A 55,778-nucleotide genomic window follows, 5' to 3' on the forward strand; every position below is an offset into this window, starting at 1 on the left:
ATCTGCTGGCGGAGGTCCGGCGCCGCGGCGTCGTCGTCGTGCTCATCACCAATTCTCCTGCCGAAGGCTTCGCCCCCTGGCTGCAGATGCTGGGGCTGCGTAACAGCTTCGACGCCGTCATCAACGATGCCCGCAAACCCTTCGGCATGCCGGACGCGCTCCAGCGGGCTCGCAGCGCGGGGCAGACGAGCATCGACGCCGAACACGTGCTCTCAGTGGGCGACATCTGGGGCAACGACCTGGCCCACGTCAGCATCGACGGCGGCACCACCATCCTGTTGGACCGGTTCGGCACGGATGTGGGCACCCCGGACTACCGGGTCTCGGCCTGGGAGAAGGCGGCGCCGATCATACGTCGCTGGGCTGACTGAGCTGGGCTGGGTGCGCTGGACTGGGCTGGGTGCGCTGGGCTGGGTGAGCTGGCTGTATGCCCAGGTCAGGCGGAACTGGGCCGCAGCACATCCTACTGTGAGGTGAGCCACCACGTGTGGACGGCAGTATGAACAACAGGTGACAGCTTGCCCAACTGGTCGCCCTCAGGTTGTGACCAGGTTGAGTTGATCTTAGAGTTTCAGTAGACCGGCGCGCTCGCCCCGGTCACCGAGCGTGGGCAGAATCGCGCCCGGCACCCGCACTTGCAGCTTGATTGAACCTAAGGACGTTCCACATGCGTATTACCCCCAAGTCGGCCTTCGCGCTGGCCAGTGTGCTGACACTCTCGCTCGTCGCCTGCGCAGGCGACGAGGGCGATGTCGCCGACGACGGCGCCGACGATGCCGCAGCAGAGACCGAAGACGGCGCAGACAACGGTGCTGAGGGCAACGGTGAGGACTCCAACGGCGAGGCGGCCGCTCCGATCAGCTCCGTCGACGAGCTGGTCATCGGGCTGGTCCCCTCCACCGATGAGGACGTCATCGTGGAGAATGCCGACGGCATTGCCGAGCAGCTCTCCGAGGAGCTCGACGGCTTCCCCGTGGCCATCGACGTCTTCGACAACTACCTGGGCGTCGTCCAGGGGATGCAGACCGGTGATGTGCACCTGGTGATGTCCGGACCGGTGGGCATGATCCAGGCCGAGGACGAGGCCGGCGGCACTCCGATCCTGCAGGCCCTGCGCTACGGCGCGGACACCTACGTCACCCAGTGGTTCACCAACGACCCGGGCACCTACTGCGAGGACGAGCCGGTCACCAACGAGGAGGGCTACTCGTTCTGCAACGGCATCTACGATGAAGAGACCGGCGAGATGGCCGACTACGGCCCGATGGGCGTCGAGGCCCTGGAGAACATCGAGGAGGGCACCACCGTCTCCTACGTGGACGAGGGGTCGGCGTCGGGCTACTACTTCCCGCAGACTCAGCTCAACGAGCTGGGCATTGAGGTCGACGGACAGTTCGCCGGCGGACACGACCAGTCGGTCCTCAACGTCTACAACGACCAGATGGCCATCGGCACCTCCTTCGACGACGCACGCCAGAACGTGGTCGAGGAGAACCCCGACGTGGGCGAGGAGCTTGTGGTCTTCGCCTGGGCGGGCCCGATCCCCAATGACGGCATCGTCGCCTCCGGTGACCTGAGCGAGGAGGACCAGCAGGCGATCACCGATGCGTTCCTCGCCTTCTCCAGCGGCGGCGACCTCGACGAGGGCGACCCGCTCTACGACGTCTACGAGATTGAGGGTCTGGTCGAGGCTGACGAGGAAGCCCTCGACGTCGCCCGCGAGGTGTACAACAACTTCGGCGGCGAGTGATCCCTCTCCGTTCCTTTCGAGAGGGCAGTCCTCAAACACTGCTCTGGTCGGGGTGCGGATCCTCAGCGTTAGACTGAGCGCCAGATCCGCACCCCGGTTCGGCATGGAGTCCACATCATGATTACTTTCGAAAACGTCGACGTCGTCTTCCCCAACGGTTTCCAGGGGCTGAAGGGCATCGACCTGACGATCAACCAGGGGGAGTTCGTCGGGATCGTCGGCCTCTCCGGGGCCGGCAAATCGACCCTGATCCGCGCCGTCAACGGCCTGGTGCCCTACACCTCCGGGTCCCTGAGCGTCGGCGAGACCGTGGTGGATCCCAAGTCCAAGACCAAGCTGCGCAGGCTGCGCTCCAAAGTCGGCATGATCTTCCAGTCCTTCAACCTGGTGAACCGGATCAGCGTGCTGAACAACGTGCTCACCGGCCGCTCGGCCTACACCCCCACCTGGCGTTCGATGCTGGGCTGGTACCGGGCTGCGGACAAGGAGCTCGCCTTCCAGTGCCTGGAGCGGGTCGGCATTGTGGAAAAGGCCTACGAGAGAGCCTCCTCGCTCTCCGGCGGACAGCAGCAGCGAGTGGCGATCGCCCGCGTGCTCGCCCAGGATCCTGAGGTGATGCTCGCCGATGAGCCGGTGGCTGCCCTGGATCCGCCGACCGCCCACCGGGTGATGCGAGACCTGCGCCGCATCCAGCGCGAACTGGGCATGACCTGCATCGTCAACATGCACCACTTGGACCTGGCCCGCAGCTACGCGGACCGCATCATCGGTATGCGCGCCGGCGAGGTCGTCTTCGACGGACCGGTGGCCGAAGCCACCGATGCGGTGATCGAGGAGGTCTACCAGCGGTCGATGACCGCCGAGGACGTGGTCGCCGACGACGTGCCGGTCAGTGTGGAAGAGACCGCCGACGCCACCGAGCACGACCCCGACAACGACGACGCCCACCACGACGACGACCCGGCTGTGCTCGGCAGTGATGACCCCGGCAGCAATGACCCCGGCAGCAATAACGCAGAACAGGCCCGGCTGTGACTGCCGTCGCCGAATCGGACTCATCTGCCGGGTCACCAGGCACCGGCGTCGGCACAGGCAGCTCCGGAACCGGCCGCTCCAGCACTGAGCGGCCCAAGCAGCCCAGGCCCAGCGCGCTGGCCTACCTCGGCCTGCTCGGCCTCGCGGCGGCCGCGTTCGCCTTCTTCTGGTGGAGCCGGGAGTCCACCGACGTGCTCTTCCTGCCGCTGGGCGGCGTCACCCTGTGGGCCCCGCAGAATCCGCTGATCGGGCTGCTGATCATGCTCGGGCTGCTGATCGTGTGCTGGCGGGTGCGCATCGGGGAGATGGCCGCCTTCGGCGCACTGACGTTCGTGATCGTCACCTACTGGGCCGGGGAGAACATCGACTTCACCTTGGCCTCCATCTGGGAGCGCTGGGACAACCTGGCCGGGCAGCTGGCGGCCTTCTTCAACCCCAACTGGTCCTATGTGTTCGGTGTCTGGGACGAGTGGCTGGTCACCCTGAACATGGCGATCGTCGCCACCATCATCGGCTGTTCCATCGGTCTGGTGCTGGCGATGTTCGCCTCCCCGGTGTCCAGCCCCAATAAGGCCACCAGCCAGACCATCAAAGCGCTGAACTCAGTCATCCGCTCCATCCCCGACGTCGGCTGGGCGCTGCTGTTCGTGGCGATGATCGGTGGCACCGCCTACGGCTTGGGGCCGCTGGCCGGTGTGCTGGCGCTGCTGATGTTCAACATCGGCATCGTCGCCAAACTGCTGGGCGAAACGATCGACGCCGCCAGCCCCGGCCCCATTGAGGCAGCGGATTCCACCGGGGCAAACCTGACTCAGCGCAACCGGATCGCCGTGCTGCCCCAGGTGCTGCCCGGCTTCACCTCCTACAGCCTGTATGTCTTCGAACTGAACATTCGCGCCTCCACCGCCATCGGCATCGTCGGCGTCGGCGGCATCGGCCACGAGCTGAACCTGCAGATGAACCGCTTCGCCTGGGAGAACGTGGCCAGCATTCTCTACATGCTCATCATCGTGGTGCTGCTGGTGGACCTGTTCTCCCTGTGGATCCGAAGGAGGCTGATGTGAGCCGCAAGCACTCCCACCACGCCGGCGGTCCTCACCGGCGCAGCGTCAACGCCGGTCCCGGAAGCTCCTCCCGCAGCAGCGCAGACAGCAACAACGCACACCGCGACGCCGCCGGCAGCCCCACCTATAAGCCGGACCTGTTCGACCGCCCGGTGCGACCCTCCAAGCTGGGGTACAACTTCGCCCTCATCCTGGTGGGCGTCATCTTCATCGCCGCGTTCTACGGTGCGGGCATGGACTTGGGCGCGCTGCTGCGGATGCCGGCCAACATCTGGCAGTACGGCCAGCTGATGACCCAGGGCGTGTTCCAGACCTTCGACATCACCAACCCGGAGGACCCGGTGCGCGGCTACTGGGTCCAGTCCTTCACCGCGATGATCGAATCAGTGGCCATCGCCTGGATCGGCACGGTGATCGGCGCGCTGTTCTCGCTGCCGATGGGGTTCTTGGCCGCACGCAACATGAGCACGCTGGCGGTTTACATCCCCACCCGGTTCGTGCTGGCGATCGTGCGCGCAGTGCCGGAGATCATCTTCGCCATCGCCATCATGATCCCGCTGTTCGGCGTCGGCGGCCGCGGCGGTGCGCTCGCCGGCGCCTTCGCCCTGGGGATCAGCTCCATCGGCACACTGTCGAAGCTGATCTCCGAGGCGGTCGAAGCGGTGGACGAGGGCCCGCTGGAGTCGGTGCGAGCCTCTGGCGGCAACCAGCTGCAGATGATCCGCTGGGCGGTGCTGCCGCAGGCGATGCCGGAGGTGATCGCCATCTGGCTCTACCGCTTCGAGGTCAACATCCGCGCCTCAGCCATCCTCGGGGTGCTGGGCGCCGGGGGCATCGGCACACTGCTCTCCACGGTGTTCAACGCCCGGGCCTGGGACCGGATCGGCATCGTGCTGGTGGCGATCGTGGTGGTGACCATCATCGTGGATCAGATCTCCGCGTTCATCCGCCACCGGGTCATCCACGGCGCCAATGTGCGCACCAAACGCTCCAAGAACGACGACGACGGCGACGGCGAAGCCCCCGACGCCCCCTCCGACCAGCCGGGCGAACCCCCGCGCGACAAGGTCGCCGCCGTCCCCATCTAGCCTCAGCTGTTATAGAGCACGATCTGCCGGCTTCCCTAGGCTTCCGCGAGGACGCGGAGATAGCGATCGTTGAGGTAGAGAACGTTCCTGCCTACATCAAGCCTGCGCAGGATCCCAGCGGATGCCAGTGCTGTAAGCCATTTTCGGGCGGTCGGGCGAGAGACGCTACACCGATGTTCGACTGTGGTGATGCGTGTGTAAGGCTGCAGCATGAGAGTTTCCACTAGGGCGAGGTTCCCACCGCCGGGCAGGGCTGACGAGGCGGCCTCCTTCAGCTCCCGCTCTATGTCTTGCAGCCGGTCTATCAGTTCCAGGGTCGACTCAGCGGTGGCTCGGACGGCTTCGAGCATGTACTCCACCCAGGAGATGAAGTCTCCGTCACTGGTCACTCGCCGTAGGAGCCGATAGTAGTCATTCTTGTGCGCGATGATGTACCGCGACAGGTACAGAACGGGACTCGACAGCACTCCGTCATTTATGGTCTGGAGTATGTTGAGAATTCTGCCGGTGCGTCCGTTGCCATCGTCGAACGGATGAATGGCCTCGAACTGATAGTGGGCAAGGCTCATCCGCACCAGGGGGTCGTGCAGCTGTGGGGAGTTGACGTAGGTCTCCCATTCGGCCATCTTGCGATCCAGAGTCTCGTAACCGGTGGGAGGCGTGTAGACGGCCTGGCCGGTGCGGGGGTTGGCAATGACGGTTCCAGGGGTTCGCCGCAGCGACACTTCACGTCCGGATAATTGCGTGCAGATCTCTTCGGCCGTGGTTCGGGTGATCAACCCTCGGTTCTGGACGAACCTCAGCCCGGCGAAGAGGCCGGTCCTGTAGCGAAGCGCTTCTTTGACATCAGGGGAGGCGCCCTCCTGTGCCTCCAGATGTCGAAACAGTTCATCTGTTGTTGTGACGACGTTTTCGATCTCGGAGCTGGCCTGGGCTTCTAGGACAGTGAGGGTGCTGAGGAGAATTTCCGGGTTGGGCAGCCGTTGGGCTGCCTGGTCCATAGCGGCCAATGCCGCCCGTGCTGCAATCGTTTTCCGCAGAACAGTGACGGTTTCAACATCCTGCCTTGGAGGCAAGGGCGGAAGCTCTTGAAAAGGTTGCGTGGGGTCCCACTCGCCATGACGTGTCTGCGCGGACATGGCACCTATCGTGCCATATACGAGGATACCTTGAAAAAATTCGACGATTATTTTCAAGGTCGGTAGGTGGGTGGCAAAGATGTTTCAGGGTCGAGATCGCCCGAACCATCCCACGTGGGGCAATTCCCGGCCTTCTTTGCTGTTCCCATGGAAATTCGTCGGGGAACCGCCAATACGGCTGGGAACAGGACGGGGGTGGGCGAAGAAAGAAGAGAGACCGGAGGAGCGCGGCGTCCAAAAGACACGGCCCGCGGGGGCGGCCGGCGGACCGATAGGATGGGACCCATGAGCATGGTTGGTCGAAATCTGATGGAGCCCGAGCCCACACTGCTGCCCAACGAACCGGAGGTAGAAGAGTCGCTGGCCGCCGGCGAGGAGCCGGTGGATCTGGCAGCCAAGCACCCGACGTCGTCGTTGGTGTGGGCACTGTTGGCCGAGGAGGCGTTGGACTCCGGCTACACCGTAGAGGGCTACGCCTACGCCCGGGTGGGCTACCACCGCGGACTCGATGCACTGCGGGCCAACGGGTGGCGCGGAGCCGGGCCGGTGCCCTGGAGCCACGAACCCAACCGTGGCTTCCTACGCGCAGTGGCTGCCCTGGGTCAGGCCGCAGCCTCCATCGGGGAGGAGAACGAGGTCACACGCATCACCAAACTGCTCAACGACTCTGACCCGGACGCTGCAGGTGACATCGCGAAGCTGCGCGGCTGAGCCGTAGTCCGCTGTGGCCAAGCTGTATTTCCGCTACGGGGCGATGAACTCCGGCAAATCCACCAGTATGCTGCAGGCGGCCTTCAACTATGAGGAGCGCGACCAGCGCGTGCTGCTGGCCAAACCTCAGATCGACACCAAGGGCAGCGATGAGATTGTCTCTCGGCTGGGAGTCACCCGCACGGTCGATTTCCTCATCCCGGACCAGGCGCAGCTGCGGGACCTGTTCATCCGTTATGCCCGGGCGGAGACGGCTGAGGCGCTGTTCACCCCGCCCCATGTGAAGCCGGTGGCCTGCCTGCTGGTGGACGAAGCCCAATTCCTCACCCCCGAACACGTTGATGACCTGCTGCGCATCGCCGTGTTCGACGACGTCCCAGTGCTGGCCTACGGGATTCGCACTGACTTTCGCACCCGGGCCTTCCCCGGCTCAGCACGGCTGATGGACTTAGCCCACACCTTGGAGGAGCTGAAGACGATCTGTCGCTGCGGCCGGAAAGCACTGTTCAACACCCGGCGTCAGGGTGAGAGTTTCGTGTTCGACGGCGACCAGGTGGCCATCGACGGTGAGGAGGTCACCTACGAATCGCTGTGCGCCTCCTGCTATCTGGAAGCCAGCGGCGGCCGCCTGGGCTGAGTCGCTCGTTGCCTGAAAGCCCGCCTCTTGGGCCGGGTTTCCTCGGTGACCGCGAGTCTAAAGCGCAAGCGTGAAGCACCTTAAGCTGGCGTCGTGAGTCGTTGGTAGACTCAGTGCGGCCTGCGAAACCCGTATTGCCCGTCGTCGAGAGGACATCCATGCCAGCCGTCGTGATCGTTGGTGCCCAGTGGGGTGACGAGGGCAAAGGCAAAGCCACTGACCTCCTCGGTTCCCGAGTGGACTATGTGGTCAAGCCCAACGGGGGCAACAACGCCGGGCACACAGTCGTCGTCGGTGGTGAGAAGTTTGAACTCAAGCTGCTGCCGGCCGGGATCCTCTCACCCAATGCCACCCCGGTGATTGGCAACGGGGTGGTGGTCAACCTGGAGGCGCTCTTCGAAGAGATCGACGGCCTCGAAGCCCGCGGCGGGGACACCTCCCGGCTGAAGGTCAGCGCCAACGCACACCTGGTGGCCCCTTACCACCAGACCATGGACAAGGTCACCGAACGGTTCCTGGGCAAGCGCGCCATCGGCACCACCGGCCGGGGCATCGGGCCGGCGTACATGGACAAGGTCGGCCGGCTGGGCATCCGAGTCCAGGACATCTTCGATGAGTCCATCCTGCGGCAGAAGATCGAAGGTGCGCTGCGGCAGAAGAACGAGCTGCTGGTCAAGCTCTACAACCGCCGGGACATCAGCGTCGATGAGATCGCCGAGTATTTCTTGAGCTTCTGCGACCGGCTGCGGCCCATGGTGGTGGACTCCACGATCCTGCTCAACGACGCACTGGACCGCGACGACGTGGTGCTCATGGAGGGCGGGCAGGCCACCTATCTCGACGTCGACCACGGCACCTACCCGTTTGTGACCTCGTCGAATCCCACTGCCGGCGGTGCCTCCGTGGGAAGTGGCATCGGCCCCACGCGCATCAACCGTTCCATCGGGGTGATCAAGGCCTACACCACTCGGGTGGGGGCAGGACCCTTCCCCACGGAGCTGTTCGATGAGTGGGGCGAGTACCTGCAGAAGACCGGTGGCGAGTTCGGTGTGAACACCGGCCGTCCCCGCCGCTGCGGGTGGTACGACGCCGTCATGGCCCGCTACGCCTCACGCATCAACGGGTTCACTGACTACTTCATGACCAAATTGGATGTGCTCACCGGTATCGAGCGGATCCCGGTGTGCGTGGGGTACCAGATCAACGGCGACCGCTACGACCAGATGCCGATGACCCAGACCGAGTTCCACCACGCCACACCGATCTATGAGCACTTCGACGGGTGGACCGAAGACATCACCGGCGCTCGCAGATTCGAAGATCTGCCCGCCAACGCACAGAACTACGTCCGCGCCTTGGAGGACCTCTCCGGTACCAGGTTCTCCGCCATCGGCGTCGGCCCCGGCCGCGATCAGGTCGTCCAGATCCACGACCTGATCGACTGAGGTCCCTGTCCGGCCACGACAGCTGCCGTTGGTGCAGCTGAAGAGTCCCCATTTCGGGGCCATGGCGCCGTCTTTCTTCTGTTCAGACTTGCCTCAGGCCGGGCGAAGTGGCGGCCGTGCCGCCTCTACCGTGCAGCAGAGGTGCCTTCTGGTCCATGATGGAGAACATGGATATCCTTTCCAGCCGTGTGCTGCTGCGACCGGTTGACTTGGCTGCGGTCCAGTCGTTCTACCGCGACGTGCTGAAGCTTGGTGTCGCCCGCGAATTCGGTTCCGGCGACCACGCCGGCGTCGTCTTCTTCCTCGGCAGCGGCACGCTGGAGGTCTCCGGCACTCGGGAGCCGGGCCCCTCCACGCTGAAGCTGTGGCTGCAGGTCCGCGACGTGCACGCCGAGGTGCAGCGCCTGGCGCAGCTGGGTGTGACGGTGACGCGTGAGGCCCGTGAGGAGCTCTGGGGGCTGATCGAAGCCTGGATCGAAGATCCCGACGGCACCCAGATCGTGCTGGTCGAAGTGCCGACCGATCACCCAATGCGCCGCGACCAGCGGCAGCTCTGAGACGTCGATGGGCTGGTGCACTGCTCATCTCCGGCTTCGTCTGAGACTCGTCGACAGCCGGGAGCGTGCGTGAGAGAGTTCTCCGCATGGATATGACGCAGTTCTGGGACGGATGGGAACCCATCGTCCACACTCTGATCACCGTGACCGCCGGCTACCTGGCCCTGCTTGTGCTGCTGCGGGTGACCGGCCCGCGCACTACCGCCGCGATGACTCCGCTGGACCTGATTATGGCGGTGACCATCGGTTCGGCCTTCGGACGCACGGTCACCGCCGTCGACGTTCCGCTTGCCCAGGCGCTGCTCACGATGGCGATGCTGGTGACACTGTGCTGGGTGCTGGCCTGGGTGAGGCGCCGGTCGCCGAAGGTGCGGCGTTTCGTCGACTCGCAGCCGGTGCTCGTCTACTACCACGGTGAGTTCCAGTCGCGGACCATGCGCAAGCACCAGTTGGTGGAGGACGACATCCATACCGCCGCCCGGCAGTCCGGCCACGGCTGCATGGATGAGGTTGAGGCGGTCATCCTGCAGCAGGACGGCAGCCTCGGACTCATCACCTCCGGGAACTTCGGCAGCGGGGAGACCGTGCTTCCCTACACCGGGGAGCCGGAACGCCCAGGCAGCTCTGGTGGTTCGCGACCCGCTGGCGATTCCCGCTGAACTGTGAGTTTTTGAAGTGCGATTCAGGATGATGACTCGAGGCTACTGGCTGGTAGGGTGAACCAAGTCACATATCGCGAATGAGGAGCTCGCCATTATCGCCATCCCAAGCCCCCACGCACCGGTCACGATCCCCGACGTCAGCATCTACCAGCTGCTGTTCGGCTCACTGTCGACAGAAGATTCCGAACGTACTGCCCTCGTCCAGGGCGAGACTGGGCGCGAGGTCAGCTATGGGGCGTTGAAGCACCAGGTCGACTTCTTCGCCGGGGCGCTGGCAGCTCGTGGCATCGGAACCGGCGACGTCGTCGCGCTGCAGGCGCCCAACATTCCAGAGTTCGTCACCGCCTTCCACGGGATTCTGCGCTCAGGGGCCACCGCCACAACCGTGAACTCCATGTACACAGCGGAGGAAGTAGCGCGACAGCTCACCGCCGCCGAAGCCACCATGATGGTCACTGTCTCCGCGCTCGCGGACAACGCCGTTGCGGGTGCGGAGCAAGCCGGACTGAGCACCGATCGGATCGTTGTGATCGACGACGACGGCGTGCACCCCGCCTTGACCGGGATGCTCGGTGAGGCTCACCCCGCGCCTGAGGTGGATATCGACCCCGCTGAGCACGTGGCGGTGCTGCCGTTTTCCTCAGGCACCACCGGCACCCCCAAGGCCGCAAGGCTGACCCACCGGAACCTGGTCGCCAATACCTGCCAGATCCAGGACCTTCTGCCTGTCCACCCCGGTGTCCCGATGCAGGCGGTGCTGCCGATGTTCCATATCTACGGCCTCACCGTGCTGATGAACTTCGGCCTCTACCGCCGGGCGCAGGTGGTCACCATGGCTAAGTTTGACCTGGAGGAGTTTCTGCGGATCGTTCAAGACCATAGGATTCAGGCCTCCTTCATCGCGCCACCTATAGCTGTGGCCCTGGCTAAGCACCCGTTGGTGGACAAGTACAACACGGACTCGCTGATCAGCATGCTCAGTGGAGCCGCACCCCTGGACGGAACCACCGCACAGGCGGTCGCCGATCGTCTGGGCTGCGAGGTGGGCCAGGGCTTCGGAATGACAGAACTCTCACCGGTCTCGCACCTGTCCCCGTTCGGTCAGCACATCTACCCGCACGGCTCCATCGGGCCAGCGGTCCCGAATGTGGAGACCAAACTGGTGGACCCAGCCTCTGGTGAGGACATTGATGTCCCCTCCGACGAAGAATCTCCGGCTGGGGAAATGTGGGTGCGTGGCCCCATGGTGATGAAGGGCTATCTCAACAATCCGCAGGCCACCGAGGCCACCATTGTGGATGAGGAGTGGCTTCGCACTGGTGACATTGCCACCTACAACCCGGGAGGGTGGTTCACCGTTGTGGACCGGCTCAAAGAGCTCATCAAGTACAAGGGCTTCCAGGTGGCTCCGGCCGAGCTGGAGGCGCTGCTGCTGGAGCATGAGAAGATCGCCGACGCGGCGGTCATCGGTGTCCCCGCCGACGATGGCAATGAGATTCCCAAGGCATTCATCGTTCCGCAGGTCGATGCTGAGGGGGTGACCGCCCAGCTCAGCGCGGAGGAGGTCATCGAGTACGTCACCTCGCGGGTCGCACACTTCAAGAAGGTTCGTGAGGTGGAGTTCATCGATGAGGTGCCCAAATCGCGTACCGGAAAGATCCTGCGCCGCGAACTGAAGCACAGCGCGTAGCCACCCTGGCGCCTCGGTGGGGTCCAAGACAAACGTGTGGTGATTGACGGACTCGCTCTCCGACTCAAAGTCACTCCGAGTGGTATCCAGACGTTTTATCCTCACTTCGGCCCCGGCGTCATGTGGTGCTGGGACGGCATCGCTTACCGTCAGGAAACCTTTGAGCAGATGATAGAAAACCAGCGACGCGTGGCTGGGCAGGCGGAGTAGGATGAACTATACGGACATCCAGCAAGAGCTCGCTCAGAGGCTCGTGTTCCACTATGAGGACGTGTGGCCAACCGAGGCCTGGGCCGATTTCGCCGGTGACGTCGGCGCGGGCGAACATGAGACGGCTGTGTGGATATTTCTGATCAATTCGGTGGAGCAGGACCTTCCGGTGGAGACCAGCCACCTCAACGAGATCAGCGGAGTCTTTGGTCCTGACGAAGGGCTTGAGCAGTTCCGCAGCTATATCCAGACCTTGCGGAAGCGGCAGCTCACCGCCGCGTGAACTGCTGGCGGGTGAGCGGCGGGCTGCCGCCGTCGGTGTCGGCTCAGCCCGTGAGGCTGCACGACTCTCCCAGGGCTGTTCAGATCACACAGCCTGAGGAGGCGCAGATCCTTCACAGCGCTGGGAAGATTTGTGGTGGAGGGCTGGGTTGGTAAGCGGCGCGGATGAGTGCTGGACTGCCTAGCGGTCGATGAGTTGGCGCTTGGCGCTGATGATTCCGGTGTCGAAGCCGCCCAAGTGCAGGTTGCCGTGGAAGCGGCCGTGCTCAATCTTGATGCACCGGTTCTGCACCGCGTTCAGCCCCAGGTCGGTAGCCCGCTGCATGGCGTCTTCGTTCTTCAGGCCCAGCTGGGCCCACATGGTCTTCGCACCCACCGCAGCGGCATCCTCGGCCACGGCCGGCAGGTCGGCCGGCTTGCGGAAGGCCACCACAATATCGGGCACCTCCGGAAGGTCCTGCAGCGAGGCGTAGCCGGGCCGGCCCAGCACGGTCTTGCCCACCAGGCCCGGGTTGACCCAGTAGAGCCGGTAGCTGGAGTCGGAGTTCAGATAGGTGCCCACAAAGTAGCTGGACCGGGAGGGCTTATCGCTCATCCCGATGATCGCCACCGACTCAGCACTGCGCAGCAGCTGCAGGCGGCGGGCGGCACCCGGCTCCTCCCAGAGGCCGTGCGGATGCTCAGCGCTCGTGGTTGTGCTGGTGGTCGGCGTCGCGCTCATTTTGAGTCTCCTTTGGTCGCAGCCTCCAGGGCCTGGTCCAGGTCCCAGATAATATCGTCAACGTCTTCTAGGCCCACAGAAATCCTGACCAGGTCCTCGCCGATTCCGGCGGCCTGAAGCTGCGCGGCGTTCAGCTGCTGGTGGGTGGTGGACCCCGGGTGCAGGATCAGGGTGCGGGCGTCGCCCACATTGGCTAAGTGGCTGGCCAGCTGCAGCGACTCAATGAAGGTGGCCCCATTTTCACGTCCGCCGGCGATGCCGAAGCTGAACACCGAGCTGACGCCGTCTGGCAGCAGCTCCTTAGCACGCTCGTGGTGCGGGTGGCTGGGCAGCCCGGCAAAGTTGACGTAGCTGACCCGATCATCGGTGTCCAGCCATTCGGCGATGCGCTGCGCGTTGATGGTGTGCTCGGCCATGCGTTGGGGCAGGGTTTCCACCCCCTGGATCAGCTGGAAGGCCGCCTGCGGGGTGAGGCTGGGCCCGAAGTCGCGCAGCTGTTCGGCGCGGATCTTGGTGAGGAAGCCGTACTCGCCGAAGTTGCCCCACCAGGAGAGTCCGCCGTAGGAGTCCACCGGCTCGGTCATCTGCGGGAACTTGCCGTTGGCCCAGTCGAAGGTGCCCGCCTCCACGATCGCCCCGCCCAGAGTGGTGCCGTGGCCGCCGAGGAACTTGGTCACCGAATGGGTGACGATGTCTGCGCCGTGCTCAATGGGCCGCAGCAGATACGGGGTGGTCAGCGTGGAATCGACCACCAGCGGGATGCCGTGCTCATGGGCCACCTCAGCGATGCCGGGAAGATCCACGACGTCGGAGCTGGGGTTGGTGACCACCTCGGTGAAGATCAGCTTGGTGTTCTCCTGGAGCGCGGCTTTGAAATCAGCGGCCTCATCGGAGTCCACGAACGTGGTCTCAATGCCGAACCGGCGCAGAGAAACGTCCAGCTGGGTGACGGTGCCGCCGTAGAGCTTGGAGCTGGCCACAATGTGGTCACCCTGCTCGCACAGCGCTGCGAACACCAAGAACTCCGCGCTCATGCCCGAGGCGGTGGCCACTGCGCCGATGCCGCCCTCCAGCGAGGCTAGGCGCTCCTCCAACGCGGCCACAGTGGGGTTGCCGATGCGCGAGTAGATGTTGCCGTACTTCTGCAGGGCGAACAGGTTGGCGGCGTCGCCGGTGTCCTTGAACACGAACGACGTCGACTGGTGGATCGGCACCGCCCGGGAGCCGTGGATGGCATCGGGCACCGTGCCGGCGTGCAGGGCGCGGGTGCGGAACCCGAACTGGCGGTCACTGGTCATGGGATGGGTACCTCTCTCAGGGTGTGGGGGTCGTCGCGGGGGTCGTCGCGGGGGTCGGTGCGGGGGACATCGTCCCGCGCGCCCGGCAGATTTCGGTGATCTGGGCTACGCAAGGTTCGTTCTGCAGGCTGGTGGTATCGCCCAGGGGCTCGCCGTCGTGAATCTGGGCCAGCAGCCGGCGCATGATTTTGCCTGAACGGGTCTTGGGCACCTCCGGCACCGCAATGACCGCCCGAGGCTTGGCCACCGGGCCGATCACTTGGCCCACGTGGGCGCGCAATTCCTCGTTGAGTCCGGATTCGGCCTCCGCATCCTCGGCAGTGCGTTCAGCGGCTGCGGCGCTGAGCACGGTGAAGGCCACCGCGGCCTGGCCGGTTGTGGGGTCGCTGACACCGGCCACCCCGGCTTCGACCACGTCCGGGTGGGAGATCAGGGCGGATTCGATCTCGATGGTGGAGAGCAGGTGCCCCGAGACGTTGATCGCATCATCGATGCGCCCCAGGATCCAGATGTCGTCCTCGGCGTCGTACTGGGCGCCGTCGCCGGCTAAGAACCAGCCCTGCTGAGCGTAGTCCTGCCAGTAGCTGGTGTAGAAGCGCTCCGGGTTTCCCCACACGGTGCGCGCCATCGACGGGCCCGACTTGGTGATCACAATATTGCCCTGCACCCCGGGCGCGGTGGGGGCCCCGGCATCATTGACGACGGCGACCTCCCAGCCGGGCATCGCACCTGCCACGCTGCCGGGCTTGAACCGTGTGGTTTCGGGTCTGGGGGAGAGCACCGTGGAGCCGGATTCGGACTGCCACCAGGTGTCCACCAGCGGCAGGGTGGGGTTCCCGTCGTCGTCGTGGGTGTCGCGGCCGATCTGGGAGCGCAGCCAGCTGGCAGCCTCCGGGTTGACGGCCTCCCCGACGGTGCCGGCCAGCCGGATGGAGCGCAGGTCGTAGTGTTCCGGAACCCCGTCGGGGAACCAACCCATCAGTGACCTGACCAGGGTGGGGGCGGTGTAGTAGCTGGTCACCCGGTGTCGGTCGATGATCTCGAAGTGCCGCCCCGGGTGCGGCACATTGGGCACGCCCTCGTAGATCACTTGGGTGGCCCCGGCGGCCAGCGGCCCGTAGATCTCGTAGGTGTGGGCGGTGACCCAGGCCAGGTCGGCGGTGCACCAGTGGACGTCGGCGTCGCGCTTGGTCGGATCCGGGTGGGCGAAGAGCCGCAGGTAGCTGAACAGGGTGCCGGTGAGGTAGCCGCCGGTGGTGTGCACCAGGCCCTTGGGCTTGCCGGTGGTGCCGGAGGTGTACATGATGAACAGCGGGTGCTCGGCGTCGAAGAACTCCGGGGTGTGCTCTGCGGAAGCGGTGTCGACCACCTCGTGCCACCACAGGTCGCGGCCCAGGCCGTCACCGTTGAGATCATCGCTGACCCAGCGGATGTCACTTCCGGTGCGGCGGATGACCAGCACGTGTTCGATGCTGTTGTCACCGGAGACCGCTTCGTCAGCGTTCGCTTTCACGGGGACGGCTTTGCCGCGGCGGAACTGGCCGTCGGTGGTGACCAGCAGCTTCGCACCGGTGTCTTCGATCCGGAAGCGCAGCGCCTCGGCGGAGAACCCGCCGAAGACCAGCTGGTGCACCGCGCCGATGCGGGCGCAGGCCAGGGTGATCACAATGGTCTCCACCAGCACCGGCAGGTAGATGACCACCCGGTCGCCGGGACCGATGCCCAGAGACTCCAGTGCGTTGGCCGCGCGGTTGACCCGGTCCTGCAGATCGGCGTAGGTGACCTCGGCGCGGTCGCCGGGCTCGCCCTCGAAGTGCAGGGCGGTGCGCTCGCCGCGGCCGGCGGCCACATGGCGGTCCACGCAGTTGACCGAGGCGTTGAGCGTGCCGCCGCTGAACCAGCTGATCTGCGGTCCGCGCTTGGCCTGCGGGTCTGCCGGACTCCAGGTGTGGGTGGTGTGCCACGGGGCCTCCCAGTCCAGCAGGCCGGCGGCGCGCTCCCAGAACTCAATGCGCTGAGACTCTGTGGCCGGATCTGCCCAGTTGTGGACATCGGCGTCACAGGGGTGTGTGGTCTTCGGTGTGGGTGTGTTCTGGCCCGCCGCAGCGGCGGCACCGGTGGTTGGTGCAGCAGTCATCGGTGAGCAAACCCTCCCATCGGTTCTGGCGTTAGCACCTTGTCCCACGGGGTGAGGGGTGGTTGCTGCGGCGTCGTCGAGCCAGATCTCTCAGCCGCTCCGGATGGATACAGCTACCAGCCTAAGGCGTCGAAGGACGCGGCACCAAGCTGTGTTGCGGATTGTGAGGTTTCTGGGGTCAGTCCAGGATCGGCAGCCGCTTGAAGGTGCTGTTGTGGAAAACCAGGCCGGGTTTGGTCTGGTCAGCCCCCAGGTCCAGAATCTCCAGGACGACGACGTCGTGGTCGCCGGCGGTGAACTGGTTGTAGATCCGGGTCTTCAGCCACATCGGAGTGGCCCCCAGGGTCAGGGCGCCGTCGTCGTCGGTGCTGTAGTCCACGCCGGTGAAACGGTTGGCGCGGTCCTTCGATGCGATCTGACGGCACAGGCCCTCATGGTCGGCGCCGATCACCGAGACCCCCAGGTGGGAGGCCGCCTCGCGCAGCCGCGGCCAGGTGTTGGAGGTGTGCTGCACCGCGACCGTCGCCAGCGGCGGATCCAGTGAAACGCCGGCGGTGAAGGTGGAGGCGACCAAGGCTTCGGGGGCGCCGTTGATCTCGGCACCGATGGCCACCACCCCCTGGGGGAACTGGGCGAAGGCCTGGCGGAGGTCCAGGGCGGTGACTGCTGCGGCCGGTGCGGGGGATAAGCTCATACGAAACGACTCCCATCGATCCTGGCGGTAGCACCCGGCTGCATCCGGGTTGCTGCGGCGTCGCTGAGCCAGTTCTCTCGGCCGCTCGGGATAGGACCTCTCCACTGTAGAAGCCCGGTCAGCCGGTGAGCAAAATCCGTGTCACATGGCGAGATCTTCGCCGCGAGACCTCAAGAGACACTGCGGATCGTCACCGGCGGCAGCACGTGCGAGGAGAGCCCCGGCTGTGTTTCATCCGCCGCGCCTAAGGAGCCGCCGATGAAACAGGGACGGGGACTCTTGTGCGGGACGAGTGGCGCGGGGCGAGTGGCGCGGGTGGGACCGCGCAGCGCAGGTGCGGGCCCATTGCGTCGCAGTCGGTGCCACAGCCAATGTTGCTCCGGGTGACGTGGATGCAGCCGCGATTTGACGCGCAGCGGCGAAACCCGCATAAGCTTGACCCTAGATTGACCATCCAGAGCGACTGAGGGATCTGGCCCGACGACGTCGCAGCAACCGGCCTGAGGCAAGGTGCTAACGCCAGAGTCGATGGGAGTGATTCACCATGTCAGCTGCGCCCACCCTCGAGCGGTCCACCGCCGCAATTGAGGATCCGCAGCCGCAGGCTTCAGCCCCGAGGCTCGAGGCCCGGTCGCTGAGTGTCAGCTTCGACGCGGTCGGCCGAGCATTCGAGGCGGCCCCCGTGCTGCGCGATATCAGCTTCGACGTCACCCCCGGTGAGGTCGTGGCGATCCTCGGCGCATCCGGCTGCGGCAAGTCCACGCTGCTGCGCGCCGTCGGGGGCCTGGACACCGGAAACTCCGGACAGATCAGAATCGGGGGCAACCCGGTGACCGCCTATGACCCGCGCACTGCCGTCGGCTTCCAGGAGCCCCGACTGCTGCCGTGGCGCTCTGTGCGCAAGAACATTGAGCTGGGTCTGCCGCGCGAGCTGTCCAGGGCCGCAGGCGCCGCCCGCGTTGATGAGCTGCTGGAGCTGGTCGGTCTGGCCGACCGGGCAGAGCTGCGCCCCCGCGAGATCTCCGGGGGCATGGCCCAGCGCACATCCCTTGCCCGTGCCCTGGCGCGCCGCCCCGGAGTGCTGCTGCTGGACGAACCCTTCGGCGCCCTGGACGCGCTGACCCGGCTGAAGATGCAGGACCTGCTGCTGGAGGTCCACGCCCAGACCGGCACCACCGTGCTGCTGGTCACCCACGACGTCGACGAAGCCCTTCAGCTGGCCGACCGGATCCTGCTGCTGGGGGCCGAGGACTCCTCGACCCAGGCCGGGGCAACGGTCAAGCAGCTGCTCACGATTCCAGGGCGACGCCCCCGCGATCGCGGCTCGGCTGAGCTGGTGCGACTGCGCAGCCAGCTCTATGCCGGCCTCGGCGTCGACTCCCACTGACCCAGGATCCTGCAGCCGCGTTCCTACCGGCCTGCCCGATCCGCTCGCACCCTCTACGAAAGGTCTCCTATGTCCCTTGCCGCCCATAAGAAGTCCACTGCCGCAATGGCGACTGTGGCTGCTGCCGCCCTGGTGGCCAGCACCGCCTGCAGTGCAGCCTCCGGCAGTGAAGAGCTGGAGACCCTGAACATCGATTTCGCCACCTACAACCCGCTGTCCCTGGTGATACTGGAGAATGGATGGCTCGAAGAGGAGCTCGCAGATCAGGGCGTCGAGGTGGAGTGGACCCAGTCGCATGGCTCCAACCGGGCCAATGAGAACCTACGTGCTGGCAACATCGACGTCGGCTCCACTGCCGGATCGGCCGCGCTGCTCAACCGTGCAGTCGGGGCCGATACCCACACAATCCTGATCGAATCTCAGCCGGAGTGGTCTGCGATGGTGGTGGGCGAGGACTCCAGCATCGAGTCAGCTGAAGACCTCGAAGGCGCCAGCGTGGCCGCCACCTTGGCCACCGACCCCTTCTTCTTCTTTGCCCGCACCCTGGATGAACATGGGATCTCACTGGACGACGTCGAAGTCCAGAACCTGCAGCACGCCGACGGCCGACAGGCCCTGTCCACCGGCGAGGTCGACGCCTGGGCCGGGTTGGACCCGATCATGGCCAGCGCCGAGTTCGACGGCGCCGAACTGATCTACCGCAACGTGGACTTCAACACCTACAGCGTGATCAACGCCACCGGCGACTTTCTGGACAACCACCCGGAGACCGCGCAGGTCGTCGTCGACGTCTACGAACAGGCCCGCAAATGGGCGCAGGAGAACCCCGAGGAGACAGTGGACATTCTGGCCGACTACGCCGGTCTGGAGACTGAGGTCGCCGAACGGGTGCTGGATGAACGGGTGGACTTCGACATCGACCCGGTCCCCGGCGAGCAGCTGCGCTCCTCGATCGAACCCACCGGGCCCATCTTTGTGGACAACGGCGACGTCGACTCCCAGGAGGCGGTTGATGAGGCCATGGAGTCGCTGTTCCGCCCCGAATTCGCTGAAGACCGGCAGGCCACCGACGCCGAAGGCAGCGACGACGCCGCCGACGAGGCCAACATCAACCAGGACGAGGAATAATGAGCGCCCCAGCCCAGGACACAGCGGCACCAACCCAGCCTCCGACGACGGGGAAGAAGCCTGCCGGACTGCCCGGGGGCAAACTGCTGCTGGGCCTGATCGTCCCGGCGGCTGTGCTGCTGGCCTGGTGGCTGGTCACCGACGTGTTCGGGGTCTTCACCGCGACCCAGCTGCCCGCACCGCAGGCGGTCCTGGAGGCCGGCCTCGGGCTGATGAGCTCCGGAGACCTCTGGGGGCATATGGGCATCTCCGTGCAGCGGGTGCTGCTGGGGTTCCTTGCCGGGTCCGCCGCCGGACTGCTGCTGGGCTCGCTGCTGGGCCTGTCTGGCCTCGCCGACCGGCTGCTCAACCCGACTGTAGGAGCCTTTCGGGCCGTACCCTCGCTGGCCTGGGTGCCGTTGATCCTGCTCTGGGTCGGCCTGGGTGAGGACGGCAAAGTCCTGCTGATCGCCATCGGCGCCTTCTTCCCAGTCTTCACCTCCATACACTCGGCCCTGCGTCATGTGGATCCGCACCTGGTCGAGGCCGGCCGAGCCTTCGGATTCCACGGTATCCGGCTGCTGACAACCGTCCAGCTGCCCGCTGTGGTGCCCCCGGTCTTCTCCGGACTGCGCCTCGCCCTGGCCCAAGCCTGGTTATTCCTGGTCGCCTCCGAACTGCTCGGCGCCTCCGAGGGCCTCGGATTCCTTCTGACCGAATCCCAGAACAATGGGCGCACCGACCGGCTGCTGCTGGCGATCGTGATGCTCGCACTGCTGGGCAAACTCACGGACGCGCTGCTCGGCATGCTCGAACGAAAAGCCCTCAAAACCTGGGCGTAACTGACCGACCAACCATCCAGAGCGACTGAGGGACCTGGCCCGACGACGTCGCAGCAACCAACCGAACAGGACAAACCTGCAGCGGGACAAGGTGCTAACGCCAGAGACGATGGAGAAAATACATGGTATACAACTCAGCCGTACCCGCGGCCCTGCTCACCGCTATCACCGCTGCCGGGGAGAACGCGCTCAACCGGGAACTGGAGCGCAGCCTGCCGCATGAGGAGATCCGCTCTCTAGTCGAGGCCGGAATCGGCAGGCTGCGAGTGCCAACAGAGTATGGCGGCCTGGGACTGAACTGGGTGGAGGCCACCGAAGTGCTCGTGGAGCTCGCCGCTCAGGACAGCAATATTGTGCAGGCGCTGCGCGGGCACCTGGCCATTCAGGAGGATGCGATCTTTCGCCCGGATGACCAGGCCGCCGCCCAACACTGGCTGCATCGCCTGGCTGCCGGCCAGCTTGCCGGAAACGCGTGGACTGAACCGGGCACCGGCGGCTACCAGCGCTCCGGAACCGTGGTGACCTCCACCGAGAACGGACTGGTGGTCAACGGCACCAAGTACTACACCACCGGTTCCATTTTTGCCGATTGGCTGGATGTCACCGCCCGCGATGAGCAGGGCAACGAACTGGCCGTGCTCGTCGCCGGTGACCAGGCTGGGGTGCAGATCTCCGATGACTGGAGCGGGTTCGGTCAGCGCACCACGGGTTCAGGCACCACCACGTTGACCGATGCGGCTGTGGCCGATTACGAGTCTCGGCTGCTCACTGACCGGTTCCCCTACCAGACCGCGCTCTACCAGCATGTGCTGTTGGTTGTGCTGACCGGCATCGTCGAGGCCGCCGCCGGTGAGATCGCTGCGGCACTGTCCACGCGCAGCCGCACCTACAGCCACGCCAACACTGTGCAGCCGAGTACGGACCCCCAGCTGCTGCAGGCAGTAGGGGAAGTCGACGCCGTGGCCGCTCTAGCCCGCGCCCAGGTGCTGGAGACCGCCCGAACTTTGGACACCGCCTTCGCCGCACGTCACGCGGACCCCGCCGGACAGCTGCAGGCTGCCGAAGCCGCAGAACTGGCCACCGGACGCGCTCAAGTGGCTCTGCACCGACCGGTGCTGGAAGCAGTATCGAGAACCTTTGACGCACTGGGCGCCTCCGGCGTAGACGCCGGACGTGGGCTGGATCGGCACTGGCGCAACGCGCGCACTGTCACCAGCCACAACCCGTGGGTGTACAAGGCCCGCATTGCCGGCGACCACCGGGTCAACGGCACTGCGCCGGTGCGGCTGTGGAGTGTAGGAGTGCCCGAGCCGGAGCTCTCCGCTGCCACCAGCTGAACCACCCCAGAACTCTGAGAAGGACACACGAGATGACACAGACCACAACTGAAGCGGCACCCCGCTCGCACTGGGAGGATGGAGCCAGCCCCGCGGAACTCGCCCACTGGTCCGGTATCGCCCAACAGGTCGCCGACCAGCTGGGCGCTGACGCTGTGGCTCGCGACCGGGCCAATGAGACTCCCTTCGCAGAGGCGCAGCTGCTCAAAGACTCCGGATTGGTCACCCTGCTAGTACCGAAACTGCACGGAGGAGGTGGCGGTCATTGGGCCTCCGCTTTGGCCGCAGTGCGCATTATCGCCAGTGCCGATGCCTCCATCGCCCAGCTGTTGGCTTACCACTACATCAATGAGGGCAACATCGTCTTCACCATTCCCGAGGAGGCAGACCGGCGCCGATGGTTTGACGCCACCGTTTCCGGACGGTGGATCTGGGGGGATTCGGTCAACCCCACTGACCCAGACCTGACGCTGGTCCCCAATGAGCATGGTTGGGTGCTCAACGGTCGCAAACGGTACTCCACCGGCTCCGCCGTGGGAGACGCACTGCTGGTCAATGCCCGCATCACAGCTGGTGAGGACGAAGGGAAGATCCTCGCCTTCGTGCTTGATGAGAACCGCGACGGTGTGGAGTACCTCGACGATTGGGACTTTCTCGGTCAGCGGCTCTCTTCCTCGAACTCCGTGGTGTATCGCGATGTGCAAGTCGGCTGCGAGGATGTGCTGGGCCACCTGATCGATGAGCCCTACTCCACGCTGGTGACCGCCGGAATTCAGCTGGCCTTCGGCAACCTGTACCTGGGCATCGCCGAGGGGGCACTGGCCAAGGCTCGGGATCTGATCAATGCTCGGCCGAACGCCTGGTTCCTCTCTCCGGCGGAGAAGTATCGCCATGATCCATTCGTGCAGCGCCTGGTGGGGGACTTCAAAGCCCGTACCGCCGCCGTTGCCGCGCTGGCGGAGAAGGTCAACCGCAACTTCGAACACGTACTGACCCTTGGTCACGATGTCACAGCTGAGGTCCGCGGCGAACTGGCTGTCGAGATCGCCGAGCTGAAAGTCATCTCCTCCGATGTGGCCACCCAGCTGACTCATCAGATCTTTGAAGCCACCGGCACCTCCTCGACCGCCTCCAAGCACGGCTTCGACCTGTACTGGCGCAATATTCGAACCCACTCGCTCCACGACCCGGTCGATTACAAGAAGTTGGAGGTCGGAGCCCACTACCTCAACGGCGAGCTGCAGCCGCTCTCCCTCTACACCTGAGAAAGGACCCGAATCATGAGCTTCTCCGTCGACGCCTCCGCTTGGGGCTCCGAGACGCACACCCCCTACGCGGCAGCGGACTCTCGCTACTCGAACTTCACCTATCGACGGGTCGGGTTCAGCGGACTCGTGCTGCCGCCCATTTCCTTGGGACTGTGGTGGAACTTCGGTGACGCGACCCCGTTTGCCGATCAGCGCACCATTATTCGGCATGCGTTCGACACTGGAATCACCCATTTCGACCTTGCGAACAACTACGGCCCGCCTGCAGGTGCGGCCGAGGAGAACTTCGGCCGAGCGCTCGCCAAGGACCTGGCTCCGTACCGCAATGAGCTGATCATCTCTTCAAAAGCAGGGTGGGACCACTGGCGCGGCCCCTATGGAAACTACGGTTCGCGCAAGTACTTGCTGGCCAGCTTGGATGAGTCCCTGAAACGGCTGGGAACCGACTACGTCGACATCTTCTACTCTCACCGAGTGGACCCAGAGACACCGTTGGAAGAGACGATCGGGGCCCTGGACACTGCAGTGCGCTCCGGTAAGGCGCTGTATGCCGGCATCTCTTCCTACTCGGCCGAGCGCACCCGCGACGCCAAGCAGATCGCCGACTCGCTGGGCACGCCGCTGGTGATTCACCAGCCGGCCTACTCGCTGCTGAACCGGTGGGTCGAAGACGGGCTGCTGGAGACTCTGTCTGACACCGGTATGGGATCGATCGCCTTTACACCGTTGGCCCAGGGACTGCTGACCAGTAAGTACCTCGATGACCCCGACGCCAGGCCCTCGGGTAAACGCAGTTCTCTGCTGAACCGCCACCTCAGCGATGAGAATCTGTCCCGGCTGCGGCAGCTCAACGAAGTCGCCGACCGTCGAGACCAGAGCCTGGCACAGCTGGCTATCGCCTGGCTGCTGCGCGATGGCGGGGCCACCTCAGTGCTGATGGGCGCATCGTCGACTGCCCAGCTGGATGAGAACCTCGCCGCGGTCACCAACACCTCATTCACCGCTGAGGAACTGACTGAGATTGACCAGATCACCCGAGGTGAATCCGGTATCAACATCTGGTCCGTCTCATCCGATCTCTAGACCACCCGACACCGAGCTCACCGGAGAATACCTGCACATGCCGCCCAAACCCCTGATACTGTCGGCCTTTCTGATGAACACCACCAGCCACATCATCGGTGGTGCCTGGCGTCGTGACGAGGCCCAGCAGCACCGTTTCAACCAGCTGCCGCACTGGGTATCACTGGTGAAGACGTTGGAGAACGAAGGCTTCGACATCGCTTTCTTCGCTGATGTGGTGGGTCTCTACGGCGATCACGAGGGCGGCTGGGCCTCCCATGTCCGCAAAGGTCTGCAGATCCCCTCCAACGACCCGCTGGTGCTCATCTCCGCCCTGGCCGCCGTCACCGACCGGATCGGGCTGGCTCTGACCTCATCTGTGGTTCAGGCTCATCCCTTCACCTTCGCCCGCCAGCTCTCTACTCTGGACCACCTCTCCGGGGGTCGCGTGGGTTGGAACGTCGTCACCACGGCTCAGGAGAACGCCCACCGCAACTATGGTGCCGATGAACTGGCCCGCCACTCTGAGCGCTACTCCTGGGCAGAGGAATACCTGGAGGTCTGCTACAAACTGTGGGAGGGCTCCTGGAGCGACCAGGCGCTGAGAGTGGACAAAACCCATGAGGACGAGCGCGGCGGCGGGCTGCACGCGGATCCGGCGGGTGTCTCGAAAATCCATCACGACGGCGACCGCTACCGCGTGGAGGGTCCACATCTGTCCTCCCCCTCGCCTCAGCGCACCCCCTATCTCTTCCAGGCCGGCTCCTCTGACCGCGGCCGCGACGTGGCTGCGGCCCACGCGGAGGCCACCTTCTCGATGGCGCCGAACCGAGAGATCGCCGCCGCGCACGCCGCTGACGTCAAGGAACGCACCAAAAAATTCGGGCGCCGCCCGGAGGATTTGGCGTTCATCCAGGGGCTCTCCTTCGTCATCGGCTCCACGGAGACTGAGGCCCGCGCCAAGGCCGAAGATCTGGATACTTCCATCGACGACCATGCACTGATCGCCCACACAGCCGGCTCGCTGGGAGTGGACGTAGGCTACCTGCCTATCGATACACCGCTGGAGGACCTGGAGCACACCGAGGGGGCGCAGGGCCACTTGGCCGAGATCAAGAAGATGGCACCCAACGGCAAGGTCACACTGCGGGATTTAGCGCGCTTCCGGGCCCAGTCCACCCGCGTGGTCGGCACCCCGGAACAGATCGCCGATGAGTTGGAGGCGTGGCAGGCGGCCGGAATCGACGGCGTCAACGTCATCAACTCCACCCTTCCGGGCAGCTACGTCGAGTTCATCGACCACGTGCTGCCAGTGCTGCGCGCCCGCGGTTTGGCCCGTCACCCCCAGGATGCAGCCCCCGGAACTCTGCGCGGGTCGCTCACCGGCGAAGACCGGCTGCCGGCCAGCCACCCGGCCGCCACCCACCGTGACGCCTTCACCCAGTACAGCGCCGCCGCCACAGAGACGCCAAAGGAGCTGCTGCACTCCCACTGAACTCTCACGAACCTCACTAGGCAATCGAGGAACCTCCTCGCAGCTGTCCTGCCCAAGCAGAACCTCGAACGACCAATGACAACCGAATACCGCCAGAAGCACCTATCCATCCCGAGCGGCCGAGAGATCTGGCTCACCGACGCCGCGGCAACCCGAGCGCCGGGTGCTACCGCCAGAATCGATGGGAGAAACCTATGAACACCCCGCCTCCTGCCCACCACAACCGGCGATCGATGGGCATCCAGATCACCTCCGCCGCCGCGGTCGTCACCCTGCTCGCCACATCCTGCGGCTCCGCAGCGGCAGACAGCACCGAAGGTGACGCTTTCGCCGGTGACTATGAGGGCGAAAGCCTCGAGCTGCTGATGAACGTCTCCCATGAGGGAGCCGGCGAATGGCTCTCCGAGCGGTTCGAGGCTGAGACCGGGGTGGAGGTCACCATCACCACCGTCCCCTATGACGAGATTGCCTCCCAGCTGAGCCTAGACCAGCAGTCCGGCGCCAACGTCTACGACGTTGCCGCCCCCTGGTATGTCTCCCTGGGGGACCTTGCCGCCGACGGCAGCATCCAGCCGATCACCGAACTGGTCGAAAGCAGCGAGAACATCGACGTGGACGACTTCATCCCCAGTATCTGGGAGCCCTACTCGCATGTGGACGATGAGATCTACGGGCTCCCCTTCGACGGCGACATACACGCGCTGTTCTACAACACCGAGATTCTGGAGCGCAACGGCTTCGACGAACCTCCGACCACCTGGGACGAGTACGCCGAACAGGTGCAGACCATCACAGAGAACGAATCAGCAGACGGAGTCTATGGAGCCGCGGTCTTCGGGCAGCAGTCCCCGGTGATCCTCGGCGCCAGCTTCGCAAACCGTCTGGCCGGATTCGGCGGCGATTTCCTCAACGAAGACGGTCAGCCGGTCATCAACTCCGAGGAGGCTGTGGCCTCCCTGGAGGCGCTGGAAGAAGTCTGGGACGACGCGCTGCCCACTCCCGCCGAGACCGACTTTGGAGCGGGAAACTCCGCCTGGTTCGCCGGCAACGTGGCATTCATCGAGAACTGGACAGACCTGGGCGTGCGCTCTCAGGCCCCGGCTAGCGGCTCCGAGGTGACCGACAGCTGGGGTGTGACCTACCTGCCGCGAGAGAACTCCGACGACGAGCCGCGCGCCTCCCTCGTGGCGGGCTACTCGTGGACTGTGACCGGCAACACCGACCAGACGCACCTGGCCCGGGAGTTTATCGAATGGGCCGCCAGCTCCGAGGTCAACGCCGAACTGCTCACCGCTCTGCCGCCCACCGGAATCGACCCCAACCGCATCTCATCGCTGGAGGACGAGACCTACGGCACCAGCTTCCCCAAGCTCCAGGAGGTCAACTCCACCACGCTCAACGGGGCATTGGCCTGGCCTACCGGCCAGAACGCCACGGAGGCCGCGCAGATCCTTACTGATGAACTGGCCGCCTATCTCTCCGGACAGCGGTCCTCCGCCCAGGATGCCCTGGACACGGTGCAAGCCGAGTGGGAGCAGCTCCTTGGCGGCTGACACCCTCGAACGCAAACAGCCCGAGTCGGTACCGGGACGTGTCTTGCGTCTGCCTGCGCAGCAGAGGCCGCCCAGGCGGATACGGGGTGGACGACGACGGCGGGACCGCCTCTACCACCGGGCATTCATCGCGCCCGCCGTCGTGGTGCTGCTTGTTCTGGCGGCCTACCCGCTGCTGTTCATCGTCTCCGCGTCTCTGACCCGCTCCAGTCTGGGTCAGCCGTTCCAAGAGTTCCTCGGCACAGAGAATCTCCGGGCCACGATCGGCTCTGCTGCTGTGCAGAACTCTCTTCTCTTGGGCACCGGGTATGCAATCGGCGTTGCCCTGGCCAGCACTGTGCTGGGCACGGCCACTGCAGTGGCGCTCTGGCGATCTCTGAAGTCCGGGGTGATTATCCGCACTGTGCTGCTGCTGCCGATGATTGTGCCGCCTGTTGTTGTCGGGATCCTGTTCAGCTTCATCTTCTCGCCCTCCGGCGGGCTGATCGACACGCTGATCAAGATCGTCAGCCCCGGCTCTGGCACCTACGCGATCCTCTCCGACACCACGTGGGCCATCTTTGGCGTCGCATTGGCCGACGTCTGGGAGTGGACTCCCCTGGTGGTGCTGCTGGTGTTCACGGCGCTGCTGGGACAGGACCAGGAAATCACGGAGGCCGCCCAGCTGGACGGAGCCAACGGGCTGCAGCTCTTCGGCCACATCACTCTTCCGATGGTGGCCGGCACAATCGCGGCAGCCTTCCTGATCCGGCTCATCCTGGCGTTCAAAGTCTTCGACCTGGTGTATGTGATGACCGCCGGGGGGCCCGGATCCTCCACTGAGGTGCCGGCATATCTCATCTGGCGTTCGGCGCTGCAGAACTTCGACGTCGGCACAGCCGCCTCGATCACGCTGCTGCTGGCCGTAGTCGCCACGATTGTGACCTTGCCCGTCTTCTGGATCACTAAGAGGCACCGTCATGACTGACACGCTCACCCATCAGCAGGCGATCCCTGCGGCCACGGCAACGAAGGCCCCCCGCCCCAGCACGCTGACCCGGCAGGGCCGTCGCAGCCGAGCCGGCTCACTGCTGGCCAGTGGCTGGGTGCTCGGCGCTGCCGTCGTCGTGGTGGTTCCCCTGCTGTATCTGGTCTCCATTTCCGTTATGACGCAGGCACAGATCGCCTCCGGAATCTTAGTCCCCACTGACCCGGCTTGGCAGAACTGGGCTGATGCCTGGAACTCACCGTTGCCGCGCGGAGTGCTGAATTCGCTGATCGCTGCCTTCGGCGGGGCGGTGCTGAGCCTGGCGCTAGCGGTCCCAGGTGCCTGGACTATCGCTCGGCACCGCACTGGCGGCAAGACACTGAGCGGACTCATCCTGAGTCCTTGGCTGCTGCCGCCGATCGTGGCGATCGTACCGCTGCTGACCCTGCTGCGTATGGTGGGTCTGAGCAATACGCTCACCGGGCTGACACTGGTCTACGCGCTGATGAACGTGCCGGTGGCCATCTGGCTGCTGGACGGTTTCATCCGGCGTATCCCGGTGGACATCGAAGAGTCGGGTCGGATCGACGGCGCCAATGAGCTGCAGCTGCTGTGCCGGATCGTCGTGCCGCTGCTGGTGCCCGCTCTGATCGCCGTCGGCGTCATTATCGCCATCCTGAACTACAACGAGTTCCTCTTCGCCACTTTTCTCACCCAGAGCGAGGAAAGCCAGACGGTCACTGTGCTGCTGGCCGGCATGCTCAGCGAACGAGTGCAGGATTTTGGACGTATGGCCGCTTCCTCGCTCATCGCTGTGATCCCGATCTTCACCATTGCGGTGCTGCTGCAACGGTGGCTGGTCGAAGGTCTGACCACAGGCGCGGTGAAGTAAGAGTCACCGCCGGTTGCGATGACGCCGTTGTTTCCACTAGGAAAGGAGACCACCATGTCCCCAAATATCCCCACCACTGGACCCGCCCAGCGCGAGATCCTGTTCAACGCCTTCGACATGAACTGCGTGGTGCACCAGTCGCCGGGCCTCTGGCGCCACCCCGAGGACCGCGCCCGGGAGTACAACACCATCAGCTACTGGACCGACCTCGCCCAGACCCTGGAGCGCGGGCTGTTCGACGGGCTGTTCATCGCCGATGTGCTTGGCCCCTACGACGTCTTCGGGGACTCGCCCGAGGCCGCACTGCGCTCCGGGGCACAGATCCCGGTCCAGGACCCTTTCCTGCTGGTCGCCGCTATGGCCGCGGTCACCGAGCACCTCGGCTTCGGCCTGACCGCCGGCACCGCCTACGAACACCCCTACCCGTTCTCCCGCCGGCTGGGAACCCTGGACCACCTCACCGGCGGGCGTGTGGGCTGGAACGTGGTGACCGGCTACCTGCCCTCGGCAGCGCAGAACATGGGCCAGGAGGACCAGCTGGAGCACGACGCGCGCTACGACCACGCCGATGAGTACCTGGATGTGGTCTATAAGCTGCTGGAGGGCTCCTGGGAGGACGACGCCGTCGTCGCCGATAAGGAATCCGGGGTCTTCACCGACCCAGCCAAGGTTCACCGGATCGATCACCACGGCGAGCACTTCAAGACTCCGGGCATCGGCGTCGTCGAACCCTCCCCGCAGCGCACCCCGGTCATCTACCAGGCCGGCGCCTCCACCCGCGGCCGCGCCTTCGCCGGCAAGCACGCCGAGGCGGTGTTCATCAACCCGCCCACCAAAGAGCTGGCGGCCGAATCGGTCAGACGCATCCGCCAGGCCACCGCCGATGCCGGCCGTGACCCCTACAGCGTGCGGATCTTCGCGATGCAGACCGTGGTCACCGGGCCCAGCGACGAGGCCGCCCAAGCCAAGTACGACGACCTCGCCCAGTACGTGGACCCCGAGGGCTCCCTGGTGCTGATGTCCGGGTGGATGGGCATCGACCTCAGCCAGTTCGAGCTGGACGAGCCCATCGGCGACGTGGAGTCCAACGCGATCCAGTCCACAGTGGAGACCTTCAAGAAGGCCTCCGGACGCGAGGACGAAGTCTGGACGGTGCGGCAGCTGGCCGAGTGGGTCGGCGTCGGCGGCTTCGGCCCGGTGATCGTCGGCGACGGGCCCAGCGCTGCCGCCCAGCTGGCCGAATGGCAGGACGAGACCGACGTGGACGGGTTCAACCTGGCCTACCACATCACCCCGGGAACCTTTGAGGACATCGTCGACTACGTGGTCCCCGAGCTGCAGAAGCTGGGCCGCTACAAGACCGAGTACACCTCGGGCACACTGCGGCACAAGCTCTTCGGCGCCGGCGACCACCTGCCCGCCGAGCACCACGGGGCACAGTTCCAGCTGCGCCGTCGCTGAGCGGCACCCCGGGAAAGGGTCGGCGGCGGCTGCTGCGGGCAGCTACCTCATCGCGTGCCAATTGATGGATTATTGGTGGAATGGCGTCGAAATGTCGCTCGGAGCGCCGAAAATCCATCAACCGATGGTGTGCGGGGCTGGTTCCCCGCCCGGCGTTGCGAAGCGGGCTGGGTCTACCGGGAGGCGCGTTCGAGGACTTCCTCGAGCACCGCATCGTTGACCTTCCGCGGCTCGCCGTAGCTGGGGTAGTGGAACTGCATGATGTTCGCGTAGGCGCTGACCTCCAGCACCACCGCGCCCTCGGCGGTGCCCAGCTGGGGAACCACCAGGTCCACCGCAGCCGCACCCAGGCCCGGGATCGCCCAGAGCCCATCAACGGCGAGGTCCTCCAGCTCCTCACCCAGAAGGTCCAGCACGTCCACGGCGATTCCGCCGCCGCGGGCGGTGTCGGCGACCGGGGTGAGGAACTGCAGCCTCCCCTCCGGCAGCACCGAGAGCCGGGTGAGCCCCATCGGCTCCAAGAAGGCGTCGGTGACCTCCGGCTGGCGGGGCTTGAGGTACTCATTGGGGCTGCGGCGGGCGATTTCATCATCGGCGAGCTGCCCCACTGAGGTGATGCCGTCGCCGACCACATAGAACGGCAGCCGGGCGACGGCGCCGACCACCCGGGAACCGACCACGTAGGCTCGCACATCAAGTCCGGGCACGTACTGCTCCATCAGGATCAGATACCGCGACTCCAGGGTGACCGGTCGGGCCGCCATCGCCTCCTGCCATGCGGCGCGCAGCTGGGATTCGCCGGTGACGTTGATGGTGATGCCCTTGGCCGTCCGGCCCGAGGAGGGCTTCACAGTGACCGGCTTGCCCAGCAGCCTCATGTACTTCACCGCCCGCGAGTAGTTCGTCGGCGACAGTGCCCGGCCCTTGGGAGTGGGAACCTCCGCAGCGGCGAGATACCGTTTGGTCGCTGCCTTGGAGCGCGAGACGCGTCGCGCCTGGTGGGACACCAGCGAGGTGATCACCCCGTCCATGCCCCCGACGACGACGCCGGAGAGGAAGAACAGCTGATTGGAGTCGGTGATCTTCTTAATCGTGATCCGCTTGCGCTGGGCGGCGCGCTGCAGCAGCTTCTCGTGGGCCAACGTGGAGCTCCACCGGCGCAGCTGCTGGTGCTGAGGCACCACGTGCTCGGCGATGAACCGTTCGGTGGCCGAGGCGCCCTCCTCCAGACTCACATGCGGCTGCGGCTGCCCGACCGGGGGCGGCGGAGGCGGCCCGGCGTCAGATTCATCGGCCTGGGAACCTGGTCTGGGCTCCTTTCCGGCGGCGGGGAAGTAGGTGGCGGACATGGGGATCAGGATATAGCAGATCAGGAGGTCAGCACGGCAGCAGCGGCGTCAGAGGGCGGCGGTGAACAGGATCTGTTCGGCAATGGCATCGGCGACCGGTTGGCCGCGCCCCACCTGCGGAAAGTGGTGGGGGGTGATGCTGGCGGCCTCGTCGATGCCCACGACCTCAGCGCCCTGTGAGCTGTCCAGCGACGGGGTCTCCAGCGCCACGGAGGCGCAGAGCAGCCCCGGTATGGCGCGCATCGCGTCCACGGCCAGCGTCCGCAGCTCATCGGAGACGAGGCCGGTGGCCTCCACGCTCACCGCCCGGCCGGAATCATCGGGCACGATCGCCAGCACGCTGATTGCCTCGCGGCCGACCACATAGGCGCGCAGCAGTAGGACCGTACCGCTGGGCTTCGGCGCGAGCACCTCGGGACCGAAAAGTGGGGGAGTGGGGTCCTCCGGGCTGGTCTCCGGCAGCGGTGCGGGGTGGGGGACATCCACCAGGTCCAAGTGGGTGCGCACTTTGGCCGCATCGCGCAGCACCCGGCGGGCATGGGCGGAGACCAGTGTGGTCACTCCGGCGCCTGCGGGTTGGCCCGCTCCGTTGGGGCTCAGCGAGTATCCGCCGATGATGGTGGAGGCGAACTCGAACACCCAACGCCCCTCGGTGACCTTCTTCACCGCGATCCGCCGGGCGGCAAGCGCCTCACCCAACAGTCGCGAGGGTGTGGGCAGCGGATCCGGGCGCGCTGCCTCAACAGCGGCCTGCTGGGCACGAAGTGGCTCCACGTGCTCGGTGAGGAACCGGGCGACGACGTCGTGGCCTGTGGTGTCGTGGGAAGGCTCCGCCGCCTCCGGCTCAGAAGTCTGCATCACCGATCCAGGATAAGCGCTGCGGCCTCAGGTTCGGGGGTCTGACCCGCCCTCATTGGACCAGTCGGCGCCGCTGGACTCCGTGGACTGGGCCGGATCGGAGACGACGTCGCCGTCGTAGGTGGTCTCCGTCTCAGGTGAGACGAACTCATCGGTGGCTTCGTTGACCTTCTGCTCGGCCCGCTTCACCGCGTCACTGGCCACAGCGACAGCCCTTTTGGCGCCGTCGGCGAGGTCCTGGCGCAGCTGATACGTGGACTCGGTGGTCTTCTCGACGAACTCTTGGACGTCGGGACGGTTCCACGTCTCCTCAGCGTTCTTGCGCACGTTGTCGAAGCTGGCGTCGAACGTCTTCCGACCGGTCTTGGTGCCGATCACATAGCCGATGGCCACTCCGGTGCCCAGGGAAAGCAGTCCCATGATCACTCCCGTATCAGTAGGTTCAGGCGGATACCTTCAACCTAATCAGCTCCCGGTGGTCCTGTCACCAGGGGGATGCCCGGATCCGTCCCTGATCCGGCCCTGAAGCTCCCCTGTCTTCAGGGGTCGGCGCCAGCAGTCTCTGAGATGCTGGGACCATGGTTGAATCTGCTGCCGCCGAGATCATCGTGACCCTGGTGACCGGCCTGGTGCTGCTGGTGGGGCTGATCAGTCTGGTGCTGCCGATCCTTCCCGGCAGCCTGGTGGTGATCATCGGGCTGCTGGTGTGGGCGGTGCTGCTGGGCGCTCCCGTGGTGTGGGCGGCAGCGGCGGCAGGCATGGTGCTGACGCTGATCGGCTGGAGCGCCTCCACGGTGCTGACCGGCCGGGTGCTGCACCGTGAGCGGATCCCCAGAGGCCCGATTCTCATAGCACTGGGGGCAGCGCTGGTGGGTCTGGTCGTCCTCCCGCCGCTGGGGCTGTTCCTGGGCTTCGCTCTCGGGCTCTTCGGTGCGGAGTACTTCCGGCGCGGCAAAGACTGGCGAGCCGCCGGCTCAGCGAGCCTGCAGGCGCTGCGGGCCGTGGGGATCGGACTGCTGATGGAGTTCTTCTTCGCCGGCACCGCCGTCTCCCTGTTCGTGCTGGGGTCTGTGATTCACCTGATCTTCTGAGCCTGCTCACGCAGCCGGGCGGCGCCGCGGCTCAGGTGGGCTCGAGGCGAGGCGGTGCTGCTATGCCGCTTGCGGTTCGCGAACGGCCCTCAGGTAGAGGCGGTGGCCCAGATCCACCAGGCCGCAGCCTGCCAGTGAGGCTACGAAGGTCGCAGCCAGCAGCTCCGCACCGGGCATTTCGAACAGGTGGTAGTGCTGGGAGACCGGCACCAGCAGAACTGCTGCCAGCAGCAGATACATCCCCGCGATCAGGGTGATGCGGACGGCGTTGAGCGGGCGCAGCACCACGTTTAGCACCCACAGTCCCACCAGGGCGAGGCAGATGAAGCTGGCCGTCTGGATCTCGGGGTCGCCGGCGCCGAAGCGGCGGCCGAAGATGGTCACCGCGACCAGGCTCCCACCGATCGCCAGGGTGGGCGGCAGGGAGAACAGCGTTGAGCGTTTCAGGAAACCGCTGCGGTACTTCTGCACATTGGGCATCAGCGCGAGGAAGAACGCGGGGAAGCCGATCATCAGGAAGTCTGCGGTGGAGAACTGCCGGGGCAGGAACGGGAACGGCCAGAACATCAGGGCGAAGACCAGGCCCACCAGGATGGCGTAGGCCGTCTTGGTCAGGAACAGGTGCGCCACCCGTTCGGTGTTGGCGATGACCTTGCGGCCCTCGCGCAGCACACTGGGCAGTCGGGAGAACTTGCCGTCCAGCAGCACCATCCGTGAGACCGCTTTGGTGGCCGGGGCCCCGGAGCCCATGGCGATACCCAGATCGGCCCTCTTCACCGCCAGCGCGTCGTTGATGCCGTCACCGGTCATGGCCACCACGTGGCCGTTGGCCTTCAGCGCATCGACCATCGCGGCCTTCTGCTGCGGTGAGACCCGGCCGAACACCTGGTGGGTGGCCAGTGCGGAGCGCAGCGCCTCGGGGTCCTCGGGCAGGGTGGAGGCGTCCACACCCTCGCCGTCGAACTCCAGGCCGACTTCCCGGGCCGCTGCGGCCGCGGTCTTCGGGTTGTCCCCAGAGATGACCTTCAGGGTGATGTGCTGTTTGCGGAAGTACTCCAGCGTCTCAGCCGCATCCCGGCGCACATTCTCCTTGAAGGTCAGCAGCGCCACCGGCTGCAGGCCATCGGGCAGCGGCTCCCCGCGCTGCAGCGGACGGGTCGCGGCCCCGCCCTCGGGTGCGGCGGCAGGCGCCCAGGTGAGCAGCATCGTGCGCAGCCCCTGGGCGGCTATCGAGTCGGTGTGGGCCAGCAGCTGGGTGACCGATTCATCCTGCTCGGCGTCGGGGCTGCGCATGATCTCCGGGGCGCCCAGGACCCAGTGGCCCGCCAACGGGCCGGCATCCTGGGCGAAGGTCACCGCAGACCAGCGGCGCACCGAGGAGAACTGGACCTGGTGGGCCGGCCGGTGCCGGGGCAGAGCGGTGAAGGGAACGGTCAGCGCGGCCGCAGTCGGGTTGGCCTGCTCATCGGCGCCGAAGTGCGCCAGCACCTGCTGCCAGGGCGCAGTACCCTCCACAGCGGTGGAACTGGGATCATGATGCCATCCGGTGGGTCTGCCCGAAGCGTCCAGCGCCGAGGCTCCGTTGAACACGATGGTCCCATCCGTCAGGGTGCCGGTCTTATCCAGGCAGACCACATCGACGCGGGCCAGCACCTCCACCGCCGGCTGCTCCTGGATGAGCACCGACTGCTGGGCCAGCTTCACCGCTGCCACAGCGAAGGCGATCGTGGTCATCAGCGCCAGCCCCTGGGGGATCATCGCCGTCACCGAGGAGACCGCTGTGACCAGCGCATCCCGCCAGGCGCCGCTGCTGAAGGCCTGCGTCCACCCGCCGTGGGCCTGCATCTGGCCGTTGAACACCACAGCGGCGATCGGCAGCAGCACCACTGACAGCCAGAACGCGATGCGCTCCAGCGCACGCCGGATCTCTGAGTTGATCTTCAGGTACTTCTTCGCCTCAGCCGCCAGTCTGACCGCGTGGGCCTTCTCGCCGACTGCGGTCACCACGAACCGCCCGTAGCCCGCCAGCACCCCGGTGCCGGAGAGGATCGGGCTTCCGCGGCGTTTGGAGACCGCCTCGGACTCCCCGGTGAGCATGGATTCGTCGAGGTCCAGCCCCTCGGCAGAGAGCACGACGCCGTCGGCGGGCACCTGATCACCGCGGCGCAGCTCTACGACGTCGTCGAGCACCACCTGCTCGCGGTGGACCTCAATGATCATGCCGTCGCGCAGCACCCGAATGTAGTCCTGATGCAGCAGGGCGATGGCATCCAGCTTGCGCTTGGCGCCGTACTCCTGGACCAGGCCGATGATCACATTGGCCACCGCTGCCACGGCGAAGAGCAGATCCAGCCACCGGCCCAGGACGATGATGATCAGCGCACAGACCCCAATGATCAGGTTGAACAGCGTCATCAGGTGGGTGCGCAGAATCTCGGCGATGGAGCGAGAGGTGGTGTTCGGCTGGACATTTGCCAGCTGCAGCCGCATCCGCTCAGAGACCTGCACCGAGTTCAGTCCCTTGTCCTCCAGGACGGTGGGGTCAGGGGCAGCCCTCAGCTCCGCAGGATCGCGGACCTCCGTCTTCTCATCAGGCACGCAGAGAGTCTACCGACCTTGAGGGGCAGCGGTGACTATCCGCCGGCGACCGAGACGAGGAGATCTTCGCCACTGGCCCCCAGCTGGATATCGAGGTCGAAGGGGACCTGCTCAGTCTGGGTGAGCTGCTCACCGCTGAAGTGGTGCACGGCCTCGAAGCTGACCTCGGCCACCAGCTCCTCGTGGCCGACGCTCCAGCCCTCCTGGTCGAAGGAGAGGCTGAACTCTTCGGGTTCGGGGAAGGTCCATTCGATGGAGTCCGAATCTGGCACCCGGTGTGGGGTGGTGGTGCCCACAGGGCAGCCGGTGGGCATCAGCACCGGCTGATCGCAGTCGCTGAAGTATTGGCCGATCTCCTCGTGCAGCACATCTGTGGCGTCCTGGGAGGCTTCCAGATCCAGGGTGACCCGCTCGGCGGTGCTCTGCTCGTCCTGTGGTGCGGTGACCACATGGGAGGCGCTTCCGACCAGCCACTGGGAGTCGACGGTGATCTCCGCGGCTGAGGGCACGAAGGCTGAGAGCTGGGCGGTCTCCTCCTCCAGGTTGACCGGCACACCGTTGAGCTGCACCTGGTGGATGCCGCCCTGCGGGGCACCGGGAACAGCAACTTCGAACCAGGTCAGCGCGTTGGTGGAGACTGCCCACGTGTCGAAGAAGCCCCAGGCGGTGCCGCTGTGGCTGGCCGGCACGGTGGTGGCATAGTCTTCTCCGCCGACGGTGAAGTCCAGCTGGGCGGCAGTCTCATCGCCGCTGATGCTCGCATCCTCGATCAGTTCGGTGGAGCGGGCCAGGCCCTGACCATCAAGCAGCAGGTGGTCCATCCCCTCTTCGGCCAGGAAGTCCGGGGTCTCGGTGAGGTGTCCCATCGCCTCGGCACCGGAGCCGGCAGCCATCGCCTCCCAATACTGCTCCACCGTGGATTCGGGAGTGTAGAGCTGCTCATTGACCTGCCAGATCGCCACCACCACGGCCACCGCCGTCAGCACCAGAACGGCGGCCCAGCCCGCTGCGGCACCGAAGCGCGAGGTCGAGCGCGAGCCCTGCTGGTCATCGGGGGTCTGATCATCGGCGTGCCTGCCGTGCGACTGCGGGTCGGGGTGCTCGTCGTCAGCCTGCGCGAAGATGCTCATGAGGGGATGATGGTCCGGTGGAAGTTCTCGTGGCCCAGCGACGGCGTCGGCCCCCGCTGGCCCTGATACCGCGACTGGTGCACGGCGGTGCCGTAGCCGTGCTGGGCGGGGGAGGAGAGTCGGAAGAAGCACAGCTGACCGACCTTGGACCCCGGCCAGAGTTTGATCGGCAGCGTAGCCATATTCGACAGTTCCAGAGTCACCTGCCCGCTGAACCCGGGATCGATGAACCCAGCGGTGGAGTGCGTCAGCAGCCCCAGGCGCCCCAGCGAGGACTTGCCCTCCAGCCGGGCAGCGATGTCGGCCGGAAGCGTCACCGTCTCGTAGGTGGCCCCGAGCACGAACTCCCCGGGGTGCAGCATGAACGGCTCATCAGGGTCCACCTCCACCAGGCGGGTAAGATCCGGCTGCGGGACTGAGGGGTCGATATGGGCATACTTGTGGTTGTCGAAGAGCCGGAACATCCGTTCCATGCGCACATCGACGCTGGAGGGCTGAATCATCGAATCAGTCAGCGGATCCAGCTGGATGCGACCGGCGTCCAGCTCGGCGCGGATGTCGGTGTCGGAAAGCAGCACGCGTTCAAAACTATCACCGCAGCCGCGCAGTATCGTGGTGCCGGGCTGTTTCGCCCACAATCACGGCACGACGACGACGTACGGCACCGTGCGCCGCCGCGGCTGAACGCGCCGTCAAGGGTGAAGGAGTACCGACATGTGGGATGTGCTGGCCGGATTCGCGGTGGTCTGGCTGATCATCGCCGTCGGCTACCTCCTGGGCCGCTTCGGGGTGCTCAAGCCGGAGGCGCGGATCGTGATGAGCCGCACCGCGTTCTTCGTCGCCTCACCGTGCCTGCTGTTCATCACCATCTCCGGCTCCCCGATCAGCGAAGTGATCGGCCCGCAGTTCGGTGTTGCGGCGATCAGCGCCTTCATCACCCTGTTCATGTTCCTGCTGCTGGGCCGCTTTCTGCTGCGCGGGCGCCGCTTCGCTGAGCAGATGATCGCCGCACAGAGTGCCGCCCAGGTCAACGGAGCGAACTTGGGGTTCCCGATCGCCGCCTACGTGCTGGGCGACGTCGCCCTGGCCGCCCCGGTGGTCATGTTCCAGCTGGCCCTGTTCATGCCCATCATGGTGGCCTCCCTGGATCAGGCGACCATCGGGACGACCACCACCAGTTCGGTGCGGCCCAGCACCACACGCTCCGTGCTGCGGCGGATCCTCCAGACGGTGGGCAACCCGGTGATCCTTGGCTCGCTGCTGGGGCTGCTGTTCTCCTGGCAGCAGTGGAGCGTGGTCGGCCCGGTGGCCGAATCCGTCGAACTGCTGGCTGGGGCGGCCATCCCCCTGCTGCTGCTGTCCTTCGGGCTCTCCCTGGTGGGCAACTATCCGTTGGACAAGGCTGCGGGGCGCCGTCGTGATGTGCTTCTGGCGACGGCTGTGAAACTCATTGTTCACCCGGTCCTGGCGTATCTGGTGGCCGTCTACCTCTTCGACCTGGACGGTCTGATGCTCTATGCCGCGGTGGTGATGGCCTCGCTGCCCACCGCGCAGAACGTGCTGGTGACTGCGGTGCGCTACCAGACCGGGGAGGTCATCGCCCGGGACACAGTGCTGATCACCACCCTGCTGGGCATCCCGTCCATGGTCGTGGTGGCGCTGCTGATGACGTAGGCGGCGGACCGGCCGGCAGGCTCAACTGCTGTGGTGCTCTGCCATCGCGGCCGGTCCGGTGGGGTCGTGGACCCGGGCCAGCAGCAGACCCAGCCCCGCAGCGAGCACGATGATGATCCCGGGAATGGCCATGACCTGGCCGCCGAAGACGGCGATGAGCCCGCCGATGAGCGCCGGGGTCAGAAACGACATGCCGCGGCCGGCGGTGGCGTAGAGGCCGAACAGCTCACCGGCCCGGTCCGGGGGAGCCAGCCGCCCCAGAAAGGCCCGCGAGGAGGCCTGAGCCGGGCCCACGAACAGGCACAGCAGCAGCCCGAACAGCCAGAAGGCCTGCACCGGTGTCATGGTGAAGATTCCGACGTCGACGGGGCGCACCATGCTCCACATGATCACCGCAATGATCAGCAGGCTGGACAGGCTGATGGCGATCACCCGGCGCGGGCCGATGCGATCGTCGAACCAGCCGCCGATGAAGGCCCCCAGTGCGGCGATCACATTGCCGGCGACGCCGAACAGCAGCACGCTGCCGGCCACTTGGGTGAAGGGGATGCTGGCATTTTCGATGTGGTAGACGTGTACCCCCAACACGGCGCCCCAGGTGAACACCGCGGAGAGGCCGTCGCGGTAGATCGCCGAGGAGACCAGAAACCACAGGGTGTTCCGGTCCTGCTTCCACAGCCCCGCGAGTACCAGGAACAGTCGGCGGTACGATTCTGCGACGGAGACCTTCTCCTCCACCGTGTCCTGATCTGCAGTGGGCAGCCGGGTCAGCAGCAGCGGCAGCGCGAAGATCAGGTGCCAGAGCGCCCCCACCAGCGCGACGGCGCGGATGTTCACCGCCTCATCGGTGCCGATGCCCAACCAGTCGCCTTCGATCATGCCCACATAGACCACCAGCAGCAGCACAATGCCGCCCAGATAGCCCGCGCCCCAGCCGATGCCGGAGACCCGGCCCATGCGCTGGTGATCGGAGATATCGGTGATCATCGCGTTGTAGTTCAGATTGGCGAACTCATCGAAGAGGCCCATCAGCGCCATCAGCGTCACGCCCAGCAGCAGATAGCCCTCTTCGGGCCGGACGAAGAAGCAGGCGGCGACCATGATGATCACCATCACGGTGTTGATGCTCAGCCAGAGCCTGCGTCGGCCGGCCTTATCAGTGCGCTGGCCGATCACCGGGGCAGTCAGGGCGATGATCGCACCGGCGACGGCGGTGGCCACCGCCAGATACTGGGCGCCGCGATCGCCGGGGCCGAACGCCTCGGAGGTGATGTAGGTGCCGAAGACGAACGTCGTCATCACCGCCGAAACGGTCGCATTGCCCCAGCTCCACATGCTCCACTTGATGATCAGCGACCTGCTCAGCGGCCCGGCGGAGGATCGCGTGGACCCACCATCGCCGGCGGCGCGGGACGATTCGCTGTGCCCGGCGGCGTCAGTCATAGTATGTTCCCCCGTGAGTCGGCTCGATAGGCGGATCGTAACCCGTTTCTGTTAACATTAGGGGAACTGTCACGTGGGCAGCCCTGGATCGGCGCAGGATGATGCCGCACAGCGCTCCCGCGGTGAGTAGCGGTCCATGGTCCACAGCTGGAGAGTGAGAGGGTACGTTTATGCTCACTGTGCTCGCTGTACTGTTCGCAGTGAGCATCGTGGCACCCGTCCTCCACGCCTGGTGGGGACGGAGCGCCTTCTACATCCTTGCTGGTGTTCTTGCCGCGGCCTTCGGCTGGGTCCTGTTCCATATCCCACAGGTCGTCGGCGCCGACCAGGCGGCCACCAATGATGCCCCGAATGCGGTGCCGGCATACGTGGTGGAGTGGATCCCGCAGCTCGGCGTCGAGCTGGCCTTCCGCATGGACGCCCTGGGGCTGATCATGGCGCTGCTGGTCACCGGGGTCGGTGCCCTGGTGATGCTCTACTGCGCCCGCTACTTCCCTGCCACTGAGCGTTCGGCCGGGCCCTTCGCCGCCCAGCTGTTCGCCTTCGCCGCAGCCATGCTGGGCCTGGTGGTCTCCGATGACCTGGTGATGCTCTTCATCTTCTGGGAGCTCACCACGGTGCTGTCATTTCTGCTGATCGGCTACTCCGCCCACCGAGTCTTTGCCCGCCGCTCAGCGATCCAGGCGCTGGTGGTCACCACCTTCGGCGGTCTGGCGATGCTGGTGGGTCTGCTGTGGATCGGCCAGCTGGCCGGCTCCTACCGACTCTCCGACATCCTCGCCGCGGCCCCGGAGCTCTCCGGCACGGCCGTGGATGTGGCCATAGTGCTGATTCTGGTCGGGGCGGTGTCGAAGTCAGCGCTGGTGCCCTTCCACTTCTGGCTGCCGGCGGCCATGGCGGCTCCGACCCCCGTGTCCGCGTACCTGCACGCTGCGGCGATGGTCAAGGCCGGCGTCTACCTGGTGGCTCGTTTCGCCCCGGGCTTCCACGACACCACATTCTGGCTGCCGCTGGTGCTCATCCTGGGCCTGGCCACTATGCTCATCGGCGCCTACCGGGCGCTGCGCCAGACGGACATCAAACTGGTTCTGGCCTACGGCACCGTCTCCCAGCTGGGCTTCCTCATTATGGTCAACGGCCTGGGCACCGAGGACGCCGCGGTGGCCGGGCTTGCCATGCTGCTCGCCCACGGGCTGTTCAAGGCGGCGCTGTTCATGGTGGTCGGCATCATCGACAAGCAGACGGGAAGTCGCGACCTGCGCACGCTGTCAGGCATCGGCCGGGCCCAGCGGCCGCTGCTGATCATCTCGATCGTCGCCGCGGCCTCTATGGCCGGGCTGCCGCCGCTGTTCGGGTTCGTCGCCAAAGAGGTCGTCTTCGAGTCCTTCTACAGCTACGCAGAGGTCAACGGTGGAGCCAGCTGGGCAGTGCTGATCGGGGTGGTCATCGGTTCCGCAGCCACGGTGGCCTACTCCGCCCGCTTCATCTGGGGCACTTTTGGCAGCAAACGGGACAACAACGGCCAACCGCTGGCGCCCACCACGATCCACGCAACGCCCGACGCCGTATTCCTCGCCGCTCCGGCAGCGCTGGGTGTGTTCACGCTGCTGTTTGCTGCAGCACCCGGACTCGTCCAGCACCTGGTTGAGCCCTTCTCGACCCTGTTCGATCCGGCAGCCCCCGGCGTCGAGCCCACATACCTTGCTTTGTGGCACGGGCTGACCCCGGTGCTGGGTCTTTCAGCGCTCACCTGGGTGCTGGGCCTGGGCCTCTTCTGGCTGCTGGGCACCAGGGACGAGGTCCCGCGAGCGGTTCCGGTCGTGTTCGACGCCGAACGGATCTACCGCAGCAGCATCCGGGCGCTCGATAACTTCTCCGCATGGCTGACGTCCAACACCCAGCGCGGCTCGCTGGGCTGGTACCTGTTCATCATCGTCGCCGTGGCCACCGCAGCCCCGGCCGGGGTGATCGCGCTGACCGGTCAAGCGGTTCCCGGTCACATGATCCTGGCCGAGGAACCGATGCAGATGGTGCTGGCAGCGGTGATCATAGCCGGCGGCCTCGGCGCAGTCTGGGCGCCCAAACGGTTCATGGCGGTGCTGATGGTCTCACTGTGCGGCTGGGGGATCGCCGGGATCTTTGCTCTGCAGGGCGCCCCGGATCTGGCGCTGACGCTGCTGCTGGTCGAATCCATCATCCTGGTGGTGTTCGTGCTGGCACTTCGCACCCTGCCGGCCGGAATCTGGACCCTGAACCCCACGCGCTTCAAATTCGGCCGGGCCCTGCTGGGCGGGGCCTTCGGGCTGGTGATCATGGCCGCAGTGGCGATCTCCATGGATTCACGCACCCATGAGCCGGTCAGCCTCGAATACTCATGGATGGCCTATGACGTCGGCAACGGCTCCAACATTGTCAACGTGACTCTGGTCGACATCCGAGTCTGGGACACCTTCGGAGAGATCACCGTGCTGGCCGCGGCCGCCACCGGTGTGGCCAGCCTGATCTTCGTCAAACGCCGAGACGTCCGGCGCCGACAGCTCCACGAGGTGCCCACCGGGTCGGTGGGGCGCATTCTCTCCGACAAGGCGCTCTCGCCGCGGCAGGTCCAGGAGGTCAAGGTCGCCCGCAGCTTTGCCACCGTCGCCCGCGAAGCCTGGCTGGTGGCCGGCCGCACTCTGGCACCTGAGCACCGCTCCATCATCTTCGAAGTCGTGACCCGACTGATGTTCCACGCGACCATTATGCTCTCGATCTACCTGCTGCTGGCCGGGCACAACTCGCCCGGCGGCGGATTCGCCGGAGGCCTGCTTGCCGGGCTCGCGTTCCTGCTGCGCTACCTGGCCGGCGGCCGCTACGAGCTGGAGGCGGCGATACCCTTCTCCGCGGGGGCGCTGATGGGGTGGGGCCTCGCCGTGGCATGCTTCACCGGCATCTTCCCGCTCATCGTGGGCGGTCAGACCTTCCAGAGCTTCGTGGTGGACCTCAGCCTGCCGCTGTTCGGAGAGCATCACCTGGTCTCCAGTGTGCTCTTCGACGTGGGCGTCTACCTGGTGGTGATCGGGCTCATCGTCGATGTGCTGCGCAGCCTCGGTTCGGAGATCGATGTGCGCAGCGAAGAAGAGCCCAAGAGCTCCTCGGCGCTGGGGCACAGCATCCACGCACAGACCACAGTGGGGGTAGCGCGATGAGCGCAGCTGAACCCCAGGAGGTGGCCCTATGACCATCAACCTGACTCTTCTGGTGCTGATGGGGGTGATGCTCGCAGTGGGGATCTACCTCATGCTGGAGCGGTCCCTGACCCGCGTGGTGCTGGGCATCATCCTGCTCTCCAACGGGGTGAACCTGCTGCTGCTGCAGACCGGCGGGCGAGCCGGGCGCGCACCCCTGGTTCAGGATGGGATCGACGCGCAGGAGTACTTCGACCCGCTGCCGCAGGCACTGTTGCTCACCGCGATCGTCATCGCCTTCGCACTGGTTGCCTTCATGCTTGCCCTGATCTATCGCTCCTGGGTCCTGGCGCGCCAGGATGAGGTCACCGACGACGAGGAGGACCGCCGGGTGGCCCAGGCCGTCGGCGCCTACGACCCCGAGGAGGATGCTGAGGTCGACACCGAGACCTCTGAGTTCAGCGACCCCTCCCCGGACTCGGCCTCCGACTTACCGCCGGTGATCAGCCCCGCCGAGCACTTCAGGGGCCACAATGATGAGCCGGAGGAGGACCGCTGATGGAGATCGACATCATCGAGTTCGTGCCCCTGGCGGTGCTGCTGCCGCTCTTCGGCGCTGCTTTCACCTTCGCCTTCTACCGCAACCGGGCGACGCAGAGAGCCATCGCGATCGGCACGCTGATCATCACCGCGCTGCTGCAGATCGTGCTGCTCTCCGAAGTCTGGACCGGTGGGGCGTATGCGGTGAACCTGGCCGGATGGCCGGCCCCCTACGGCATTGCCATGGTCATCGACCGGTTGTCCGCGCTGGTGCTGGTGATCTCATCGATCATCACCCTGGCCGTTCTGCTCTACGCAGTGGGCCAGGGTGCCGCCGAGGAGCGCGACGACGCAGGCCCGGTCTCCATCTTCTTCCCCACCTACCTGATCCTGGTCGCCGGGATCTCAAACGCGTTCCTCGCCGGAGACCTCTTCAACCTCTACGTGGGCTTCGAAATCTTCCTCACCGCCTCCTATGTGCTGCTCACGATGGGAGGAGGGGAGGCGCGCATCCGCGCCGGCGTCACCTATGTGGTGGTCTCCATCCTGTCCTCGATGCTGTTCCTGATCACCATCGGTCTGATCTACGCGGCCACCGGCACGGTCAACCTGGCCGATATTGCGCTGAAGGTCAGCGAGCTGGACCCGGGGATGCAGCTGATGCTGCACGTGCTGCTGCTGGTGGCCTTCGGCATCAAGGCCGCCGTCTTCCCCCTGGCGTTCTGGCTGCCCGATTCCTATCCCACCGCACCGGCACCGGTCACTGCGGTGTTCGCCGGACTGCTGACCAAAGTCGGCATCTACGCGATGATCCGCACTGAGACGCTGCTCTTCCCCGGTGATCGGATCAACACCGGGCTGATGATCGTGGCGGCGCTGACCATGATCGTCGGCATCCTGGGCGCTCTGGCCCAGACAGACATCAAACGAATGCTCAGCTTCACCCTGATCAGCCACATCGGCTACCTGGTGTTCGGTCTCGCGCTGAGCAGCATCGCCGGCATGGCCGCCACGATCTACTATGTGGCCCACCACATCACCATTCAGACCACACTGTTCCTGGTCACCGGACTGATTGAACGCCGCGCCGGCACCGCGAACGTGGACCGGCTCGGCGGGTTGGCGAAGATCTCGCCGCTGCTGGGAATCCTCTTCTTCATACCCGCGATGAACCTGGCGGGGATCCCGCCGTTCAGCGGATTCCTCGGCAAGATGGGCATCATGCAGGGAGGCATCGCGGAGAACACCTGGATTACCTGGACGCTGGTCACCGCCTCCGTGGTGACCTCGCTGCTGACCCTGCTGGCGGTCTCGCGCATCTGGTCCCGCGGGTTCTGGCGTCGTGCTGAGGACGTCGAAGACTGTGAGCCGATCCTGCAGCAGAAGACGTTGGCCCACACAAGGGCGGCGAACAAGCGACTGCTGCCGGCGAGCATGGTGCTGCCCACTGCGACCCTGGTGACGATGAGCCTGGCCTTCACCGTGCTGGCCGGCCCACTGATGGACTTCTCCCGGACTGCCGCCCAGGACCTCTACGAACGCACCCCCTACCTGGAGGCGGTGCTCGGGGAGGGGCGCATCGACAGTGTGCGCGAGGACCTGCACGAGTTCACCCTGGACAACATGATTGACGTAGACACCGGCGACGACGGCGCTGCCGAGTTCGCGCCGGTGGAGACGTCCCTGCAGCCCGAGTCCGAGGACCCTGAGCCGGGAGGTGATCAGTGATGCGCAGGCCCAAGACTCCGCTGAAGCTGGAGCTGCCGCTCATCGTCTTCCTGGGCTTCTTCTGGATGGCGGTGTGGCAGAGCTTCACCATTGGCACCTTCATCCTGGGCGCCGTCTACGGAGCGATCGTGGTGCGGGTGTTCTACCTGCCCCCGCTGCGCCGCAGCGGGCGGATCAACCTCTTCTGGGGCCTGGTGCAGCTGCTCCGGTTCCTGGGCAAGATGTTCCTCGCCAGCTTTCAGGTGGCCTGGCTCGCTGTGGTCAAGGGGCCGCGCATCAGGAACTCGATCATCGCCATTCAGCTGCGCAGCCACGATGACCTCATCATCACCCTCACCGGCCACTTCTTAGCGCTGGTGCCCGGCTCGCTGGTGGTGGACGTGGACCGCACCACTGCCACCCTCTACCTGCATGTCATCAACATCTCCGACGACGCCGCAGTCGAGGCCATTCGTGCAGATGCGATGCGCACGGAGAATCTGTTCATCCGCACCATAGGAGGCCGTTCAGACCTTGCGGTCGTCAAAGCCGAGTCCAGACTGCAGCGCACCGCCGGCCTGACCAAGGCTGAGCGCGAGACTCCGGCGGCGCGCGGGACCAGAGCCCCCGGGGCTCGGATGCCCCGCCTGCCGCAGGGCGCCGCTGATTCACCCGGAAGGCAGGAGGCACCATGATGCTCGACTACGCCTACTGGATCACCCAGGCGCTGCTGGCCGCCGGCGCCCTGTGCGCGGTCTACCGCGTCTACCGGGGCCCCTCGGTGCTGGACCGAGTGATCAGCGTCGACGTCATCCTGATCATCGTCGGTTCGGTCATGCTGGCTGATATGGCCTACAACGGCCATCAGGACTACATCATGTTCGTGGTGATCTCCGCTGTCATCGGCTTCCTCGGTGCTGTGGCCATCGCCCGCTACGTCGTCACCGGCGGCACGGCCCCCCAGGACAGCGCGAAGGAGGCGGAGAAGCAGGCCGCCGGCATCGCCTGGGAGCCGGCACCGGAGCCGGAGATTCCGGCCTCGCCGTTCGCTCCGACTGAAGGTTCGGGTGCGCAGACGGGGTCGGATGAGGACGAGTCGACGTCGTGGTTCGCCGCCCTGACCAAGTCCGGCTTCCGGCCCCAGTCGGAGAACCGGACGAAGGGAGATGACTCATGAGCCCCGAGACGCTGGATGCGGTCCTTGACGGTGTGGCCGCAGTGTTCATGGTGATCGGGGGGCTGATGTCGCTGGCCGCCGGTCTGGGTCTGGTGCGTTTCCCGGATCTGCACACGCGCATGCATGCGGCTACCAAGCCGCAGGTGCTGGGACTGCTGATGCTGGTGCTCTCCGCCTCGATCATGTGGCGGTCCTGGGAATGGGCGGCCGTGGCGCTGCTGGCGTGGGGGCTGATGATCCTCACCGCCCCGGTCAGCGCCCATGTGGTGGGCCGTGCCGGCTACCGGACGAAGCATCTGCGCGCTGATCTGCTGACCCACGACCATCTGGGCCGCACGGTGGATCGGCTCTCCGAGGAGGACAGCGTCCGCCGGGAGATCACCAACGACTAGGCTGGAGCCATGATTCTCAAGATCGTTTTTGGCGCCATCACGATTCTGACCGTTGCCGCTGGAGTCATTGTGCTCACCGGCGAGCCTGCGGTGGCTGCCGCGTTCGCCTTCGGAGCTGCCGTGGTGGCGGCGGTCTATTTGGCCTACCTGATCGGTCGCGACGCGAAGAAGCGCAGCCTGTAGACCACGCAGCCTGTAGACCGCCGTGCTGAGGCGACCGGCCAGGGCGGGCAGAGTGAGGTTCAGACCTCGGACTGCTTGCCGTAGGCGCCTCTGATCTTCGCCGAAGCAGTCTTTGCTCCCCGCTGAGACAGGATCTGCACTGCCGCGCTGATCGCCGCAGAACTTACCGCGAAGACCAGCGCCTTCTGGATGGAGACGTTGTCCACCTCATCGTGCTTGGGCGCCTCCTCTCCGGTGACCTGCTTCCAGCCGAACTCGAAGACTTTGGTGGCCAGCATGCCGCCGGCCATCGAGACGCCCATTGTGACTGCTTTGTCGATCAGCTTGTCCATGGGCAACAGCCTATCTCCCATCAGCGGGCATAGAGTAGTGCCATGCGTATTGCAGCAGCACAGATTGTCACGGGGGAGGATCCGCAGCAGAACCTGGAGCTGGTTCGGCAGTGGACAGCCCGGGCCGCAGCGGCCGGCGCCGAGCTGGTGGTCTTCCCCGAAGCCACCCAGCGAGCCTTCGGCCACCGTCTCACCCCCATCGCCGAAGCCGTCGACGGACCCTGGGCGCAGGAAGTCCACCGCATCGCCAAGCGGCACGGCGTCGTCGTCGTGGTGGGGATGTTCACCCCCGCATCACCCACAGAGGAGGGAAAGCCCCGGGTGCGGAACACGCTGCTGGGGGTGGGTCCCTCGGTAGTGGTCTCCTACGACAAGCTGCACCTCTACGACGCCTTCGGCTTCCAAGAGTCCCAGAACGTCGAAGCCGGCGACCGGGTGGTGCAGTTCCCCACGCGCGGTCTCACCTTCGGCCTGGCCACCTGCTACGACATTCGCTTCCCGCAGCTGTTCCACGCCCACGCCCGCGCCGGGGCCCATGCCACGCTGGTGCCGACCTCCTGGGCGCCCGGGCCGGGAAAAGTGGAGCAGTGGCGAACATTGGCCGTCGCTCGAGCACTGGATTCCACGCAGTACATCATCGCCTGCGCCCAGGGGGTGCCCGCTGCGGCCGGCGTGGACGCGCCGGAGGGAGCACCTACGGGGGTCGGTCACTCGATGATCGTCTCACCGACCGGAGAGATCCTGGCCGAAGCCGGCGAGGAGCCCGAACTGCTGGTGGCCGACATCGCGGCCGAGACGGTGGAGAAGGCCCGCAGTGCGCTGCCTGTGCTGGCCAACGCGCGCTCCGACATCGACTATTTCGGTGCCGCCTAGGTCCACACCAGGTTCCAGGTGCCAGCCGCGAAAGCCGTGCCGGTGGCCGCTGCTGCGATTGCTGCGCCGCCGATCAGCACCAAAGCGTCGGCACCGCTGAAGCTGGCCGCCCGTGCCCAGGTGCGCTCACCGGCGCCGAACCCGCGGGACTCCATGGCCACCGCAAGCCGGGTGGCCATCCGGATCGCCTGCACCAGCAGGCCGAAGGACTGTGACAGGAACTGTCTGCGCAGACCGCGGGCGCGTCGGGCGTGGCCCAAAGTGGTCCAGTGCTGGGCCAGCAGCCCCAGCAGCCGCAGGGCAGCAAGGGCACCGAGCACAAACCGCGCCGGCAGCCTGAGTTGCTGAGCCAACGCGTCGGCAAGATCGGTAGGATCAGTGGTGGAAAAGACCAGCACACTGGGCAGCACAATCGCGAAAGCGCGGGCACCCAGAGCAAGCCCCAGCTCCAGAGAGCCGGTGGAAACAGTGGTGACCCCCAGGTTCATCAGAACACTTCCGGACTCCTCGGCGGCAAGCGCCGCCCCCCACACTGCAGCTGCTGACGCCGCAGCGAAGATCCAGATGCGCCGCAAGAACGTCCCCAGCCGGATGCCGGCTGCTGGCAGCAGGGCGAAGCAGGCAGCAGTCACCACGGCCGCCGAGACTGCGTCGATAGTGGCGATCAGCGCCGCGGTGATCAGCAACAGCGCCGCCAGCTTCCCCACAGGGTTCCGGCGACCCAGCCACGACGCATTGTGGGCGGACGAAAGCAGTGGGCCCATCCCACGCGGTCGAGCTGGCTCTGAGGGAGCAGACTCCTCCGGGTCGGCGGCGGTGACCGCGAACTCCTCAGCGTGCAGCGCACGGAGAAGCGCCTGGTCGTGTGTGACCGCGACTATGCTGCCACCTGAGGTCAAGTGCTCGCGCAGCAGTCCGATGAGTTCGGCGAAGGTATGGGCGTCCTGGCCGAATGTCGGCTCATCGAGCATCAACAGCTGCGGTCCGGCCGCCAGGGCCGTGCCGAGGGAAAGCCTGCGCTTCTCCCCGCCGGACAGCGTGAACGGGTTGACTTCGCTGAGGTGTGCAATGCCCAGCCGGGTCAGCAGCGTATCGACCCGGGCGGTGACCTCCCCGTCAGTGAACAGCGGCTCAGCTGTTCCGGGTCGGCGGGCCGCCTGCGCGGATAGGCGAAGCTCACCGGCCACTGTGGAGCGGACGAACTGGTGCTCAGGTTCCTGGAATACGGTGCCAATCCGTGAACTGAGGTCTGCGGCGCGCCACAAGTGCGGGGAATCACCAAGCCCTCCGCTGGGATCGGATTTCAGCACGGTGGCGGCCGTGAGGATGCCACCGTGGGGCTCAAGCAGGCCGGCCAAGGTCAGCAGCAGCGTGGACTTGCCGGCGCCGTTGGGCCCGGTAATCCCAGTGGCCGAGGATTCCCTGAGCCGGATATCGACTCCGGACAGTGCTGGTCGCGGGGCAACAGCGCCGAGCCGGTGCTTCTTCGGGCGCCGCCGGTGAACATCCAATCCTGCCGCGCTCAGCAGCGGTTGGCTGTGGTTTGGGGGTGAGGGCCGCCATGCGGGCAGCTGAGCCACCGGGTCGTGACCAGGCACCCAGAGCCCAGCGGCGATCAGCGCGGCACGCAGCTTCTCGTCCTGATGAATCTCCTGCGCGGGCACACAGTGCCGCAGGCCTCCGCCGGGTTCGACAACCAGCAGGGTGTCGACGTGCTCGACCCAGGTCTGCAGCTGATGCTCCACCACGATCAGTGTGGCACCGGTGGCCCGGCACACGTTCAGCACCGCTTCGCGAACCTGCAGTCGCCCCTGCGGGTCCAAGTGTGCGGTGGGTTCGTCCAGCAGGAGAAGCCCCGGCCGCATCGCGAGCACCCCGGCGAGCGCGAGTCGCTGCTTCTGGCCGCCGGACAGGTGCGCGGTGGGATGATCATCGCGCAGGGCCCCCAGCCCGACGGCTTTCAGCGCCTGGCTGACTCGGGCTGGGATCTCCTCAGGAGGTACTGCCAAATTCTCGCAGGAGAAGGCAACGTCGTCTCCGACCCGGGAGAGCATCACCTGAGACTCCGGCTCCTGCTGCACCAGTCCGGCACGACCGCGGGTCGCGTCTGGGGAGCGGCCATCGAGCAGCAGGCTGCCGCCGCAGGCAGCATCCTCATCGTGGAGCACACCGGCGACGGCGTGCAGGAGCGTGGATTTTCCCGATCCGGAGGCTCCGGCCAGCAGGACGCGTTCCCCGGGGGCAACATCCAGGTCCAGTCCGGAGATGGCGGGATGCGGACGGCCGGGGTGCTGGTAGGTGAAAGCTGCTGCGCTCAGCTGCACCCCGCGGGTCAGCGTCTGTTGGTCCCCGGCGCTCACTTTCGCGGGCCCCCAGCACGAAAGAGGCCCTCGGTGTGGGCCCGTCGTGACCGCAGCGGCCCCAAGACCCCGGCAGCAGCCAGCCCACGCACGGCCATCCAGGGCAGCACACCAGCAATGATGGCTCCGGAGAGTGTGAACCCGGCGATATGCACCCACGTGCCGGCGGCGTCGTACTGGTAGTAGCTGGCGATCCAGTTCTCGTTGATGCCGCCGGCGACCCCTGCTGCGGCCCCAGCCAGGACTGCCACATCCACGCTGTACCTGCGGTAGATAAAGACCAAGAGAACCAGCTCGGCTCCCATGCCCTGGAGGAAGCCGGAGAGCAGCACACCGAGGCCCCACTGTGAACCGAGGATCGCAGAGACTGCGGCGGCGACCATCTCACAGTAGACCGCGGCGCCGGGTTTACGAATGATGAGCGCACCAAGCACAGCAGGAAAGAGCCACATTCCAGCCACCAGTGAAGCTGCGGGAGGATACGCCAGGAACAGGGTGCTGACTGCGTGGTAGGAGAGGTTCCAGCCCCAGAAGATCACTCCTGCGGCCACGGCCAGAGTGGAGGCGACAACGATCTCGGAGACGGACCAGGTGCGGTGGCGCCACGACGGCGCCGCAGAATGAGGCATAGTTTCGACTTCCTTCGCAGGTTCTAACCTGGTGCAGGTTCAAGGGTCGGGGCCCTCAGCCCCATCTCAGCGCCTGACGAGCCGTACGGCTCCGGGGCGCTCCCCTGTCGGATGATGAGCTATTCGGTTATGGGTGCAGTGTATCGCAGCTGGTGCGGATTCAGGGCTCGGCCGGGTAGGTCTCCGCAAGATCCTGGGCGAGGAAGTCCATCAGCTGGGAGGTGTAGTGCTCACTCACGTCCTTCGCCGCCTGATCGACCCGGCTGATCGGCGAGGCCAGCCGCACCGAGGAGAGCAGCCAGGCATGGTCGGCCGAGCGGACATCCTCTGGAGTCAGCGGCCCGTAGCCCAGCTCCCACCCGGCGCGCTCGGCCCCGGCGAATGCCGCGCCCTGGGTGGTGCCGGGAAGGATCCCCGTCTTCAACGTCGGAGTGATCAGCTTCGGAGGCCCGTCGGCGGCAACGGTCATCAGCACCAGAGTGGAGGTGGGAGCTTCCAGCACCTTGTTGTCAGAGGTGGCCGGGCACAACTCGCCCGGCGGCGGATTCGCCGGAGGCCTGCTTGCCGGGCTCGCGTTCCTGCTGGCGCTACCTGGCCGGCGGCCCGCTACGAGCTGGAGGCGGCGATACCCTCTCCGCGGGGGCGCTGATGGGGTGGGGCCTCGCCGTGGCATGCTTCACCGCATCTTCCCGCTCATCGTGGGCGGTCAGACCTTCCAGAGCTTCGTGGTGGACCTCAGCCTGCCGCTGTTCGGAGAGCATCACCTGGTCTCCAGTGTGCTCTTCGACGTGGGCGTCTACCTGGTGGTGATCGGGCTCATCGTCGATGTGCGAGCAGCCTCGTTCGGAGATCGATGTGCGCAGCGAAGAAGAGCCCAAGAGCTCCTCGGCGCTGGGGCACCAGCAATCCACGCACAGACCACAGTGGGGGTAGCGCGATGAGCGCAGCTGAACCCCAGGAGGTGGCCCTATGACCATCAACCTGACTCTTTCTGGTGCTGATGGGGGTGATGCTCGCAGTGGGGATCTACCTCATGCTGGAGCGGTCCCTGACCCGCGTGGTGCTGGGCATCATCCTGCTCTCCAACGGGGTGAACCTGCTGCTGCTGCAGACCGGCGGGCGAGCCGGGCGCGCACCCCTGGTTCAGGATGGGATCGACGCGCAGGAGTACTTCGACCCGCTGCCGCAGGCACTGTTGCTCACCGCGATCGTCATCGCCTTCGCACTGGTTGCCTTCATGCTTGCCCTGATCTATCGCTCCTGGGTCCTGGCGCGCCAGGATGAGGTCACCGACGACGAGGAGGACCGCCGGGTGGCCCAGGCCGTCGGCGCCTACGACCCCGAGGAGGATGCTGAGGTCGACACCGAGACCTCTGAGTTCAGCGACCCCTCCCCGGACTCGGCCTCCGACTTACCGCCGGTGATCAGCCCCGCCGAGCACTTCAGGGGCCACAATGATGAGCCGGAGGAGGACCGCTGATGGAGATCGACATCATCGAGTTCGTGCCCCTGGCGGTGCTGCTGCCGCTCTTCGGCGCTGCTTTCACCTTCGCCTTCTACCGCAACCGGGCGACGCAGAGAGCCATCGCGATCGGCACGCTGATCATCACCGCGCTGCTGCAGATCGTGCTGCTCTCCGAAGTCTGGACCGGTGGGGCGTATGCGGTGAACCTGGCCGGATGGCCGGCCCCCTACGGCATTGCCATGGTCATCGACCGGTTGTCCGCGCTGGTGCTGGTGATCTCATCGATCATCACCCTGGCCGTTCTGCTCTACGCAGTGGGCCAGGGTGCCGCCGAGGAGCGCGACGACGCAGGCCCGGTCTCCATCTTCTTCCCCACCTACCTGATCCTGGTCGCCGGGATCTCAAACGCGTTCCTCGCCGGAGACCTCTTCAACCTCTACGTGGGCTTCGAAATCTTCCTCACCGCCTCCTATGTGCTGCTCACGATGGGAGGAGGGGAGGCGCGCATCCGCGCCGGCGTCACCTATGTGGTGGTCTCCATCCTGTCCTCGATGCTGTTCCTGATCACCATCGGTCTGATCTACGCGGCCACCGGCACGGTCAACCTGGCCGATATTGCGCTGAAGGTCAGCGAGCTGGACCCGGGGATGCAGCTGATGCTGCACGTGCTGCTGCTGGTGGCCTTCGGCATCAAGGCCGCCGTCTTCCCCCTGGCGTTCTGGCTGCCCGATTCCTATCCCACCGCACCGGCACCGGTCACTGCGGTGTTCGCCGGACTGCTGACCAAAGTCGGCATCTACGCGATGATCCGCACTGAGACGCTGCTCTTCCCCGGTGATCGGATCAACACCGGGCTGATGATCGTGGCGGCGCTGACCATGATCGTCGGCATCCTGGGCGCTCTGGCCCAGACAGACATCAAACGAATGCTCAGCTTCACCCTGATCAGCCACATCGGCTACCTGGTGTTCGGTCTCGCGCTGAGCAGCATCGCCGGCATGGCCGCCACGATCTACTATGTGGCCCACCACATCACCATTCAGACCACACTGTTCCTGGTCACCGGACTGATTGAACGCCGCGCCGGCACCGCGAACGTGGACCGGCTCGGCGGGTTGGCGAAGATCTCGCCGCTGCTGGGAATCCTCTTCTTCATACCCGCGATGAACCTGGCGGGGATCCCGCCGTTCAGCGGATTCCTCGGCAAGATGGGCATCATGCAGGGAGGCATCGCGGAGAACACCTGGATTACCTGGACGCTGGTCACCGCCTCCGTGGTGACCTCGCTGCTGACCCTGCTGGCGGTCTCGCGCATCTGGTCCCGCGGGTTCTGGCGTCGTGCTGAGGACGTCGAAGACTGTGAGCCGATCCTGCAGCAGAAGACGTTGGCCCACACAAGGGCGGCGAACAAGCGACTGCTGCCGGCGAGCATGGTGCTGCCCACTGCGACCCTGGTGACGATGAGCCTGGCCTTCACCGTGCTGGCCGGCCCACTGATGGACTTCTCCCGGACTGCCGCCCAGGACCTCTACGAACGCACCCCCTACCTGGAGGCGGTGCTCGGGGAGGGGCGCATCGACAGTGTGCGCGAGGACCTGCACGAGTTCACCCTGGACAACATGATTGACGTAGACACCGGCGACGACGGCGCTGCCGAGTTCGCGCCGGTGGAGACGTCCCTGCAGCCCGAGTCCGAGGACCCTGAGCCGGGAGGTGATCAGTGATGCGCAGGCCCAAGACTCCGCTGAAGCTGGAGCTGCCGCTCATCGTCTTCCTGGGCTTCTTCTGGATGGCGGTGTGGCAGAGCTTCACCATTGGCACCTTCATCCTGGGCGCCGTCTACGGAGCGATCGTGGTGCGGGTGTTCTACCTGCCCCCGCTGCGCCGCAGCGGGCGGATCAACCTCTTCTGGGGCCTGGTGCAGCTGCTCCGGTTCCTGGGCAAGATGTTCCTCGCCAGCTTTCAGGTGGCCTGGCTCGCTGTGGTCAAGGGGCCGCGCATCAGGAACTCGATCATCGCCATTCAGCTGCGCAGCCACGATGACCTCATCATCACCCTCACCGGCCACTTCTTAGCGCTGGTGCCCGGCTCGCTGGTGGTGGACGTGGACCGCACCACTGCCACCCTCTACCTGCATGTCATCAACATCTCCGACGACGCCGCAGTCGAGGCCATTCGTGCAGATGCGATGCGCACGGAGAATCTGTTCATCCGCACCATAGGAGGCCGTTCAGACCTTGCGGTCGTCAAAGCCGAGTCCAGACTGCAGCGCACCGCCGGCCTGACCAAGGCTGAGCGCGAGACTCCGGCGGCGCGCGG

53 protein-coding genes and 6 riboswitches (1 of these 59 running past the window's edge) are annotated in these 55,778 nt (G+C 65.8%); of the genes, 37 read left to right on the top strand and 16 right to left on the bottom strand.

The window, feature by feature from the left end:
* From FHX47_RS08335 to phnE (FHX47_RS08355), 5 genes are all read left to right on the top strand, one after another.
* A partial coding sequence (locus FHX47_RS08335; RefSeq protein WP_484494480.1) for an HAD family hydrolase occupies nucleotides 1-371 on the top strand: 371 nt, incomplete at its 5' end.
* Nucleotides 372-667: 296 nt separating this feature from the next.
* Complete coding sequence (locus tag FHX47_RS08340; RefSeq protein WP_183358484.1) at nucleotides 668-1,750, top strand: phosphate/phosphite/phosphonate ABC transporter substrate-binding protein; 1,083 nt, start codon at nucleotides 668-670, stop codon at nucleotides 1,748-1,750.
* A 117-nt stretch (nucleotides 1,751-1,867) separates the two neighbouring features.
* Nucleotides 1,868-2,785 (top strand): phosphonate ABC transporter ATP-binding protein, encoded by a 918-nt coding sequence (phnC, locus tag FHX47_RS08345; RefSeq protein ID WP_183358485.1) that lies wholly within the window; start codon nucleotides 1,868-1,870, stop codon nucleotides 2,783-2,785.
* A complete protein-coding gene (phnE, locus tag FHX47_RS08350) occupies nucleotides 2,782-3,849 on the top strand; it encodes a phosphonate ABC transporter, permease protein PhnE (RefSeq protein WP_183358486.1) in 1,068 nt (355 codons plus the stop codon). Before phnC ends, phnE (FHX47_RS08350) begins: the two co-directional genes overlap by 4 nt.
* Entirely contained in the window at nucleotides 3,846-4,937 is a 1,092-nt protein-coding gene (gene phnE / locus FHX47_RS08355) for a phosphonate ABC transporter, permease protein PhnE (protein WP_183358487.1), read from the top strand. The genes phnE (FHX47_RS08350) and phnE (FHX47_RS08355) overlap by 4 nt, the downstream gene beginning before the upstream one ends.
* A 35-nt stretch (nucleotides 4,938-4,972) precedes the next feature.
* Here phnE (FHX47_RS08355) and FHX47_RS08360 read toward each other — a convergent pair whose 3' ends face one another.
* Entirely contained in the window at nucleotides 4,973-6,076 is a 1,104-nt protein-coding gene (locus tag FHX47_RS08360) for a Fic family protein (protein WP_183358488.1), read from the bottom strand.
* A gap of 285 nt (nucleotides 6,077-6,361) precedes the next feature.
* Here FHX47_RS08360 and FHX47_RS08365 point away from each other — a divergent pair, with 285 nt between their 5' ends.
* The 7 genes from FHX47_RS08365 to FHX47_RS08395 all read left to right on the top strand — a co-directional run bounded on the left by FHX47_RS08365 (nucleotide 6,362) and on the right by FHX47_RS08395 (nucleotide 12,271).
* On the top strand, nucleotides 6,362-6,787 hold the full coding sequence (locus tag FHX47_RS08365; RefSeq protein ID WP_183358489.1) for a DUF3151 domain-containing protein: 426 nt from the start codon (nucleotides 6,362-6,364) through the stop codon (nucleotides 6,785-6,787).
* Nucleotides 6,788-6,800: 13 nt separating this feature from the next.
* Nucleotides 6,801-7,424, top strand: a complete 624-nt coding sequence (locus FHX47_RS08370; RefSeq protein ID WP_183358490.1) for a thymidine kinase — start codon at nucleotides 6,801-6,803, stop codon at nucleotides 7,422-7,424.
* Between the two features lie 158 nt (nucleotides 7,425-7,582).
* Entirely contained in the window at nucleotides 7,583-8,869 is a 1,287-nt protein-coding gene (locus FHX47_RS08375) for an adenylosuccinate synthase (protein WP_183358491.1), read from the top strand.
* A 167-nt stretch (nucleotides 8,870-9,036) separates the two neighbouring features.
* Nucleotides 9,037-9,426: a VOC family protein gene (locus tag FHX47_RS08380; RefSeq protein WP_183358492.1), complete on the top strand. Its 390-nt coding sequence runs from the start codon at nucleotides 9,037-9,039 to the stop codon at nucleotides 9,424-9,426.
* Nucleotides 9,427-9,512: 86 nt separating this feature from the next.
* A complete protein-coding gene (locus FHX47_RS08385) occupies nucleotides 9,513-10,085 on the top strand; it encodes a DUF421 domain-containing protein (RefSeq protein ID WP_183358493.1) in 573 nt (190 codons plus the stop codon).
* 157 nt (nucleotides 10,086-10,242) lie between these two features.
* A complete protein-coding gene (locus FHX47_RS08390; RefSeq protein ID WP_343064350.1) occupies nucleotides 10,243-11,778 on the top strand; it encodes an AMP-binding protein in 1,536 nt (511 codons plus the stop codon).
* 211 nt (nucleotides 11,779-11,989) lie between these two features.
* On the top strand, nucleotides 11,990-12,271 hold the full coding sequence (locus FHX47_RS08395) for a hypothetical protein (protein ID WP_183358494.1): 282 nt from the start codon (nucleotides 11,990-11,992) through the stop codon (nucleotides 12,269-12,271).
* A 180-nt stretch (nucleotides 12,272-12,451) separates the two neighbouring features.
* Here FHX47_RS08395 and FHX47_RS08400 read toward each other — a convergent pair whose 3' ends face one another.
* The 4 genes from FHX47_RS08400 to FHX47_RS08415 all read right to left on the bottom strand — a co-directional run bounded on the left by FHX47_RS08400 (nucleotide 12,452) and on the right by FHX47_RS08415 (nucleotide 17,120).
* The gene (locus FHX47_RS08400; protein WP_183358495.1) at nucleotides 12,452-12,991 is read right to left on the bottom strand and encodes a CoA-binding protein; all 540 of its coding nucleotides are present in this window, start codon (nucleotides 12,989-12,991) and stop codon (nucleotides 12,452-12,454) included.
* Nucleotides 12,988-14,289 carry an O-acetylhomoserine aminocarboxypropyltransferase/cysteine synthase family protein gene (locus tag FHX47_RS08405; RefSeq protein WP_183358496.1) on the bottom strand — a complete coding sequence of 434 codons (1,302 nt, stop codon included), beginning with the start codon at nucleotides 14,287-14,289 and terminating at the stop codon, nucleotides 12,988-12,990. The genes FHX47_RS08400 and FHX47_RS08405 overlap by 4 nt, the downstream gene beginning before the upstream one ends.
* A 16-nt stretch (nucleotides 14,290-14,305) precedes the next feature.
* Entirely contained in the window at nucleotides 14,306-16,426 is a 2,121-nt protein-coding gene (locus tag FHX47_RS08410; RefSeq protein ID WP_183358497.1) for an acetate--CoA ligase, read from the bottom strand.
* A 13-nt stretch (nucleotides 16,427-16,439) separates the two neighbouring features.
* A riboswitch (SAM riboswitch) is annotated at nucleotides 16,440-16,536 on the bottom strand.
* Nucleotides 16,537-16,604: 68 nt separating this feature from the next.
* Nucleotides 16,605-17,120, bottom strand: a complete 516-nt coding sequence (locus FHX47_RS08415) for a flavin reductase family protein (RefSeq protein WP_183358498.1) — start codon at nucleotides 17,118-17,120, stop codon at nucleotides 16,605-16,607.
* Between the two features lie 9 nt (nucleotides 17,121-17,129).
* Nucleotides 17,130-17,217: riboswitch (SAM riboswitch) on the bottom strand.
* 350 nt (nucleotides 17,218-17,567) lie between these two features.
* A riboswitch (SAM riboswitch) is annotated at nucleotides 17,568-17,655 on the top strand.
* Between the two features lie 9 nt (nucleotides 17,656-17,664).
* Between FHX47_RS08415 and FHX47_RS08420 the strand changes: the two genes are divergently transcribed.
* From FHX47_RS08420 to FHX47_RS08470, 11 genes are all read left to right on the top strand, one after another.
* On the top strand, nucleotides 17,665-18,507 hold the full coding sequence (locus FHX47_RS08420; protein ID WP_183358499.1) for an ABC transporter ATP-binding protein: 843 nt from the start codon (nucleotides 17,665-17,667) through the stop codon (nucleotides 18,505-18,507).
* A 69-nt stretch (nucleotides 18,508-18,576) separates the two neighbouring features.
* Nucleotides 18,577-19,635, top strand: a complete 1,059-nt coding sequence (locus FHX47_RS08425) for an aliphatic sulfonate ABC transporter substrate-binding protein (protein ID WP_183358500.1) — start codon at nucleotides 18,577-18,579, stop codon at nucleotides 19,633-19,635.
* Nucleotides 19,635-20,456 (top strand): ABC transporter permease, encoded by an 822-nt coding sequence (locus FHX47_RS08430; RefSeq protein ID WP_183358501.1) that lies wholly within the window; start codon nucleotides 19,635-19,637, stop codon nucleotides 20,454-20,456. Before FHX47_RS08425 ends, FHX47_RS08430 begins: the two co-directional genes overlap by 1 nt.
* Nucleotides 20,457-20,465: 9 nt before the next feature.
* A riboswitch (SAM riboswitch) is annotated at nucleotides 20,466-20,572 on the top strand.
* Nucleotides 20,573-20,578: 6 nt separating this feature from the next.
* Nucleotides 20,579-21,793 carry an acyl-CoA dehydrogenase family protein gene (locus tag FHX47_RS08435; protein ID WP_183358502.1) on the top strand — a complete coding sequence of 405 codons (1,215 nt, stop codon included), beginning with the start codon at nucleotides 20,579-20,581 and terminating at the stop codon, nucleotides 21,791-21,793.
* A 32-nt stretch (nucleotides 21,794-21,825) separates the two neighbouring features.
* On the top strand, nucleotides 21,826-23,058 hold the full coding sequence (locus tag FHX47_RS08440; protein ID WP_183358503.1) for an acyl-CoA dehydrogenase family protein: 1,233 nt from the start codon (nucleotides 21,826-21,828) through the stop codon (nucleotides 23,056-23,058).
* A gap of 15 nt (nucleotides 23,059-23,073) precedes the next feature.
* The gene (locus FHX47_RS08445) at nucleotides 23,074-24,144 is read left to right on the top strand and encodes an aldo/keto reductase (RefSeq protein ID WP_183358504.1); all 1,071 of its coding nucleotides are present in this window, start codon (nucleotides 23,074-23,076) and stop codon (nucleotides 24,142-24,144) included.
* Nucleotides 24,145-24,181: 37 nt separating this feature from the next.
* A complete protein-coding gene (locus FHX47_RS08450; protein WP_183358505.1) occupies nucleotides 24,182-25,618 on the top strand; it encodes an NtaA/DmoA family FMN-dependent monooxygenase in 1,437 nt (478 codons plus the stop codon).
* Between the two features lie 103 nt (nucleotides 25,619-25,721).
* Nucleotides 25,722-25,806: riboswitch (SAM riboswitch) on the top strand.
* A 6-nt stretch (nucleotides 25,807-25,812) separates the two neighbouring features.
* A complete protein-coding gene (locus tag FHX47_RS08455; protein WP_246328124.1) occupies nucleotides 25,813-27,171 on the top strand; it encodes an ABC transporter substrate-binding protein in 1,359 nt (452 codons plus the stop codon).
* A gap of 142 nt (nucleotides 27,172-27,313) precedes the next feature.
* Nucleotides 27,314-28,138 carry a carbohydrate ABC transporter permease gene (locus FHX47_RS08460; protein ID WP_343064347.1) on the top strand — a complete coding sequence of 275 codons (825 nt, stop codon included), beginning with the start codon at nucleotides 27,314-27,316 and terminating at the stop codon, nucleotides 28,136-28,138.
* Nucleotides 28,131-29,030, top strand: a complete 900-nt coding sequence (locus tag FHX47_RS08465; RefSeq protein ID WP_183358507.1) for a carbohydrate ABC transporter permease — start codon at nucleotides 28,131-28,133, stop codon at nucleotides 29,028-29,030. Before FHX47_RS08460 ends, FHX47_RS08465 begins: the two co-directional genes overlap by 8 nt.
* A 54-nt stretch (nucleotides 29,031-29,084) precedes the next feature.
* The gene (locus FHX47_RS08470) at nucleotides 29,085-30,491 is read left to right on the top strand and encodes an LLM class flavin-dependent oxidoreductase (protein WP_183358508.1); all 1,407 of its coding nucleotides are present in this window, start codon (nucleotides 29,085-29,087) and stop codon (nucleotides 30,489-30,491) included.
* 173 nt (nucleotides 30,492-30,664) lie between these two features.
* On the opposite strand, the gene FHX47_RS08475 is transcribed toward FHX47_RS08470, so the two are convergent.
* Genes FHX47_RS08475 through FHX47_RS08485 form a run of 3 tightly spaced genes read right to left on the bottom strand, consistent with a single transcriptional unit; the run spans nucleotide 30,665 to nucleotide 33,118 of the window.
* Entirely contained in the window at nucleotides 30,665-31,840 is a 1,176-nt protein-coding gene (locus tag FHX47_RS08475; RefSeq protein ID WP_183358509.1) for a hypothetical protein, read from the bottom strand.
* A gap of 48 nt (nucleotides 31,841-31,888) precedes the next feature.
* A complete protein-coding gene (locus tag FHX47_RS08480; RefSeq protein ID WP_183358510.1) occupies nucleotides 31,889-32,701 on the bottom strand; it encodes a hypothetical protein in 813 nt (270 codons plus the stop codon).
* A gap of 24 nt (nucleotides 32,702-32,725) precedes the next feature.
* Nucleotides 32,726-33,118, bottom strand: coding sequence for a hypothetical protein (locus tag FHX47_RS08485; protein WP_183358511.1), 393 nt, complete (start codon nucleotides 33,116-33,118; stop codon nucleotides 32,726-32,728).
* Between the two features lie 158 nt (nucleotides 33,119-33,276).
* Here FHX47_RS08485 and FHX47_RS08490 point away from each other — a divergent pair, with 158 nt between their 5' ends.
* Nucleotides 33,277-33,789 (top strand): DUF456 domain-containing protein, encoded by a 513-nt coding sequence (locus tag FHX47_RS08490; RefSeq protein ID WP_183358512.1) that lies wholly within the window; start codon nucleotides 33,277-33,279, stop codon nucleotides 33,787-33,789.
* A 60-nt stretch (nucleotides 33,790-33,849) separates the two neighbouring features.
* Here FHX47_RS08490 and FHX47_RS08495 read toward each other — a convergent pair whose 3' ends face one another.
* Genes FHX47_RS08495 through dcd form a run of 3 tightly spaced genes read right to left on the bottom strand, consistent with a single transcriptional unit; the run spans nucleotide 33,850 to nucleotide 38,095 of the window.
* The gene (locus FHX47_RS08495) at nucleotides 33,850-36,387 is read right to left on the bottom strand and encodes an HAD-IC family P-type ATPase (RefSeq protein ID WP_183358513.1); all 2,538 of its coding nucleotides are present in this window, start codon (nucleotides 36,385-36,387) and stop codon (nucleotides 33,850-33,852) included.
* A gap of 35 nt (nucleotides 36,388-36,422) precedes the next feature.
* On the bottom strand, nucleotides 36,423-37,517 hold the full coding sequence (locus tag FHX47_RS08500) for a hypothetical protein (RefSeq protein WP_183358514.1): 1,095 nt from the start codon (nucleotides 37,515-37,517) through the stop codon (nucleotides 36,423-36,425).
* Nucleotides 37,514-38,095, bottom strand: a complete 582-nt coding sequence (gene dcd, locus FHX47_RS08505) for a dCTP deaminase (protein ID WP_183358515.1) — start codon at nucleotides 38,093-38,095, stop codon at nucleotides 37,514-37,516. The genes FHX47_RS08500 and dcd overlap by 4 nt, the downstream gene beginning before the upstream one ends.
* 136 nt (nucleotides 38,096-38,231) lie before the next feature.
* Here dcd and FHX47_RS08510 point away from each other — a divergent pair, with 136 nt between their 5' ends.
* On the top strand, nucleotides 38,232-39,191 hold the full coding sequence (locus FHX47_RS08510; RefSeq protein WP_183358516.1) for an AEC family transporter: 960 nt from the start codon (nucleotides 38,232-38,234) through the stop codon (nucleotides 39,189-39,191).
* Between the two features lie 21 nt (nucleotides 39,192-39,212).
* On the opposite strand, the gene FHX47_RS08515 is transcribed toward FHX47_RS08510, so the two are convergent.
* Nucleotides 39,213-40,634, bottom strand: coding sequence for an MFS transporter (locus tag FHX47_RS08515; protein WP_183358517.1), 1,422 nt, complete (start codon nucleotides 40,632-40,634; stop codon nucleotides 39,213-39,215).
* 170 nt (nucleotides 40,635-40,804) lie between these two features.
* Between FHX47_RS08515 and FHX47_RS08520 the strand changes: the two genes are divergently transcribed.
* From FHX47_RS08520 to FHX47_RS08550, 7 genes are read left to right on the top strand one after another with little or no spacing between them, the layout of a single operon-like run.
* Complete coding sequence (locus FHX47_RS08520; protein ID WP_183358518.1) at nucleotides 40,805-43,822, top strand: Na+/H+ antiporter subunit A; 3,018 nt, start codon at nucleotides 40,805-40,807, stop codon at nucleotides 43,820-43,822.
* 28 nt (nucleotides 43,823-43,850) lie between these two features.
* The gene (locus FHX47_RS08525; RefSeq protein WP_183358519.1) at nucleotides 43,851-44,360 is read left to right on the top strand and encodes a Na(+)/H(+) antiporter subunit C; all 510 of its coding nucleotides are present in this window, start codon (nucleotides 43,851-43,853) and stop codon (nucleotides 44,358-44,360) included.
* On the top strand, nucleotides 44,360-46,069 hold the full coding sequence (locus FHX47_RS08530; RefSeq protein WP_183358520.1) for a Na+/H+ antiporter subunit D: 1,710 nt from the start codon (nucleotides 44,360-44,362) through the stop codon (nucleotides 46,067-46,069). The genes FHX47_RS08525 and FHX47_RS08530 overlap by 1 nt, the downstream gene beginning before the upstream one ends.
* Nucleotides 46,069-46,743, top strand: coding sequence for a Na+/H+ antiporter subunit E (locus FHX47_RS08535; protein ID WP_183358521.1), 675 nt, complete (start codon nucleotides 46,069-46,071; stop codon nucleotides 46,741-46,743). Before FHX47_RS08530 ends, FHX47_RS08535 begins: the two co-directional genes overlap by 1 nt.
* Entirely contained in the window at nucleotides 46,740-47,225 is a 486-nt protein-coding gene (locus tag FHX47_RS08540; protein WP_246328125.1) for an MrpF/PhaF family protein, read from the top strand. The genes FHX47_RS08535 and FHX47_RS08540 overlap by 4 nt, the downstream gene beginning before the upstream one ends.
* Nucleotides 47,222-47,617: a monovalent cation/H(+) antiporter subunit G gene (gene mnhG, locus FHX47_RS08545; RefSeq protein ID WP_183358522.1), complete on the top strand. Its 396-nt coding sequence runs from the start codon at nucleotides 47,222-47,224 to the stop codon at nucleotides 47,615-47,617. The genes FHX47_RS08540 and mnhG overlap by 4 nt, the downstream gene beginning before the upstream one ends.
* A gap of 9 nt (nucleotides 47,618-47,626) precedes the next feature.
* The gene (locus FHX47_RS08550; protein ID WP_183358523.1) at nucleotides 47,627-47,800 is read left to right on the top strand and encodes a hypothetical protein; all 174 of its coding nucleotides are present in this window, start codon (nucleotides 47,627-47,629) and stop codon (nucleotides 47,798-47,800) included.
* 59 nt (nucleotides 47,801-47,859) lie between these two features.
* Here the strand turns inward: FHX47_RS08550 and FHX47_RS08555 are convergent, their stop codons facing one another.
* Entirely contained in the window at nucleotides 47,860-48,132 is a 273-nt protein-coding gene (locus FHX47_RS08555) for a DUF4235 domain-containing protein (RefSeq protein WP_183358524.1), read from the bottom strand.
* A 42-nt stretch (nucleotides 48,133-48,174) separates the two neighbouring features.
* On the opposite strand from FHX47_RS08555, the gene FHX47_RS08560 reads away from it, so the two are divergent.
* Nucleotides 48,175-49,005, top strand: a complete 831-nt coding sequence (locus tag FHX47_RS08560) for a carbon-nitrogen hydrolase family protein (protein ID WP_183358525.1) — start codon at nucleotides 48,175-48,177, stop codon at nucleotides 49,003-49,005.
* On the opposite strand, the gene FHX47_RS08565 is transcribed toward FHX47_RS08560, so the two are convergent.
* The 3 genes from FHX47_RS08565 to FHX47_RS11135 all read right to left on the bottom strand — a co-directional run bounded on the left by FHX47_RS08565 (nucleotide 49,002) and on the right by FHX47_RS11135 (nucleotide 52,667).
* The gene (locus tag FHX47_RS08565; protein WP_343064348.1) at nucleotides 49,002-51,365 is read right to left on the bottom strand and encodes an ATP-binding cassette domain-containing protein; all 2,364 of its coding nucleotides are present in this window, start codon (nucleotides 51,363-51,365) and stop codon (nucleotides 49,002-49,004) included. The two genes, FHX47_RS08560 and FHX47_RS08565, sit on opposite strands and share 4 nt — an antisense overlap.
* Complete coding sequence (locus FHX47_RS08570; RefSeq protein ID WP_183358526.1) at nucleotides 51,362-51,994, bottom strand: ECF transporter S component; 633 nt, start codon at nucleotides 51,992-51,994, stop codon at nucleotides 51,362-51,364. The genes FHX47_RS08565 and FHX47_RS08570 overlap by 4 nt, the downstream gene beginning before the upstream one ends.
* A riboswitch (TPP riboswitch) is annotated at nucleotides 51,987-52,110 on the bottom strand. (Overlaps the previous gene by 8 nt.)
* 44 nt (nucleotides 52,111-52,154) lie before the next feature.
* Nucleotides 52,155-52,667 carry an aminotransferase class IV gene (locus FHX47_RS11135; RefSeq protein WP_183358527.1) on the bottom strand — a complete coding sequence of 171 codons (513 nt, stop codon included), beginning with the start codon at nucleotides 52,665-52,667 and terminating at the stop codon, nucleotides 52,155-52,157.
* Between FHX47_RS11135 and FHX47_RS10880 the strand changes: the two genes are divergently transcribed.
* The 4 genes in view from FHX47_RS10880 to FHX47_RS08595 are tightly spaced (at most 59 nt apart) and all read left to right on the top strand, a layout consistent with a single transcriptional unit that may run on beyond the window.
* Nucleotides 52,552-52,935 (top strand): MnhB domain-containing protein, encoded by a 384-nt coding sequence (locus FHX47_RS10880; RefSeq protein ID WP_425484909.1) that lies wholly within the window; start codon nucleotides 52,552-52,554, stop codon nucleotides 52,933-52,935. The two genes, FHX47_RS11135 and FHX47_RS10880, sit on opposite strands and share 116 nt — an antisense overlap.
* Before the next feature lie 59 nt (nucleotides 52,936-52,994).
* Nucleotides 52,995-53,474, top strand: a complete 480-nt coding sequence (locus tag FHX47_RS08585; RefSeq protein WP_246328132.1) for a Na(+)/H(+) antiporter subunit C — start codon at nucleotides 52,995-52,997, stop codon at nucleotides 53,472-53,474.
* Nucleotides 53,474-55,183 (top strand): Na+/H+ antiporter subunit D, encoded by a 1,710-nt coding sequence (locus FHX47_RS08590; protein WP_183358520.1) that lies wholly within the window; start codon nucleotides 53,474-53,476, stop codon nucleotides 55,181-55,183. The genes FHX47_RS08585 and FHX47_RS08590 overlap by 1 nt, the downstream gene beginning before the upstream one ends.
* Nucleotides 55,183-55,778, top strand: the 5' portion of a protein-coding gene (locus FHX47_RS08595) for a Na+/H+ antiporter subunit E (RefSeq protein ID WP_183358521.1). The gene runs 79 nt beyond the window's last position; only the first 596 of its 675 coding nucleotides appear in the window; its start codon is at nucleotides 55,183-55,185; the stop codon falls past the right edge of the window. Before FHX47_RS08590 ends, FHX47_RS08595 begins: the two co-directional genes overlap by 1 nt.

The sequence above is a fragment of the Garicola koreensis genome (assembly GCF_014195445.1).
Classification (GTDB): domain Bacteria; phylum Actinomycetota; class Actinomycetes; order Actinomycetales; family Micrococcaceae; genus Nesterenkonia; species Nesterenkonia koreensis.

Coding starts and splice junctions, on each gene's coding strand:
- FHX47_RS08340 (WP_183358484.1), top strand. CDS start 668: ATGCGTATTACCCCCAAGTCGGCCTTCGCGCTGGCCAGTGTGCTGACA.
- phnC (WP_183358485.1), top strand. CDS start 1,868: ATGATTACTTTCGAAAACGTCGACGTCGTCTTCCCCAACGGTTTCCAG.
- FHX47_RS08360 (WP_183358488.1), bottom strand. CDS start 6,076: ATGTCCGCGCAGACACGTCATGGCGAGTGGGACCCCACGCAACCTTTT.
- FHX47_RS08365 (WP_183358489.1), top strand. CDS start 6,362: ATGAGCATGGTTGGTCGAAATCTGATGGAGCCCGAGCCCACACTGCTG.
- FHX47_RS08375 (WP_183358491.1), top strand. CDS start 7,583: ATGCCAGCCGTCGTGATCGTTGGTGCCCAGTGGGGTGACGAGGGCAAA.
- FHX47_RS08380 (WP_183358492.1), top strand. CDS start 9,037: ATGGATATCCTTTCCAGCCGTGTGCTGCTGCGACCGGTTGACTTGGCT.
- FHX47_RS08385 (WP_183358493.1), top strand. CDS start 9,513: ATGGATATGACGCAGTTCTGGGACGGATGGGAACCCATCGTCCACACT.
- FHX47_RS08395 (WP_183358494.1), top strand. CDS start 11,990: ATGAACTATACGGACATCCAGCAAGAGCTCGCTCAGAGGCTCGTGTTC.
- FHX47_RS08400 (WP_183358495.1), bottom strand. CDS start 12,991: ATGAGCGCGACGCCGACCACCAGCACAACCACGAGCGCTGAGCATCCG.
- FHX47_RS08405 (WP_183358496.1), bottom strand. CDS start 14,289: ATGACCAGTGACCGCCAGTTCGGGTTCCGCACCCGCGCCCTGCACGCC.
- FHX47_RS08410 (WP_183358497.1), bottom strand. CDS start 16,426: ATGACTGCTGCACCAACCACCGGTGCCGCCGCTGCGGCGGGCCAGAAC.
- FHX47_RS08415 (WP_183358498.1), bottom strand. CDS start 17,120: ATGAGCTTATCCCCCGCACCGGCCGCAGCAGTCACCGCCCTGGACCTC.
- FHX47_RS08420 (WP_183358499.1), top strand. CDS start 17,665: ATGTCAGCTGCGCCCACCCTCGAGCGGTCCACCGCCGCAATTGAGGAT.
- FHX47_RS08425 (WP_183358500.1), top strand. CDS start 18,577: ATGTCCCTTGCCGCCCATAAGAAGTCCACTGCCGCAATGGCGACTGTG.
- FHX47_RS08430 (WP_183358501.1), top strand. CDS start 19,635: ATGAGCGCCCCAGCCCAGGACACAGCGGCACCAACCCAGCCTCCGACG.
- FHX47_RS08435 (WP_183358502.1), top strand. CDS start 20,579: ATGGTATACAACTCAGCCGTACCCGCGGCCCTGCTCACCGCTATCACC.
- FHX47_RS08440 (WP_183358503.1), top strand. CDS start 21,826: ATGACACAGACCACAACTGAAGCGGCACCCCGCTCGCACTGGGAGGAT.
- FHX47_RS08445 (WP_183358504.1), top strand. CDS start 23,074: ATGAGCTTCTCCGTCGACGCCTCCGCTTGGGGCTCCGAGACGCACACC.
- FHX47_RS08450 (WP_183358505.1), top strand. CDS start 24,182: ATGCCGCCCAAACCCCTGATACTGTCGGCCTTTCTGATGAACACCACC.
- FHX47_RS08455 (WP_246328124.1), top strand. CDS start 25,813: ATGAACACCCCGCCTCCTGCCCACCACAACCGGCGATCGATGGGCATC.
- FHX47_RS08465 (WP_183358507.1), top strand. CDS start 28,131: ATGACTGACACGCTCACCCATCAGCAGGCGATCCCTGCGGCCACGGCA.
- FHX47_RS08470 (WP_183358508.1), top strand. CDS start 29,085: ATGTCCCCAAATATCCCCACCACTGGACCCGCCCAGCGCGAGATCCTG.
- FHX47_RS08475 (WP_183358509.1), bottom strand. CDS start 31,840: ATGTCCGCCACCTACTTCCCCGCCGCCGGAAAGGAGCCCAGACCAGGT.
- FHX47_RS08485 (WP_183358511.1), bottom strand. CDS start 33,118: ATGGGACTGCTTTCCCTGGGCACCGGAGTGGCCATCGGCTATGTGATC.
- FHX47_RS08490 (WP_183358512.1), top strand. CDS start 33,277: ATGGTTGAATCTGCTGCCGCCGAGATCATCGTGACCCTGGTGACCGGC.
- FHX47_RS08500 (WP_183358514.1), bottom strand. CDS start 37,517: ATGAGCATCTTCGCGCAGGCTGACGACGAGCACCCCGACCCGCAGTCG.
- FHX47_RS08510 (WP_183358516.1), top strand. CDS start 38,232: ATGTGGGATGTGCTGGCCGGATTCGCGGTGGTCTGGCTGATCATCGCC.
- FHX47_RS08515 (WP_183358517.1), bottom strand. CDS start 40,634: ATGACTGACGCCGCCGGGCACAGCGAATCGTCCCGCGCCGCCGGCGAT.
- FHX47_RS08520 (WP_183358518.1), top strand. CDS start 40,805: ATGCTCACTGTGCTCGCTGTACTGTTCGCAGTGAGCATCGTGGCACCC.
- FHX47_RS08525 (WP_183358519.1), top strand. CDS start 43,851: ATGACCATCAACCTGACTCTTCTGGTGCTGATGGGGGTGATGCTCGCA.
- FHX47_RS08530 (WP_183358520.1), top strand. CDS start 44,360: ATGGAGATCGACATCATCGAGTTCGTGCCCCTGGCGGTGCTGCTGCCG.
- FHX47_RS08535 (WP_183358521.1), top strand. CDS start 46,069: ATGCGCAGGCCCAAGACTCCGCTGAAGCTGGAGCTGCCGCTCATCGTC.
- FHX47_RS08540 (WP_246328125.1), top strand. CDS start 46,740: ATGATGCTCGACTACGCCTACTGGATCACCCAGGCGCTGCTGGCCGCC.
- mnhG (WP_183358522.1), top strand. CDS start 47,222: ATGAGCCCCGAGACGCTGGATGCGGTCCTTGACGGTGTGGCCGCAGTG.
- FHX47_RS08550 (WP_183358523.1), top strand. CDS start 47,627: ATGATTCTCAAGATCGTTTTTGGCGCCATCACGATTCTGACCGTTGCC.
- FHX47_RS08555 (WP_183358524.1), bottom strand. CDS start 48,132: ATGGACAAGCTGATCGACAAAGCAGTCACAATGGGCGTCTCGATGGCC.
- FHX47_RS08560 (WP_183358525.1), top strand. CDS start 48,175: ATGCGTATTGCAGCAGCACAGATTGTCACGGGGGAGGATCCGCAGCAG.
- FHX47_RS08570 (WP_183358526.1), bottom strand. CDS start 51,994: ATGCCTCATTCTGCGGCGCCGTCGTGGCGCCACCGCACCTGGTCCGTC.
- FHX47_RS11135 (WP_183358527.1), bottom strand. CDS start 52,667: ATGCCACGGCGAGGCCCCACCCCATCAGCGCCCCCGCGGAGAGGGTAT.
- FHX47_RS08585 (WP_246328132.1), top strand. CDS start 52,995: ATGGGGGTGATGCTCGCAGTGGGGATCTACCTCATGCTGGAGCGGTCC.
- FHX47_RS08590 (WP_183358520.1), top strand. CDS start 53,474: ATGGAGATCGACATCATCGAGTTCGTGCCCCTGGCGGTGCTGCTGCCG.